General features: G+C 70.9%; 42 protein-coding genes (1 of these 42 running past the window's edge). 8 read left to right on the top strand and 34 right to left on the bottom strand.

Going from position 1 to position 43266, the window contains the following annotated elements; genetic code table 11:
• Positions 1–405: 405 nt before the first annotated feature.
• The 4 genes from ASD56_RS15855 to ASD56_RS15840 all read right to left on the bottom strand — a co-directional run bounded on the left by ASD56_RS15855 (position 406) and on the right by ASD56_RS15840 (position 4302).
• Positions 406–1041: a UdgX family uracil-DNA binding protein gene (locus ASD56_RS15855; RefSeq protein WP_055968119.1), complete on the bottom strand. Its 636-nt coding sequence runs from the start codon at positions 1039–1041 to the stop codon at positions 406–408.
• An 84-nt stretch (positions 1042–1125) separates the two neighbouring features.
• The gene (locus ASD56_RS15850) at positions 1126–1968 is read right to left on the bottom strand and encodes a DUF4184 family protein (protein WP_055968116.1); all 843 of its coding nucleotides are present in this window, start codon (positions 1966–1968) and stop codon (positions 1126–1128) included.
• A 9-nt stretch (positions 1969–1977) separates the two neighbouring features.
• Positions 1978–3282 (bottom strand): tyrosine--tRNA ligase, encoded by a 1305-nt coding sequence (gene tyrS / locus ASD56_RS15845; RefSeq protein ID WP_235565746.1) that lies wholly within the window; start codon positions 3280–3282, stop codon positions 1978–1980.
• Positions 3283–3354: 72 nt separating this feature from the next.
• A complete protein-coding gene (locus ASD56_RS15840; RefSeq protein ID WP_055968111.1) occupies positions 3355–4302 on the bottom strand; it encodes an aldo/keto reductase in 948 nt (315 codons plus the stop codon).
• Between the two features lie 53 nt (positions 4303–4355).
• Between ASD56_RS15840 and ASD56_RS15835 the strand changes: the two genes are divergently transcribed.
• Complete coding sequence (locus ASD56_RS15835) at positions 4356–4742, top strand: MerR family transcriptional regulator (RefSeq protein WP_055968108.1); 387 nt, start codon at positions 4356–4358, stop codon at positions 4740–4742.
• Here ASD56_RS15835 and ASD56_RS15830 read toward each other — a convergent pair.
• The gene (locus tag ASD56_RS15830; RefSeq protein WP_235565745.1) at positions 4718–5068 is read right to left on the bottom strand and encodes a VOC family protein; all 351 of its coding nucleotides are present in this window, start codon (positions 5066–5068) and stop codon (positions 4718–4720) included. The two genes, ASD56_RS15835 and ASD56_RS15830, sit on opposite strands and share 25 nt — an antisense overlap.
• A gap of 151 nt (positions 5069–5219) precedes the next feature.
• On the opposite strand from ASD56_RS15830, the gene ASD56_RS15825 reads away from it, so the two are divergent.
• A complete protein-coding gene (locus ASD56_RS15825; RefSeq protein ID WP_055968100.1) occupies positions 5220–5828 on the top strand; it encodes a hypothetical protein in 609 nt (202 codons plus the stop codon).
• Here the strand turns inward: ASD56_RS15825 and ASD56_RS15820 are convergent.
• Positions 5813–7672 (bottom strand): M23 family metallopeptidase, encoded by a 1860-nt coding sequence (locus ASD56_RS15820; protein ID WP_055968097.1) that lies wholly within the window; start codon positions 7670–7672, stop codon positions 5813–5815. The genes ASD56_RS15825 and ASD56_RS15820 overlap by 16 nt on opposite strands.
• 247 nt (positions 7673–7919) lie before the next feature.
• On the opposite strand from ASD56_RS15820, the gene ASD56_RS15815 reads away from it, so the two are divergent.
• Positions 7920–8516 carry a hypothetical protein gene (locus tag ASD56_RS15815; RefSeq protein WP_055968094.1) on the top strand — a complete coding sequence of 199 codons (597 nt, stop codon included), beginning with the start codon at positions 7920–7922 and terminating at the stop codon, positions 8514–8516.
• Between the two features lie 34 nt (positions 8517–8550).
• On the opposite strand, the gene argH is transcribed toward ASD56_RS15815, so the two are convergent.
• The 18 genes from argH to infC all read right to left on the bottom strand — a co-directional run bounded on the left by argH (position 8551) and on the right by infC (position 26947).
• Positions 8551–9981, bottom strand: a complete 1431-nt coding sequence (argH, locus tag ASD56_RS15810) for an argininosuccinate lyase (RefSeq protein WP_055968092.1) — start codon at positions 9979–9981, stop codon at positions 8551–8553.
• 9 nt (positions 9982–9990) lie between these two features.
• On the bottom strand, positions 9991–11151 hold the full coding sequence (locus ASD56_RS15805) for a heparan-alpha-glucosaminide N-acetyltransferase domain-containing protein (protein WP_082541531.1): 1161 nt from the start codon (positions 11149–11151) through the stop codon (positions 9991–9993).
• Positions 11130–12053 (bottom strand): ornithine carbamoyltransferase, encoded by a 924-nt coding sequence (gene argF, locus ASD56_RS15800; RefSeq protein ID WP_055968091.1) that lies wholly within the window; start codon positions 12051–12053, stop codon positions 11130–11132. The genes ASD56_RS15805 and argF overlap by 22 nt, the downstream gene beginning before the upstream one ends.
• On the bottom strand, positions 12050–13264 hold the full coding sequence (locus tag ASD56_RS15795; protein WP_055968089.1) for an acetylornithine transaminase: 1215 nt from the start codon (positions 13262–13264) through the stop codon (positions 12050–12052). The genes argF and ASD56_RS15795 overlap by 4 nt, the downstream gene beginning before the upstream one ends.
• Positions 13264–14160, bottom strand: coding sequence for an acetylglutamate kinase (gene argB / locus ASD56_RS15790; protein WP_055968085.1), 897 nt, complete (start codon positions 14158–14160; stop codon positions 13264–13266). Before argB ends, ASD56_RS15795 begins: the two co-directional genes overlap by 1 nt.
• Positions 14157–15314 carry a bifunctional glutamate N-acetyltransferase/amino-acid acetyltransferase ArgJ gene (gene argJ / locus ASD56_RS15785; protein ID WP_055968083.1) on the bottom strand — a complete coding sequence of 386 codons (1158 nt, stop codon included), beginning with the start codon at positions 15312–15314 and terminating at the stop codon, positions 14157–14159. Before argJ ends, argB begins: the two co-directional genes overlap by 4 nt.
• Positions 15311–16360, bottom strand: a complete 1050-nt coding sequence (gene argC / locus ASD56_RS15780) for an N-acetyl-gamma-glutamyl-phosphate reductase (protein ID WP_055968081.1) — start codon at positions 16358–16360, stop codon at positions 15311–15313. Before argC ends, argJ begins: the two co-directional genes overlap by 4 nt.
• A gap of 237 nt (positions 16361–16597) precedes the next feature.
• Positions 16598–17572 (bottom strand): NAD-dependent epimerase/dehydratase family protein, encoded by a 975-nt coding sequence (locus ASD56_RS15775; RefSeq protein WP_055968079.1) that lies wholly within the window; start codon positions 17570–17572, stop codon positions 16598–16600.
• 45 nt (positions 17573–17617) lie between these two features.
• Positions 17618–20155 (bottom strand): phenylalanine--tRNA ligase subunit beta, encoded by a 2538-nt coding sequence (gene pheT, locus ASD56_RS15770; RefSeq protein WP_055968075.1) that lies wholly within the window; start codon positions 20153–20155, stop codon positions 17618–17620.
• Complete coding sequence (gene pheS, locus ASD56_RS15765) at positions 20155–21195, bottom strand: phenylalanine--tRNA ligase subunit alpha (protein ID WP_055968072.1); 1041 nt, start codon at positions 21193–21195, stop codon at positions 20155–20157. Before pheS ends, pheT begins: the two co-directional genes overlap by 1 nt.
• Positions 21196–21237: 42 nt before the next feature.
• A complete protein-coding gene (locus tag ASD56_RS15760; RefSeq protein ID WP_055968069.1) occupies positions 21238–22197 on the bottom strand; it encodes an amino acid ABC transporter permease in 960 nt (319 codons plus the stop codon).
• The gene (locus ASD56_RS15755) at positions 22194–22841 is read right to left on the bottom strand and encodes an amino acid ABC transporter permease (protein WP_055968067.1); all 648 of its coding nucleotides are present in this window, start codon (positions 22839–22841) and stop codon (positions 22194–22196) included. Before ASD56_RS15755 ends, ASD56_RS15760 begins: the two co-directional genes overlap by 4 nt.
• A 71-nt stretch (positions 22842–22912) precedes the next feature.
• Positions 22913–23785, bottom strand: a complete 873-nt coding sequence (locus ASD56_RS15750) for a glutamate ABC transporter substrate-binding protein (RefSeq protein ID WP_055968064.1) — start codon at positions 23783–23785, stop codon at positions 22913–22915.
• A gap of 74 nt (positions 23786–23859) precedes the next feature.
• The gene (locus tag ASD56_RS15745) at positions 23860–24657 is read right to left on the bottom strand and encodes an amino acid ABC transporter ATP-binding protein (protein ID WP_055968060.1); all 798 of its coding nucleotides are present in this window, start codon (positions 24655–24657) and stop codon (positions 23860–23862) included.
• Positions 24658–24744: 87 nt separating this feature from the next.
• Complete coding sequence (locus ASD56_RS15740; RefSeq protein ID WP_055968057.1) at positions 24745–25545, bottom strand: TrmH family RNA methyltransferase; 801 nt, start codon at positions 25543–25545, stop codon at positions 24745–24747.
• A 103-nt stretch (positions 25546–25648) separates the two neighbouring features.
• On the bottom strand, positions 25649–26032 hold the full coding sequence (gene rplT / locus ASD56_RS15735; RefSeq protein ID WP_055968054.1) for a 50S ribosomal protein L20: 384 nt from the start codon (positions 26030–26032) through the stop codon (positions 25649–25651).
• A 29-nt stretch (positions 26033–26061) separates the two neighbouring features.
• Positions 26062–26256: a 50S ribosomal protein L35 gene (gene rpmI / locus ASD56_RS15730; protein ID WP_055968051.1), complete on the bottom strand. Its 195-nt coding sequence runs from the start codon at positions 26254–26256 to the stop codon at positions 26062–26064.
• Between the two features lie 49 nt (positions 26257–26305).
• On the bottom strand, positions 26306–26947 hold the full coding sequence (gene infC, locus ASD56_RS15725) for a translation initiation factor IF-3 (protein WP_082541530.1): 642 nt from the start codon (positions 26945–26947) through the stop codon (positions 26306–26308).
• 253 nt (positions 26948–27200) lie between these two features.
• On the opposite strand from infC, the gene ASD56_RS15720 reads away from it, so the two are divergent.
• Positions 27201–27587, top strand: a complete 387-nt coding sequence (locus tag ASD56_RS15720) for a DUF1844 domain-containing protein (protein WP_055968208.1) — start codon at positions 27201–27203, stop codon at positions 27585–27587.
• Here the strand turns inward: ASD56_RS15720 and ASD56_RS15715 are convergent.
• The 7 genes from ASD56_RS15715 to ASD56_RS15685 form a co-directional block, all read right to left on the bottom strand.
• The gene (locus ASD56_RS15715) at positions 27580–28980 is read right to left on the bottom strand and encodes a pyridoxal phosphate-dependent decarboxylase family protein (protein ID WP_055968205.1); all 1401 of its coding nucleotides are present in this window, start codon (positions 28978–28980) and stop codon (positions 27580–27582) included. The two genes, ASD56_RS15720 and ASD56_RS15715, sit on opposite strands and share 8 nt — an antisense overlap.
• A 77-nt stretch (positions 28981–29057) precedes the next feature.
• Entirely contained in the window at positions 29058–29837 is a 780-nt protein-coding gene (locus ASD56_RS15710; protein WP_055968048.1) for an SseB family protein, read from the bottom strand.
• On the bottom strand, positions 29821–30567 hold the full coding sequence (priA, locus tag ASD56_RS15705) for a bifunctional 1-(5-phosphoribosyl)-5-((5-phosphoribosylamino)methylideneamino)imidazole-4-carboxamide isomerase/phosphoribosylanthranilate isomerase PriA (protein WP_055968045.1): 747 nt from the start codon (positions 30565–30567) through the stop codon (positions 29821–29823). The genes ASD56_RS15710 and priA overlap by 17 nt, the downstream gene beginning before the upstream one ends.
• Positions 30568–30622: 55 nt before the next feature.
• The gene (gene hisH / locus ASD56_RS15700) at positions 30623–31273 is read right to left on the bottom strand and encodes an imidazole glycerol phosphate synthase subunit HisH (RefSeq protein ID WP_055968042.1); all 651 of its coding nucleotides are present in this window, start codon (positions 31271–31273) and stop codon (positions 30623–30625) included.
• Complete coding sequence (gene hisB / locus ASD56_RS15695) at positions 31270–31878, bottom strand: imidazoleglycerol-phosphate dehydratase HisB (RefSeq protein WP_055968039.1); 609 nt, start codon at positions 31876–31878, stop codon at positions 31270–31272. The genes hisH and hisB overlap by 4 nt, the downstream gene beginning before the upstream one ends.
• On the bottom strand, positions 31875–32969 hold the full coding sequence (locus ASD56_RS15690) for a histidinol-phosphate transaminase (RefSeq protein ID WP_082541529.1): 1095 nt from the start codon (positions 32967–32969) through the stop codon (positions 31875–31877). The genes hisB and ASD56_RS15690 overlap by 4 nt, the downstream gene beginning before the upstream one ends.
• A gap of 16 nt (positions 32970–32985) precedes the next feature.
• Positions 32986–33369 carry a LysM peptidoglycan-binding domain-containing protein gene (locus ASD56_RS15685; protein ID WP_055968036.1) on the bottom strand — a complete coding sequence of 128 codons (384 nt, stop codon included), beginning with the start codon at positions 33367–33369 and terminating at the stop codon, positions 32986–32988.
• 269 nt (positions 33370–33638) lie between these two features.
• On the opposite strand from ASD56_RS15685, the gene lexA reads away from it, so the two are divergent.
• Both lexA and ASD56_RS15675 read left to right on the top strand, forming a co-directional pair.
• Entirely contained in the window at positions 33639–34319 is a 681-nt protein-coding gene (lexA, locus tag ASD56_RS15680; protein ID WP_055968033.1) for a transcriptional repressor LexA, read from the top strand.
• A 57-nt stretch (positions 34320–34376) separates the two neighbouring features.
• Positions 34377–35852, top strand: a complete 1476-nt coding sequence (locus ASD56_RS15675; RefSeq protein ID WP_055968030.1) for a hypothetical protein — start codon at positions 34377–34379, stop codon at positions 35850–35852.
• Here ASD56_RS15675 and metE read toward each other — a convergent pair.
• Complete coding sequence (gene metE, locus ASD56_RS15670) at positions 35849–38185, bottom strand: 5-methyltetrahydropteroyltriglutamate--homocysteine S-methyltransferase (protein WP_055968027.1); 2337 nt, start codon at positions 38183–38185, stop codon at positions 35849–35851. The genes ASD56_RS15675 and metE overlap by 4 nt on opposite strands.
• On the bottom strand, positions 38182–39141 hold the full coding sequence (locus ASD56_RS15665; protein ID WP_055968024.1) for a methylenetetrahydrofolate reductase: 960 nt from the start codon (positions 39139–39141) through the stop codon (positions 38182–38184). The genes metE and ASD56_RS15665 overlap by 4 nt, the downstream gene beginning before the upstream one ends.
• Before the next feature lie 246 nt (positions 39142–39387).
• On the opposite strand from ASD56_RS15665, the gene ASD56_RS15660 reads away from it, so the two are divergent.
• Positions 39388–41310, top strand: coding sequence for a S9 family peptidase (locus ASD56_RS15660; RefSeq protein ID WP_055968021.1), 1923 nt, complete (start codon positions 39388–39390; stop codon positions 41308–41310).
• Between the two features lie 12 nt (positions 41311–41322).
• Here the strand turns inward: ASD56_RS15660 and hflX are convergent, their stop codons facing one another.
• Positions 41323–42840, bottom strand: a complete 1518-nt coding sequence (gene hflX / locus ASD56_RS15655) for a GTPase HflX (RefSeq protein ID WP_055968019.1) — start codon at positions 42838–42840, stop codon at positions 41323–41325.
• A 150-nt stretch (positions 42841–42990) separates the two neighbouring features.
• Between hflX and ASD56_RS15650 the strand changes: the two genes are divergently transcribed.
• Positions 42991–43266 carry the start of a class I SAM-dependent methyltransferase gene (locus ASD56_RS15650; protein ID WP_055968016.1) on the top strand. 366 nt of this gene lie beyond the right edge of the window, so the window shows 276 of its 642 coding nt (coding positions 1–276); its start codon is at positions 42991–42993; its stop codon lies beyond the right edge, outside the window.

The following is a 43266-nucleotide window of genomic DNA, read 5'->3' as shown; positions in this document are numbered from 1 at the left end:
GCATTTGACAAGTGCACGCTGTTGAGTTCTCAAGGATCGGATGCTCCCACCAACCAGTCTCACGACCAGCCCAGCAGGGCAACTTCACTATCTTATCCCCTGCGGAGTCGCGGGTCAAATCGACGCTGCTCGGATCCGAAGACCCTCTGCGGCGGCGGAAGACCGCTCTTCCGAGGAGGAAGTCCTACCCGAAGGACTGTGAGGTCGCACCACTCGAGGAGTGGATTTCGGGGAGGTGGTCCGCCGCTTGAGGGGGGTAAGGCTCTCGGCCTCTCCGCTTCCCTGTGGGGCGAACAAGAAGAACGTTACGTGAGATCCCGTCACCTGGCCAATCCGGGCCGCAGCCCGGGCGTGTCGCGCCCGGTGACCTCGTCGCGCCGCACTGAAGAACCCCAGGTCGGAAGGTCAGTCGCCGCGGGAGGCGTCCTTCGCGACGCGCAGATCGTGTACGAGGCCGTCCATCCCCGCCTGGCGCTCGGCGCTGTCGCGCAGCCGCACCACCGCCGACGGATGGACCGTCACCACGACGCGCAGGTCCCCGTGCTCGAGGACCACTCCCCTCTCCTCGCCGATCTTCACCGGTCGATCGAGCACGGCACGGGCGGCGGTCGTGCCCAGGCACACGACGACATCGGGATCGATCGCCGTCATCTCCGCCTCGAGCCACGGCCGGCAGGCGCGCACGTGTCCGGCCTCGGGCGTCTTGTGGATGCGCCGCTTCCCACGCTCCTCGAAGCGGAAGTGCTTGACCGCGTTGGTGACGTAGACCTCCGTCCGGTCGATTCCCGCGGCGCGCAGCGCGTCGTCGAGCACACGCCCGGCGGGTCCGACGAAGGGCTCGCCGGCAAGATCCTCGCGATCGCCCGGCTGCTCGCCGACGAGCATCAGTCGCGCTCGCGCGTCTCCTTCACCGAACACCGCCTGCGTCGCGCGCTCCCACAGCTCGCAGCCGCGGCATCCGTCGACCGCATCCCTGAGCTCCTGGACGTCCGCCCCGGCCGGCACCCATCGCCCGGCACCCGGTCGCTGCGTGTCGCTCATGGCACGAACGTAGGACCCGCGGTGCCGAGTGACGGAGGGCCTGGATCCCGACGCCGGCGAGGCGTAGGGTCCGCGCCGCCCGGATCAGGCGTCTACGCGGCGGCGCACACGGGCTGCGCGACGGCTCTGCACCACCACGCACAGCGCGAGGCTCGCGATGGCCCAGATCGCACACGCCGGAGGCAGCACCTGGTAGGCGAGATGCTGCGCCGTGAACTCGGCGTCGAGCGGACCGCGGACCGCGAGTCCGCCGACCCACGCGATGACGAACACGACCGGCAGGGAGACCCACCAGGCCCAGCGCACGCCGCGCGGCAACACGCGAAGCACGGGCGACGCGACCGGTCGTCGCAGCAGCCAGACGATGCCCCAGATCCCGAGAACGGCGAGCCCGAGCACGCTCGAGCCGTGTTGCAGCCACTTGTAGCCCAGCAGCGGCCCCCAGTGTTCGTCGAGCGCCGGCACGGCCGCCACTCCCCACCGGCCCTCGTGCGTGAACAGGTCCCACACGATGTGGCTGAGCACCCCGATGAACAGCGAGATGACGAGGAGCAGCAGTCCGCGGATCGAGACCCGCCAGCGCTGCGGCCGCCCGCTCTCGCGCACCGCGACGATCGAGAGCGTGTCGCGCGCCGAGCCGAGCGCACCGCGATCCCACTCCCCCGGCAGTCGCGCGGCGAGCCAGTCCGGCGACAGCTCGCGCGCCGCCGGCCGCAGCAGCGAACGCCACACCAGCAGGAGCACGAGCGCGAGCACCACCGTCGCCGGCACCCACGCGAAGTCGTGGGTCCGCCCGTAGTGCAGCGGAAGACCCCGCACGAACAGCGGGAGGTCCGGAGCCATGGCGCCGACAGCGATGGCCGCGGGCACCAGCGGCGTGCGCACGAACGGCAGCGCGACGACCGCGTGACTCGGCGTGAACGGCATGCGCCGGTGTCAGCTCGTGACGAACACGCCGGCGAGCGTCTTCTTGCCCCGCCTCAGAACCGACACTCCCCCGGCGAGCCCGCCGGAGACGACGGCGGACTCGTCATCGACCTTGATCCCGTCGACGGACACGCCGCCCTGCGCGACGGCCCGGCGCCCCTCGGAGAGACTGCCGACCAGGCCGGTCTCCACCAGGGCGTGCAGAACGCTTGTTCCGGCCGGAAGTGAAGCGTTCGGCAGCTCCTCGAGCGCGTGGCGCAGCGTGGCGGCGTCGATCGCGGTGAGATCGCCCTGGCCGAACAGCGCGTCGGACGCGGCGATCACGGCGGCCGCGGCATCCGCACCGTGCACGTAGGCCGTCACCTCGCGCGCGAGCCGTCGCTGCGCCTCGCGCCGGAAGGGCTCCGCCGCGACCAGCCGCTCGTACTCCTCGATCTCGTCGCGCGTGAGGAAGGTGAACACCTTCAGCCGCGTGATGACGTCGGCGTCGTCGGTGTTGAGCCAGAACTGGTACATCCGGTACGGGCTGCACATCGCCGGGTCGAGCCAGATCGCGTTGCCCTCGCTCTTGCCGAACTTCGTGCCGTCGGTGTTCGTGATCAGCGGAGTCCCGATCGCGTGGACGTGCACGCCCTCGACCTTGTGGATGAGGTCCGTCCCGCTGGTGAGGTTTCCCCACTGATCGCTGCCGCCGGTCTGCAGCACGCAGTCGTACTGGCGGTACAGCTCGAGGTAGTCCATGCCCTGCAGGATCTGGTAGCTGAACTCGGTGTAGCTGATGCCGGCGTCGGAGTTCAGGCGTGCGGCGACCGCGTCCTTCTTGATCATCGTGCCGACGCGGTAGTGCTTGCCGATCTCGCGCAGGAAGTCGATGGCGCTCATCGGCGCGGTCCAGTCGAGGTTGTTCACCATGCGGGCGGCGTTGTCGCCCTCGAAGCTGAGGAAGCGCTCGACCTGGGCGCGCAGGTAGCCGACCCACTCCTCGACGGTCTCGCGCTCGTTGAGGGTGCGCTCGGCCGTCGGCCGGGGGTCTCCGACCAGCCCTGTCGACCCGCCCACGAGCCCGAGAGGCTTGTGTCCCGCGAGCTGCAGGCGGCGCATGGTGAGCAGCTGCACGAGGTTGCCCAGGTGCAGGCTCGGCGCGGTCGGGTCGAAGCCGCAGTAGTACGTGATCGGGTCCCCGGCGAGCAGCGCACGGAGCGCCTCCTGATCGGTGGACACATGCACGAGCCCGCGCCACACCAGCTCGTCCCAGACGTTCTCGAACGTCGGATCGTTGGCGGGGGCGGTCGTGCTCACGGGGCTGTTCGACACGCGTGCCAGGCTATCAGCGGCGACCGGATGCCCCGGCCCGCCCGGCAGCCCGCAGGTCGGCTGTTCGCGACCTCACATCGGCGCGTCGAGACGCGCGAGCTGTTCGGCGGACAGCGGAAGACGCACGGCGTCCATCGCCGCCTCCAGCTGATCGAGCTTGCTGCCGCCGAGCATGGGCCGCACGCCGCGGGCGACGTGCCACGCCAGCACGGTCTGCCCGCGTGTGGCGCCGAGCTCTGCGGCGATCTCGTCGAGAGCGCGCAGCCGCGCCGTCGTCCCGGGGTGATCGTAGATCGCGGGGATGGGCTTCGCGGGATTGTCGTAGGCGCCGGACAGCAGCGGCGTGTAGGCCCACACCTCGATCCCGTGGGCCTGCGCATAGTCCCGCTGCTCGTCGCTCAGCACGCCGAAGGGGTGGTTGGTCGGGTTCGTGCCCGGCCTCGGGCGCAGGTAGGTGCTGTTGTGCTGCAGGACGTCGATCGGCGTCGCGCCGAGACGGCGGGCATGCGAGCGGGCGCGCTCCACGCGCCAGGCGGGGTGATTGGATGCCCCGACCCGGCGGACCGTGCCGGCCGAGGTGAGCTCGGCGAGCGCCTCGACGGTCTCCTCGATGGGCGTCGCACGGTCCTCCATGTGAAGCCAGAGCAGGTCCACCGACTCAAGCCCGAGCCGTTCGAGGCTGCCGGCGAAGGCCGCGTCGACCGCTCGCCGCGAGAGGCCGGCACGCCGGTCGGGGAACGATCCGGCCCAGAGCGGCTCGGCGCCGACCTTCGTCGCGATCTTCACGCGGTCACGGACTCCGGGACGCGCGGCGAACCATCGGCCGAGCAGGCGCTCGCTGTCGCCGCCCTGCCCGGTCTCGCTCGCCCAGAAGCTGTAGCAGTCGGCGGTGTCGATCCAGACGCCGCCGCGCTCGACGAACCTGTCGAGGATGGCGAACGAGGTGGTCTCGTCGACGGTGGTGCCGAACATCATCGCGCCGAGGACGAGCGGGGACGTGGTGGAGGTCGCAGTGGTCATGGATCCACTGTGCAACCTGGAGTTCGCTCCAGGTCAAGCTCTATTCTGATCCCATGATCACGTTCACGCCGGCCGAGGCAGCGGAGCGCTCGGGCTTCACGCTGGACACCCTTCGCTACTACGAGCGCGAGGGCATCCTCCCGCGGGTGGCCCGCACCGCGGGCGGGCATCGCCTGTACACCGAGGCGGACCTGGGCACGCTGGGCTTCTTGAAATGCCTGCGCGACACCGGCATGCCGATCGAGAAGCTCCGTCGCTACGGTGAGCTCTGCCGCGACGAGTCAACCCTGCCCGATCGTGTCGCGCTGCTGGAGGAGCACGCCGCCGCGGTGCAGCGCGAACTCGAGGCGTTGCGGGCTCAGCAGGCGCGGCTCGATGCCAAGCTCGCCTGGTATCGAGGCGAAGTCGCGGAGCGTCAGGCCGCGGAGATCTCGTCGTAGAGCCCGATGATGTTGCCCTCGGAGTCCTTGAGGTACACGTAACGGGCCGTCTCCCCCATCGGCTCGATCGCGCCGACCTGCTCGCCGCCGCTCGCGAGGGCCGCCGCGAGGGTGTCCTCGATCTTGTCGACCGTGAAGACGACGGTCGGGTGCGGCGTGGCGCCTCGCAGGTGAAGGTCTCCGTTGACCCCCTCGCCCTCGGGCTGCCGCAGCATGCCCATCTCATCCCCCCACGGTTCGTACTGATACCCGAGCACGGCGGTGTAGAACGCCTGGGCTCGGGTGATGTCGTCGACCGGGATCTCGAAGTGCTCCATCTTTGCCATGGTGCCTACGGTTCCACGTCCCTCGGACATCCGTAAGGGGGTCAGTACTTGAGCCCGAGGACTCACTCCGACTGAATATAGCCCTGAGGCTTATGCACATGCAGTTCCTAGGCTAAACTGCAGAAGATTTAGCCTGAGCCTTGGAGTCCGGATGTTCGTGATCACCGCCGACCAGCGGGGCAGCCGCACCAGCGACGACCTGATCCCCTCCGCGCTCGCGTCGGTCGCGACAGCGGCAGGCGACGGGCTCGCACTCGCGCCGGAGCGCACCGCCGGCGATGAGCTCCAGGTCGCCGTCGGCGACGCCGGTGCCGCGCTCCGCATCGTCCTGGCGTTGACGCGGATGCAGACGTGGAGCGTCGGCATCGGCGTCGGATCCGTCGAGCAGCCGCTTCCCGCCCAGGTGCGCGCGGCTCGGGGTGCGGCGTTCCTGCACGCACGCGACGCCGTGGACCGCGCGAAGCGCGCGCCGACCCGGGTCGCCCTGTCGGGCGGGGAGGGAGACGAGGGGCAGGATGCCGAGGCCTTCCTGCGCCTGCTGGTCGAGCTGCGCGATCGCCGCACTCCCGAGGGCTGGGAGGTGCACGATCTGCTGTCACAGGGCCGGACTCAGCGCGAAGCCGCGGCTCAGCTCGCCATCACCGAAGGGGCGGTCAGCCTGCGCGCACGCAACGCCGGACTGCGCGCCGAAGAAGGCGCGGTCCCGGCCCTGGAGCGGCTGCTCGCGCGGCTGGAAGCCGGACCTCACCCCACCGTCTGACGTACGAGCGCGAGGTCCTCCACCACCTCGCGCAGTTCGTCGTCGCCGGCGGAGTCCCTGGCGATGACCCGCTCGGCATCCGCCAGCACGTCGAGCAGTCCGACGCTCGCCCCGGAAGGCAGCGTGACCGTCGCATCCCAGGGAACGGCTCCGCTCGCGACGTCCAGCCAGGCCGCCAGCAGCTCACCACGCGCGCGGGCGGGCATGTCGCTGCGCGTCGCCGACAGCAGCGTGTGCGCGTGCTCCGGTCCGCCCAGCGATGCTGTCTCGGGGAACACGCCCGACACGGCGCGGACGACCTCCAGGTAGCCGCCGAGCTGGACGGCGGACACCTCCGAGCCGCGTTCGGCCGAATACTCGCGCAGCCACCGGCCTCTGCCGAGCGCCGACTCGGCCGTTCCGACGACGATGACGGCGGTCGCGGCATCCGCTCTCCCGCCGTCGTCATCGACGACGGAGACGCCCAGCGAGTCAGCGCCCGGATCGAGGAACTCCGCGGCGAGCGCGGTCGACCCCGTCGCAGGCTGCGTGCCCTGCGGGCTCAGCGGCGGGTCGGCGCCGACCGCGTCGTTGTACGACGTCTGCGACTGCCCGGAGGACCAGGTGAACGTGAGGTCGTCGCTGCCCTCGTCCGTCGCAGAGGCGCTCGCCTCGAGGGTGTCGCCCGCGGACACCACCGCGTACTCGCCGCCGGGGAAGGTCACTGCTGCGCCCGCATCCAGCGTGATCGCGGGGTCGCGGTTGTCGATCTGCAGAGCCACCGCGTGCGCACCCACTCCCCCGTCGTCATCGATCACGGTCACCATCACCGGATACGCGCCGTCGTCGCCGTAGGGATGCTCCACGCCGGCGGCGAGCTGCGCGATCGTGACCGGCTCCGGTGCGCTTCCGTCGCCCCAGTCCACCTCGGCGGCGAAGGTGTCGTCACCCGGGTCGGTCACCGTGGCGCGCAGACGCCCGACGCCGCCCTCGGTTCCCGGCGACACCACCACGTCGACGGCCGGCGGGACGTTGCGCACGACGATGTCCTGGGAGACCTCGTCCCACAGTGCTTCGACCGGGTCGAACACGGTCAGCAGGACCGACCCGGCGAAGTCGTCGGTCAGGGTGAGCCGCGGCTCGGCGACCGGCGCGAGATCCAGCGCGGCGGGCTCCCAGCGGTACGCCAGGTTCCTGCCGTCGGGATCGATGCTGCCCGAGGCATCGAAGCTCATCGTCTGGCCCTCGTCCACGATGAACGGGCCTCCCGCGAGCTGGGCCGTCGGAGCGTCGTTGTCGCATGCCTCGGCCGTGACCTCCTCGGCCGAGAGCTCCTGACCCGGCAGGTCGCAGAGCCGAGGGAGCACCCGGTCGGCGTCACCGGCGATCATTCCGCGCTGATCCCACTCGACCGGCTCGTCGCGGTCGTCGGGGACGGCGACCTCCCAGTGGATGTGGCCCGCGCCCTGGCGGCCGATCACCTCGCCGGCGTCGATCCAGTCGCCTTCCCGCCAGGTCGCGGCGACGGTTCCGGCGGCGAGCCGCGAGTAGCGCGTGTATTCGCCGTTCGGATGCTCGATCCACACGAAGTTCTCGTTCGGGCCGTCCGCCGCGCGCAGCGGGGCCGCCCGGTCGTCGACGAGCGCGCGGACCCATCCCGACGCCGCCGCCACGACCTCGGCGTCGTCGCCGCCGTCGAGGTCGTAGGCGACACGGTGCTCATGAGGCCCGGCCGTGACCGAGACAGCGGTGCCGTTTGCGAACGGCACGCGGTAGGTGCCGGCCGATCTCGGCGCTTCGTCGTGTTCGGCTGACGCGGGCCCCGCCCCCGCGATCATCGCAGCGAGCAGTGCGGTGACCGCCACCCCCACGCTTCCCAGACGTCCGGCTCGTACGCGCGACTCTCGCACCCTGCTCCCCCTTCCGGTCCCGCCTCGATGCGGCGGGCCGGAGTACGGCGTCTGGCCTTCAGCGCGACGTGCCTCCCCAGGCACCTGCCGCACGGCCGATCAACACCGTCCCCGCAGGACACGGTACGCCGCCGATCGCCGATCCGCCAGAGGCGGGGCCGGTTCCCCAGCCGCGTCGGATGCGCGTGCCAGACTGATCGGCATGGCCGACCTCGCTGTGCTCCTGCCCATCGCACTGTCGGTCCTGCTGCTGGTCGCTCTCAGCACGGCGCTCATCATCACGGTGGTGAGCACGCGCCGGTCCTCTGCGGTCCTGCTGGTCATCGCGGCCGGCCTCGTCGTGCTCAGCCTGCTCGTCGTCGTCATCATCCCGGCGAACGTTCCGCTCCTCGTGGGCCTCCCCCTCGCGCTCCTGGGGACCGCCCTGGCCGTCTTCGGCGGCAGTCCGCTGACACGGCGCGTGCTGGAAGCGGCCACCCACGGCCGTGTCCCCGAAGGCGACAACGGCGGGATCCTGCTGCGACCCGCGACACCTCCGGGCATGCGCGCCGAGGACACCCCGGCCCGCGAGGTGCTGCGCGGCGGCACCACGATCGGCTACCTCGAGCGCCTCGGGATCGCCGTCGCGATCGTCGCGGGCTTCCCTGAGGCGATCGCCGTGGTCGTCGCCGTCAAGGGCATCGGGCGGTTCTCTGAGCTCGCTGCCGCAGAGGCCCGCGAGCGGTTCATCATCGGCACCCTGGCGAGCCTGCTGTGGGCCTGCGTCGTCGGCGCGCTCGTCAGGCTCGCGATCTGGTGAGCCGTCCCGGGCACCGGCGAAGGGCGAAGGGCGGCTAGAGCCCGAGCGCGTGCGCGGCCTGCTGGACCCGCGCGACCAGTTCGGCACGCTGCTCCGCGACGCGGATGGGCGCGGTTCCGCCGGCACCGAGGCGGCTGGCGACCGACCCCTCGACGGTCAGCACCTCGCGCACCGCCGGGGTGAGCGCGGGCGAGATCTCGGCGAGCTGCTCGTCGGTGACCTCGTGGAGCTCGATGCCGTGCTCCTCGCACACCTGGACCAGGTGCCCCGAGACCTCGTGCGCGTCCCGGAACGGGAGCCCGCGCTTGACCAGCCATTCGGCGACGTCGGTGGCGAGCGAGAACCCCTGCGGCGCCAGCTCGGCCATGCGGTCGGTGTGGAACGTCATCGTCGCCACCATGCCGGCGAACGCGGGCAGCACCGTCTCGAGCGTGCGCACCGAGTCGAAGACCGGCTCCTTGTCCTCCTGCAGGTCGCGGTTGTAGGCGAGCGGGAGAGCCTTGAGCGTCGCGAGCAGCCCGGTCAGATTGCCGATGAGGCGGCCGGCCTTGCCGCGAGCGAGCTCGGCGATGTCGGGGTTCTTCTTCTGCGGCATGATGCTCGAGCCGGTCGAGTAGCCGTCGTCGAGCGTCACGAAGCCGAACTCGCGGGTGTTCCAGAGGATGATCTCCTCGGCCAGCCGTGAGACGTCGATGCCGATCATCGCGGCGATGAAGGCGAACTCCGCGACCACGTCGCGTGACGCGGTGCCGTCGATGGAGTTCTCGGCGGGGCGGTCGAGCCCGAGCTCGCGCGCCACGAGCTGCGGATCCAGTCCGAGCGTCGAGCCCGCGAGGGCGCCGCCGCCGTACGGCGACACGGCGGCACGCGCCGACCAGTCGCGCAGGCGCTCGAGGTCGCGCACCAGCGGCCAGGCGTGGGCCTGCAGGTGGTGTGCGAGCAGCACGGGCTGCGCGTGCTGCAGGTGGGTGCGGCCCGGCATCACCGCGGCAGCGTGGGCTTCGGCCTGTGCCGCGAGGGCGTCGACGAGGCGGAGGATCTCGCGGGCGATCGTGCGGGAGTGGTCGAGGAGGTACATGCGCACCAGGGTCGCGATCTGGTCGTTCCGGCTGCGGCCCGCCCGGAGCTTGCCGCCGAGGTCGGCGCCCACGACACGGATCAGGGCCTGCTCGAGCGCGCCGTGCACGTCTTCGTCCGAGTCGACCGGACGCAGGGTGCCGTCGGCGATGCTCTGGGCAAGGACATCGAGGCCGTCGTGCATGGCCCGCTCCTCGTCCGCGGTGAGATAGCCGGCGGCGGCGAGCGCCTTGGCGTGCGCGTGCGAGCCGGCGATGTCGTAGAGGGCGAGCGCCCAGTCGAAGTGCGTGGACCTGCTCAGCTCCACCAGCTCCGGCGACGGTCCCGTCGCGAAACGGGCGCCCCACAGCGCGCCCTCGTTGGTCCCGTCGCCCTTGGTGTCGCTCACCGCACCAGCCTACCGAGGCAGGGCGTGCGCGTCGGGCCGTGAGTCGCCGTCAGCCGCCGCCCGAGCGACGAGCCGCGAGCTCTGATCCACGAGCCACTCCAGCGGACCACGACCGACGAGCAGTGCCCAGGCGGTGCACGCCACGACGGTCGCCACCGTGAGCGGCCAGAAGGGCTCGAGGTCGCGGAACCCTGCGAGATCGCCGATCCGGCCCAGAACTGCCGCGGCGACGACGGCCCACACCAGGAGCTGCCCGACGTAGGCGGTCAGCGGCATGGCGCCGACCGCGCGCAGCGGAAGTGCGATCCACACCAGGACGGTCCGGCAGGCCAGCAGGCACGCCGCGATCACGGCGAGGGCGAACCCGCCGGAGCCGACCACTTCGAGCAGACCCGTCGAGTGCGGCGCGGCAGTCCACAGCTCCGCGGCGAACGAGCCCGGCGGACCTTCCTCGAGCGCTCCGATCGCGGCGGCGATCCCATATCCGGCGACGGCGAGGACGACGCCGGACGCGAGCATCCACAGCTGGACGCTGAGCCGGCGGATACCCGCTCGCGCGACGCCCATCCCCGCGAGGAGGAAGACGATCCACGTGGTGAACGGGTAGTGCCAGCCGATCGCCAGCGACAGTGCGTTCCCCTCCATGGTGCGCCACAGCGGCAGATCGTCGAGGGCGACCTGCAGCACCGGCATCACCACCGCGAGCGCACCCGCGGAGAGCAGCAGCGCCCGAGCGCCCAGTCGGAGAAGGGGGACGGCCAGCAGGAACAGCAGCGCGTAGGCCGGCAGGATGACGTACACCGGCACGCCGGTGAGGATCAGCAGCACCCCGATCGCCCAGAGCAGGCCCGCGCGGGTGAGCAGCCGCACGCGCGACGCGCGCAGCTCGAGCCCCCGCGGAGGGGTGCGTCCGCCGGTCGCGAGGGCGATGGACACCCCGGCGAGCGTCGCGAACAGGATCGACGAGCGCCCTTCGACGACGGCGACCCAGGTGCCGGCATCCTGCCAGCGGAACGGCTCGTCGATCCACAGCAGGTGCGCGGCGAACATCCCCAGCACGGCGAGGCCGCGCGCCACGTCGACCCCGGCGATGCGCTGGGGACCGTTGAGTCGCGTCCACCGGGAGGCGAGCCATCCCGGACGGACGGTCAGTCCTGGCGCAGCAGCCACACCAGCAACGCCTTCTGGGCGTGGAGGCGGTTCTCGGCCTCGTCCCAGACGACGCTCTGCGGACCGTCGATCACCCCGGCGTCGACCTCGTACCCTCGGTCGGCGGGCAGGCAGTGGATGAAGATCGCGTCGCCCTGGGCCAGCGCCATCAGGTCGTGCGTCACCTTGTAGGCACCGAGATCGCGCAAACGCGCGAGCTTCTCCTCTTCCTTGCCCATCGACACCCAGGTGTCGGTGACGACGACGTCGGCACCGGCGGCCGCCTCGTTCGGGTCGGTGTAGAGCGTGACCGAGCCACCGGTCTCGGCGGCGCGGCGGTCGGCGTCGGCGATCACGTCGTCGCGCGGGGCGTACGCCTCGGGCGACGCGACGCGCACGTGCATCCCGGCGGTCACCCCGGCGAGGACGTACGAATGCGCCATGTTCGACATGCCGTCGCCGAAGAACGCCAGGGTGAGGCCCTTCAGGTCCCCCTTGTGCTCCTTGATGGTGAGGAGATCGGCCAGCAGCTGGCACGGGTGGAAGTCGTCGCTGAGCGCGTTGATGACCGGCACCCGCGTGCCCTGGGCCATCTCCTCGAGGCCGGCCTGAGCGTAGGTGCGCCAGACGATGGCGGCGACCTGGCGCTCCAGCACGCGGGCGGTGTCGGCGGGCGTCTCCTTGCCGCCGAGCTGGCTGTTGGCCGTCGAGATGATCAGCGGAGAACCGCCGAGGTCGGCGATCCCGACAGCGAAGGACACCCGCGTGCGCGTGGACGACTTGTCGAAGATGACCGCGACCGTCTGCGGGCCTTCGAGGGTCTTCAGCTTCCAGCGGTCCTTCTTCAGAGCCATCGCGAGATCGAGGATCTCGTCCTGCTCGGCCTGGGTCAGATCATCGTCGCGCAGCAGGTGGCGGGTCATGCGTGGACCTCCGTCGTGTTCTCGAGCAGCAGGGCGTCCGCGACGGTGCTCAGCGCGTGCGCGAACAGCGACACGAACTCGTCGATCTCGACATCGCCGATCGTGAGGGCGGGGACGAGGCGGATCGTCTCGTCATTGGGCGCGTTGATGATCAGGCCGTGCTCCTGAGCCGCCGCGACCACCGCCTTCGCGATCGGGTGGGTCAGCGCGACGCCGAGCAGCAGGCCGCGGCCTCGCACGCCGCCGATGAGGTCGGAGTCGATGCCGAGGATCGCCGTACGGAGCTGCTCCCCGCGCTCAGCCGCGTTCTCGACCAGTCCGGCGCGCTCGATCTCGCCGAGCACGGCGCCCGCCACCGCGGTGCCGAGGGCGTTGCCGCCGAACGTCGAGCCGTGGGTCCCGGGATAGAACAGGTCGCTCGCCGCGCCGAAGGTGATCATGGCGCCGATCGGGAAGCCGCCGCCCATGCCCTTGGCCACGGTGATGGCGTCCGGCACGATGCCGGCGTGCTGGAACGCGAACCACTCCCCGGTGCGCCCGGCGCCGGTCTGGATCTCGTCCACGATGAGCAGCGCGCCGTGGCTGCGGGTGATCTCGCGCGCGGCCTGCAGGAATCCCTCGGGCAGGTCGATGACGCCGGCCTCGCCCTTGACCGGCTCGACGAACAGCGCCGCGACGCGGTCGTCCATCGCCGCCTCGAGTGCCTCGACCGAGGAGTCGATGAACTCGACCCCCGGCGTCATCGGCAGGAACGGCTCCTGCATCCAGGGCTTGCCGGTGAGGGCGAGCGTGCCCATGGTCCGGCCGTGGAAGGCGTCCTTCAGCGCGAGGATGCGCGGACGATCCGCTCCGCCGTGCAGGCGCGCCAGCTTGAAGGCCGCCTCGTTCGCCTCGGCGCCGGAGTTGCCGAAGTACACCCGGCCGCTCTCCCCCGTGCCCGCCAGACGCTTCAGGCGCGCCGCGAGCTCGAGCTGCGGCGGAGTCGCGAAGTAGTTGGACACGTGCGCGAGCGTCGCGGCCTGCGTCGCGATCGCCTCGACGAACACCGGATGCGCGTGGCCGAGCGAGTCGACCGCGATCCCCGCGAGGAAGTCGAGGTAGCGCTTGCCGTCGGCATCCCACAGGTACGAGCCCTCGCCGCGGACGAGCATCGCCATCCGCTCGCCGAAGCTGCGGACCAGGTCGCGCCCCGCGTCATCCTGCCACGCCATCACAGCACCACCTCTGTTCCGATTCCCTTGCTGGTGAAGATCTCCACGAGCACCGAGTGCGGCACCCGCCCGTCGATGATCGCGGCCGTCGGCACGCCGCCCTCGACGGCTTCCAGGCAGGCCTGCATCTTCGGGATCATGCCCGACTCGAGCGTCGGCAGCATCGCCGTGAGCTCGGCCGAGGTCAGGTGCGAGACGAGCGAGTCGCGATTGGGCCAGTCGGCGTACAGCCCCGCCACGTCGGTGAGGACGACCAGCTTCGCGGCGCCCAGGGCGACGGCGAGAGCGGATGCCGCGGCATCCGCATTCACGTTCAGCGAGTGTCCGGGGTGGTCGAGGTCCGGCGCGATGCTCGAGACGACCGGGATCCGGCCGGCGGCCAGCTGGTCGAGCACGGGCTGCGGATCGACCTGTACGACGTCGCCGACCCGGCCGAGGTCGTGCTCCACGCCCTCGATGACCACGCCGCGACGGCGGCCTCCGAACAGCCCGGCGTCCTCGCCGCTCAGGCCCGCCGCATGCGGGCCGTGCGCGTTGATCTTGGCGACGAGCTGCGGGTTGATCTGCCCGGTGAGCACCATGCGGACGACCGAGATCGCCTCGGTCGAGGTGACCCGGTAGCCGCCCTTGAACTCGCTCGGGATCGCGAGACGGTCGAGCATCGACGAGATCTGCGGGCCGCCGCCGTGCACGACGACGGGCTTCACCCCGACATAGCGGAGGTAGGCGATGTCGGCCGCGAAGGCATCCTGCAGCTCTTCCGAGACCATGGCGTTGCCGCCGTACTTGATCACGACGATCTGGTCGCTGAACTGCCGAAGCCAGGGCAGCGACTCGATGAGGGTGGCGGCCTTGACGCTGGCTTCGGCGGGATCGGTGTCCTGGATCTCGGTCATGAGGAGTACGCGCTGTTCTCGTGGACGTAGTCGTGCGTGAGGTCGTTCGTGAGGATCGTGGCGGTGGAGTCGCCGACCTTGAGGTCGATGACGAGATCCGTCGCCCGCGGCGTGAGGTCGACGTCCTCGCGCGGCGCGTCGGGACCGCCCGCCGTGCACACGCGGACGCCGTTCATCCAGACGTCCACGTCGTACGGGTCGAAGGCCGCCTGCGTCGTGCCGATCGCGGCGAGCACCCTCCCCCAGTTGGGGTCGTTGCCGAAGATCGCGGCCTTGAAGAGGTTGTTGCGCGCCACCGAGCGGCCCACTTCAACCGCGTCGGACTCGGATGCCGCGTTCCGCACCTCGATCGTGATGTCGTGGCTCGCGCCCTCGGCGTCGCCCTGCAGCTGCTTCGCGAGATCCCGGCTCACCTCGGCGAGCGCCGCGGCGAAATCGTCCGGGTCGGGGGCGATGCCCGAGGCGCCGCTCACCATGAGCGTCACCTGGTCGTTCGTCGACATGCACCCGTCCGAGTCGAGCCGGTCGAAGGTGCGGCCGGTCGCGCTCCGGAGCGCGGCGTCGGCCTGCGCGGCATCGATCACGGCGTCGGTCGTGATGACCACGAGCATCGTCGCGAGTCCGGGCGCCAGCATCCCGGCTCCCTTCGCCATGCCGCCGATGGACCAGCCGTCGCGCGAGACGACGGCGCGTTTCGGCCGCGAGTCGGTGGTCATGATGGCCAGGGATGCCGCCTCCCCGCCGTCCGCGGAGAGCTCGGCGATGCCCTGTTCGGTGCCCGCGAGCACCTTGGCCCGGAAGGCGTCGTCGCCGGTGCCGATGAGGCCCGTCGAGCAGATGAGGACGTCTCCGGCGCTTACGCCGAGCAGCTCGGCGGCCTTCTCGGCGGTCTGGTGGGTGGTCTGGAACCCGAACGATCCGGTGAAGCAGTTGGCGCCGCCGGAGTTCAGCACGATCGCCTCGACCACGCCGTCCGCGACGACCTGCTGCGACCAGATGATCGGGTTGGCCTTGGCACGATTCGAGGTGAAGACGGCCGCGCCGACCTTGAGCGGGCCGCGATTGACGACGACCGCCACGTCGGGCTTGCCGGTCGACTTCAGTCCGACGGCGACGCCGGCCGCCTCGAATCCCTGCGGTGCGGTGACGCTCACGGTGCTACCCCGTTGATGCTCAGCGCGGTGCCCTCGGGAAGGCCCAGCGCGATGTTCATGGACTGCACGGCGGCTCCGGCCGTGCCCTTGACGAGATTGTCGACGGCCGTCACGACGACGACGCGGTTCGCCGCGCGGTCGATCGCCAGGCCCATGAGGGCCGTGTTGGCACCGAGCACGTCGGCGGTGCGGGGGAACTCACCCGCGGGCAGCAGCTGCACGAAGGTCTCGTCGCCGTACGCGCTCTCCCAGGCCGCCCGGATCTCGGCATCCGTCGCATCGTTCGCGATCGGGGCCGTCGAGGTGGCGAGGATGCCCCGCGACATGGGCACGAGCACGGGCGTGAACGAGATGCGGATGCCGGCGGGACCTGTTCCCGCGGCCGCGAGCGCCTGACGGATCTCCGGGATGTGCCGGTGCGAACCGCCGACGGCGTACGGGTTAGCTGAGCCGAGGATCTCGCTGGCCAGCAGATTGGACTTGAGCGCCTTCCCCGCGCCCGAGGGTCCGACGGCGAGCACCGTGACGATGTCGCCGGGATCGATCACTCCGGCGGCGACGCCGGGCGCGAGACTCAGGCTCACGGTCGACGCGTTGCAGCCGGGGGCGGCGATCCGGGATGCCCCGACCAGCCGGTCACGCTGCTTCGAGTCCCCGACCGGAAGCTCGGGAACGCCGTAGACCCACGGATCGTGGAAGTCGCCGCCGTAGAAGCTGTCCCAGTCGGCGACGGACTCGAGCCGGTGGTCGGCGCCGGCGTCGATCACGAGCGGGGTGGCGCCGAGGGCGTCGGTGTACTGCCCCGACTGACCGTGCGGCAGCGCCAGGAAGACGATGTCGTGGCCGGCGAGCACGTCCGGCGTGGTCTCGGACAGCGTGAGGTGCGCGAGCGAGCGCAGATGCGGCTGGTGCTGGATGAGCGGCTGTCCCGCGTTCGAATGCGCGGTCACTGTGCGGATCTCGACCTCGGGATGCGCGGCGAGGATCCGCAGGATCTCGCCGCCCGCATAGCCGGATGCGCCGGAGACGGCGACCGAATATGTCATGGATTCCACCTTAGAGTCTGGGGACGGGGGCCTGAGACGGCGACGCCCGCAGCCCCTCCTCAGAAGGTGCGCAGGGGTCGCCTAGAGTCGGCGGTCGCCCAGACGGCGTCGGCGCGCGGGAACGACGCTCGGAACGAGCGTCGAGAGTCCCTGGGCGGCCGAAGGCATGCGCCGACGATAGCGGCCGGGCCGCGGCATCCGCAAATCGGCTCCGTCATCCCGCGACGCGGGCGGCGCTCAGAGCTCGGCGATCAGGGCGAGCTCGTCGTCGCGCGTCAGCCCGGCGCGGCGGTCACGATCCAGCCCGCGCTCCCGTTCGTCCTCGAGCGTGCGCCGCAGCGTCTCGCGCAGCGGCCGGAGCTGCCCGCCGAGCAGGCTGTACGCGGCGTTCGAGCGGGTCCAGAACCCCGGCACGTCCTTGGGGAGCCACAGCGGAAGCGACCGGGCGCCGGCCCAGTAGGCGACGTGTCGGGACTCGAGCCACTCGTCCGTCGCGGCGACCACGGGCCCGTCGTGACCGGCGACCTCGCGCGCGAGGTCCACGAAGCGGCCGAACTCGACCGTGTCGCCGACGGCGTTGGCGACGCCGGTCCATCGCTCGGCGCCGACGGCCTGCACGAATGCGGCGAGGTCGTCGACGTCGATGACCTGGACGCCGCGCCCCTCGGGTTCGGGCACCAGCACGGCCTGACGCCCGGCGAGCGCGAAGCGCCCGACCCAGTACCCGAACCGGTCGGTGGGATCGCCGGGTCCGACGATGAGCCCCGGACGGATCACGGCCGCGCGGAATCCGAGGGCGGAGCGGACGGATGCCTCGGCTCGCGCCTTCGCACGCCCGTAGTCCTCTTCCTCATCGGGTCCCGGGGGCGTGAGCACCTCGGCCGTCTCGTCGGCGCCCGGGGTGTCGTTCTCCGCGTACACCGAGATGGTGGAGATGTAGGTCCAGTGCTTGACCCGGTCCCCGAGCGTGTCCAGGGCGGCGGCGACGTGCACCGGATTGGAGGAGATGTCGACGACCTCATCCCACTCGCGCGCCGCGACGTCGTCATACGCCCCGGGCTCGTCGCGATCGCCGACGACGAGGGTCGTGCCGTACGGAGCCTCGCGACCGCCTCGTGCGAGACAGGTCACGCGGGCTCCGGCATCCGCCCATCGCGCCGCGATGCGCCCGCTCAGCCATCCGGTTCCGCCCAGCACCAGCACGTCGGTCATGGCTCCACCCAATCACGATGCTCCGCCGGGCGCACCGCCGGCCGCCTACTCGCGGAGCGTCGCGCCGAACCGCTCGGCCGCCGCGGCCACGCCGGCGAGCTTCGCCTCGGTGGCCTCGGCGGCGGTGAGGGTGCGATCCTCGGCCCGGAAGCGCAGCGCGAACGTCAGGCTCTTCGCGCCCTCCGGCACACCCTGACCGCGGTAGTCGTCGACGAGTCGCAGCGACTCGAGCAGCTCGCCCGCCCCGCTGCGCAGTGCCGCACGCACCTCGGCGGCCGGCACGTCCGCGCCCACGACGAGCGAGACGTCCTGCGTGGCGGCCGGGAACCCCGACAGCGACGCGGCGACGACCTTCTCACCAGCGAGCGAGAGCACCAGGTCGAGGTCGAGCTCGGCGACGATGACGCGGCCGGGAAGATCGGATGCCTCGGCCAGGGCGGGCAGCAGCTCCCCGACGTAGCCGACCTCGGTCTCGCCGACCGACAGCACGCCGGTGCGTCCCGGGTGCAGCGCTGCGCGCTGCCCCTGTGCCACGTCGATCGTGACGCCCGCTGCGGCCGCGATGGCGCGCACGGCGTCGAGCGCGTCCGCGAGATCCGCGGCGACCGGTGCGGTGCCGGGCTGCTTGGCGACCGTGTTTCCAGCGAGCAGGACCGCCACGAACCGCGGCTGCGCCGGAATCGACGCGTCGAGCTCGGCGAGCATCGCGGCGTCCGGACGGACGGCCAGCGGGGGCACGTGCGAGGTGCCGTAGCGCACCCCCGGCTCGGGAAGGAAGACGACACCGGTCTCGAACAGCGCCAGATCGGTCAAGCCTCGCGAGACGTTGCGGTGCGCGACCTGCAGCAGACCGGGGACGAGCGAGCGCCGCAGGAAGGGCGCCTGACCGTCGAGCGGGTTCGCCAGCTTGATGCTGGGCAGCTTCTCGCCCGACGCCGAGCCGTGCAGGTCGTTGAGGTCGTCGGTGGTGAACGCGAACGACGGCGTCTCGACGTAGCCCGCCGACGCCAGCGCGTTCGCCACGCGTCGGCGGCCCTGCTGAGCCGAGGTCAGGCCACGGCCGGACGGCGGCGTGGGCAGCACCGACGGGATGCGGTCGTACCCTTCGATGCGGGCGACCTCCTCGGCGAGCGTCCACTTGTCTGTGAGGTCGGGACGCCACGACGGCGGGATGACGTACCAGCCGGCGGCGTCGTCCTCGGCCTCGACGACCTCGCAGCCGATGAGCCGCAGCGCGTTCTCGACCTGCTCGGGCGTGTAGTCGACCCCAATCAGGTGCTGCACGAACAGCGGCGGCAGCTCGATGCCCGCCATGAGGACCTCGGCGAACAGGGCGCCGCCGAACTTGTCGTCGCTGGTTCCGCCGGCGTACTCGACCATCAGGTCGGCGACGCGACGGGCCGCCGCGAACGGCACGAGCGGGTCGACGCCGCGCTCGAAGCGACGGGACGCCTCGCTGGGCAGCTTGTGGCGACGCGCCGTGCGCGCGATCGACACCGTGTCGAAGGTGGCCGCCTCGATGAGCACGTTGCGGGTGGATCCGCTCATCTCGGTCGTTCCGCCGCCCATGACGCCCGCGAGACCGATGGGGCCGGACTCGTCCGTGATGAGCAGGTCTTCGGGATCGAGCGTGCGCACCTTGCCGTCGAGCGTCTCGAGGGTCTCGCCCGGCGTCGCTCGACGGACCGTGATGCCGCCCTGCAGCTTGTCGAGGTCGTAGCCGTGGATGGGCTGGCCGAGCTCGATCATCACGTAGTTGGTGATGTCGATGAGGATGCCGAGCGACCGGATGCCGGCGAGCGTGAGCCGCGCGACCATCCAGGCCGGAGTGGGCTTGGTCGGATCGACGTCGCGCACGACGCGCGCGACGAACTCGCTCGCGCCGACCCGCCCGCGGATCGGGGCCCGGTCGTCGACGGCGAGCGGGAACCCCGCGCCCGGTGCCACGTCGTCCCACTCGCGCGCGGCGGGATCGCGGAACGCCGCCCCCGTCGCGTGCGAGTACTCGCGGGCCACGCCGCGGATCGACAGCGCGTACCCGCGGTCGGGCGTGACGTTGATGTCGACGGCGACGTCGTCGAGGCCGAGCAGTGCGATCGCATCGGTGCCGACAGGAGCGTCGATGCCGAGCTCCACCAGGCGCAGGATGCCGTTGTGCTCCTCGCCCAGCCCCAGCTCCTTGGCCGACGCGATCATGCCGTCCGACACATGCCCGTAGGTCTTGCGGGCGGCGATCGGGAACGGTCCGGGCAGCACGGCGCCGGGAAGCGTCACCACGACCTTGTCGCCGGCGAAGAAGTTGCGGGCGCCGCACACTACGCCGTGGACGGCGTCGCCGCCGTCGGCGGCGCGCTGTCCGTCGGGCGCGACCCGCACCTGGCACCAGCGGATCGTCTTGCCGTTGGACTGCGGCTCTTCGACGAACTCGAGCACCTCGCCGACGACGATCGGGCCCTGGAGGTCGAAGCGGTGCACGTCCTCCTCTTCGAACCCGACGCGCACGAGCGCCTCGAGGACGTCCTCGGGCGCGGCATCCACCGCGACATCGACGTACTCACGCAACCACGAAAGCGGGACGCGCATCAGACCACCATTCCGAACTGCTCGCTGAAGCGGACATCGCCCTCGGCCATGTCGCGCATGTCCTGCACGTCGCTGCGGAACATGAGCGTCCGCTCGATGCCCATGCCGAAGGCGAAGCCCGAGTACTCCTCGGGGTCGATTCCGGCCGCGCGCAGGACATTGGGGTTCACCATGCCGCAGCCGCCCCACTCGATCCAGCGCGCGCCGCCCTTGAAGGTGGGGTGCCAGAGGTCGAGCTCGGCGGACGGCTCGGTGAAGGGGAAGTAGTTGGCGCGGAAGCGCGTCTTCGCCTCGGGCCCGAAGAGCACCTTGGCGGCGTGGTCGAGGGTCCCCTTGAGGTGGGCCATCGTGATGCCCTTGTCGATGACGAGACCCTCGAACTGGGTGAACACGGGCAGGTGCGTCGCATCGAACTCGTCGGTGCGGTACACGCGGCCCGGGCACAGGACGTAGATCGGCAGGTCGCGCTCGAGCATGGAGCGCACCTGCACGGGGCTCGTGTGGGTGCGCATCACGAGGTGACGGTCGACCGGATCCACGAAGAACGTGTCCTGCATCTGGCGGGCCGGGTGGTCGACGTCGAAGTTCAGGGCGTCGAAGTTGTACCACTCGTGCTCGAGCTCGGGGCCCTCGGCGATCTCCCACCCCATGCCGACGAAGATGTCGGCGACCTGCTCCTGCAGGAGCGAGATCGGATGCCGCGCCCCAACCCGCGCGCGCTGCGCCAGGGCGGTGATGTCGACGCGCTCTGCTTCAAGACGGGCGGCGGTCTCGGCCTCGGCGAGCTCGGCCTCGCGCGCCGCGAAAGCCTGGTTCACGCGACCGCGAGCCTGACCGACGAGCTTTCCGAACTCGGCCTTGCGCTCGGGCGCGACATCGCGCAGGCGCGCGTTCAGCTGCGCGAGCGGCGATCCCTCGGCGGTGTGGGCGGAACGGGCGGCCTTGAGGCCGGCGGTGTCGCCGGCCGCGGCCACGGCATCGAGCGCGGCCTGGACCGCGGCTTCCACCGCCTCGGGCGTGATCTCGTGAGCTTCAGACACGAGAACCGAGTCTACCGAGAGCGGATGCCCCGGCCCGCCGCGTCAGTGAGCAGTGCCGTCGTGCGCGCCCAGACCGCGGTTCGCGGCCAGCCGGTCCGCCTCGTCGGCGCGCGCCTTGGCCTCGAGGATCGCAGCCGGGTTGGTCGGGTCGACCGCCTTGCCCCCGCGCTTGACGGTCTTGCCGCCGCTGGCGGTGCGCCGCGCGAGCCAGCGAGCGAACCACGACAGGGTGAGGTTGATCGCGAGGTAGATGACGAGCGTGACGACGAACAGCGAGAACAGGTACCGGTTGCCGTAGAACGAACCGAGGTTGTTGATGTTCGTGCGGATGATCTCGTTGTAGCCGACGATGAAGCCGAGCGAGGTGTCCTTCAGCAGGACGACGAGTTGAGCGACGATGATCGGCAGCATCTGCCGGAAGGCCTGCGGGAACTCCACCAGGATCTTGGACTGCGACTCGCGCATGCCCACGCTCAGCGCTGCCTCTCGCTGACCGCGCGGAAGCGCCGCGAGGCCGGCGCGGAGGATCTCTCCGATGAGCGCGCCGTTGTACAGCACCAGCGCGATGACCACGGCCCAGAACGCCCCGGTCGAGGCGACGAGGAGGATGAACAGCATCATCAGCAGCACCGGCATGCCGCGGAGGAACTCGAGCAGCCAGGCGGTGGGCACCCGGACCCAGGCGATGAGGGAGCTGCGCAGCAGCGAGAAGACGATGCCGAGGATGATCGCGCCGACCGCGGCGACCGCGGCCGCCTGCAGGGTCGCCACGACGCCGCGCCCGATCGCGCCCCACACCTCGGGATCGGTGAAGATGTTCCACCGGCTCCCGTCGAACATGCCGGGCAGGGTGATGCCGCCGGAGTCACGCGGTGCGGCGAGGGTGGTGATGACCCAGGCGGCGCCGGCGATGATGAGGACCGCCGCCACGATGGATGCGATCAGCGACACCCTGCGCGCGCGGGGGCCGGGAACGTCGAAGAGGACACTGGGGGCGCTCATCGTGACACCACGTACTTCTTCTCGAGGGCTCCGGCGACCATCCCGAGCGGGATGGTGACCACGAGGTAGAGGCCCGCCGCAGTGAGCAGGATCGGTATCACCATGTTGCCGTTGTCGTTGGCCAGCTGGCGGGTCACTCCGAACAGCTCCAGGACGAAGAAGCCGCCGGCGACCGACGTGTTCTTCGTCAGGGCGATGAAGACGTTGATCAGCGGCGGAATGGTCATGCGGAACGCCTGCGGCAGCACGACCAGCGAGACGGTCTGGCCGAAGCCGAGGCCGATGGACCGCGCGGCCTCGGCCTGCCCGACGGGAACTCCGTTGATTCCCGACCGCAGCGCCTCGGCGACGAAGGGGGATGTGTAGTACGTCAGGGCGATGAACGCCAGAACGATGAAGGGCATCCGGACACCGAGCATCGGCAACACGAACGTGGTGAAGATGAAGACGAGTGTGAGGGGGGTGTTACGCGCGATCTCGGTCCAGAACGCGGCGAACGTACGGAGCGCGCCGACCGGAGAGATCCGCATGGCGGCGATGAGCGTGCCGAGCACGAGCGCCAGTACGCCGGAGACCGCAAGCAGCAGCAGCGTCACCCGGAAGCCTTCCAGGAACGTCGGCCACAGCGACAGGTACTGCTCCAAAGCTCTTCCCCTCTTCGGTCCGGGCGCTGCCCCCGGATCCGGCTCTCACCGGATCCGGGGGCAGCACTGCATCAGTAGCGGTCGGGCGCCGGCGGATCGATGAACGGCAGCACGGTGCCGGCCGTCGAGTTCCAGGCCTCCTCGTAGCGGCCGTCCTCGTAGGCCTTCTCCAGCACGTCGTTGATCCACATGCGGAATTCGGTGTCCTCGAGAGTGACGCCGATGCCGTACGGCTCCTCGGTGAACGGCTCGCCGACGACCTTGAACTCGCCCTCGTTCTGGGCAGCGAGGCCCGCGAGGATGACGTTGTCGGTGGAGACCGCGACCACGGCGCCGCTGCGCAGCGGCTCGAGGCAGTTGGAGTAGGTGTCGGTCAGCACCGGCTCGGCGCCGATCTCGGCCAGCTTTGCGGCGGGCGTCGAGCCCGTCACCGAGCAGACCGGCTGGCCGACGAGGTCGTCTTCGCTCTCGATGTCGTCGTTGTCGGCGAGCACGAGGATCGACTGGCCTGCCATGTAGTACGGCCCGGCGAAGGAGACGACCTCCTTGCGCTTGTCGTTGATCGTGTAGGTCGCGATGACCAGGTCGACCTCACCGTTCTGGATGAACGGCTCGCGGTTCGCCGAGACCGATTCCTTCCATTCGATGTTGTCCTCGGAGATGCCCAGCTCGGCGGCGATGATCTTGCCGATCTCGACGTCGAAGCCCTCGGGCACGCCGGACGGGCCCATCAGGCCGAACAGCGGCTGGTCGAACTTCGTGCCGATGGTGATGGATCCGGCCTCCGAGAGCTCGGCCATCGTGGTCCCGGCCTCGAAGGTAGGAGCAGCCTCAGGGGTGGTGCCACCGTCGTCGCCGGGCGTCTCGCCGCCCGAGGCGCATGCCGACAGTGCCAGGGCGCCGGCGGCTGCCAGCGCGATCAAGGGGAGTCTCATTCGCTTCATGTCTCGTCCTTTGCTGTGTGCGAGCCGCTCGTGACGGCTCTCCGTGCTTCCCGGCCGTGAGGCTCGGGACGTTTTCAGTGGTCGAGGATCTTCGAGAGGAAGTCCTTCGCCCGGTCGCTCTGCGGGTTCGTGAAGAAGTTCTCCGGGGTGGCGGATTCGACGATCGCGCCGTCCGCCATGAAGAGCACTCGATCGGCGGCCTTGCGTGCGAAGCCCATCTCGTGGGTGACGACGATCATCGTCATGCCGTCACCGGCGAGGCCGACCATGACATCCAGGACCTCGTTGATCATCTCGGGGTCGAGCGCGCTGGTCGGCTCGTCCATGAGGATCAGCTTGGGGTCCATCGCCAGCGACCGGGCGATCGCGACGCGCTGCTGCTGACCGCCTGAGAGCTGGTTCGGCATCTTCTGGGCCTGATTGGCGACGCCGACGCGATCGAGAAGCTGCATCGCCTTCTCCTCCGCGGCCTTCTTCTTCATGCGGCGCACCTGGATCGGCCCGAGCGTGACGTTCTCGAGGACCGTCTTGTGGGCGAAGAGGTTGAACGACTGGAAGACCATGCCGACATCCGCGCGCAGATGCGCGAGGGCCTTGCCCTCCGCGGGAAGCGGGACGCCGTCGATCTTGATCGAACCGGAGTCGATCGTCTCCAGGCGGTTGATCGCGCGGCAGAGCGTCGATTTGCCGGAGCCCGACGGCCCGATCACGACGACCACCTCACCGCGGTTGACCACGGTGTTGATGTCTTTGAGGACGTGGAGTTCGCCGTAGTGCTTGTCGACGTGGTCGATGACCACGAGCGGCTCGCCGCGTCGCACCGAGATGTTGGAGGTCCGAGGCGCCGGCGCCGGGGCTTCTGATGTCGCCATGTGTCTCACCCTAGGAGTCCCACCGGATCGCCACCAACGTTTGGCGGCACCCTTTACCGTTCTGTAACAGCCGGGGTGCGTGCGAGGTCAGCCCGCGGCACGCTGGGCGAAGGCCGTCTCGTAGAGGCAGACGCTCGCGGCGGTCGCCAGGTTGAGCGACTCCGCGGCGCCGTAGATCGGCAGTCGCAGCGACAGATCGGCCAGTGCGAGCGAGTCGTCGTCGAGGCCACGGGCCTCGTTGCCGAACAGCCAGGCGGTGGGCTGGGCGAGCACGTCGCGCGATGCCAGGAAGTCTCCCCCGCCGACATCCGCGGCGATCACCCGCACTCCGGCGGCCCGCGCCTTCTCGATCACCATGGGCAGCTCGACCCCCACGACGACCGGGAGATGGAACAGCGAGCCGGTCGTGGCGCGCACGACCTTGGGGTTGTAAGGGTCGACGGTGCGCCCCGTCAGGACCACGGCATCAGCGCCTGCGGCATCCGCTGCCCTGATGATCGTGCCGAGGTTGCCGGGGTCGCGTACCTCCTCGCAGATCGCGATGAGGCGCGGAGATGCGGCGAAGACCTCTCGCAGCGACGTGGGCGACTGCCGCGCGACCGCGACGATGCCCTGCGGCGTCACGGTGTCGGCCATGGCGTCCAGAACGCCCTCCGTGGTGAACAGCACCTCGATGCCCGCCTCGCGCGCGGCGTCGCGCACGTCGGAGTGGCGCTCCATGGCCGTGGGCGTCGCGAACATCTCGACGAGGGTGTCGGGCCGGTACAGCAGAGCCTCGCGCGCCGCCTGCGGACCCTCCAGGAGGAACAGTCCGGTCTCCTGACGGGCGCTGCGCTTGGTCAGCTTCGCGACCGCGCGAACTCGGGGAGAGCGGGGGTTCTCGAGCACACGATCAGTCTAGGGTCGGCCGGCCGGGCGACACGCGAGCGGGCGCACGCGAAAGGGCGCCCTCCGTGAGGAGGACGCCCTTTCGTGAAACGGATGCCGGGTGTCAGGCGCTCTTGGGGGCGTTGACGTTCTCGGGCAGAGCCTTCTTGGCCGTCTCGACCAGCGAGGCGAACGTGGCGGGCTCGTTCACGGCGAGCTCGGCGAGCATGCGGCGGTCGACCTGCACACCGGCCAGGTTCAGGCCCTGGATGAAGCGGTTGTACGTGATGCCGTTCTGGCGGCCCGCAGCGTTGATGCGCTGGATCCACAGACGGCGGAAGTCGCCCTTGCGCTTGCGACGGTCACGGTACGCGTAGACGAGCGAGTGGGTGACCTGCTCCTTCGCCTTGCGGTACAGGCGCGAACGCTGTCCACGGTAACCGGAGGCGCGCTCAAGGATGACGCGACGCTTCTTGTGGGCGTTTACCGCCCGCTTGACTCTAGCCATTTCTTCTTTTTCCTAACGTGCGTCGGTGCTCAGAGACCGAGGAGCTTCTTGGCCTGCTTGGCGTCGCCCGGGGCCAGGACCTGCTCCTGGTTGAGGCGACGGGTGCGACGGCTCGACTTGCCCTCGAGGTTGTGGCGCATACCCGCCTGCTGCTTCATCAGCTTTCCGCTACCGGTGAGCTTGAAGCGCTTCTTGGCACCCGAGTGGGTCTTCTGCTTCGGCATCTCTTCTTCCTTCGTTTCACTTCCCGCTCAGGCGGGAGTCTTGGGGGTCCTACTCGGCGGTGGCCGGCTCGGACTCGGTCTGGTTATCCGGGGCGCCGGTGCGCGCGGTGCGCGCGGCTTCCTTGTTGGCAGCGCGCTGCGCGTTCTGCTCGGTCTTGACCTCGGACTTGTTCTTGTGGGGAGCAACGACCATGACCATGTTGCGACCGTCGATCGTGGGGTTGGACTCCACGGTGCCGAACTCGGCGACGTCCTCTGCGAACTTGCGCAGCAGGCGAACGCCCTGCTCGGGACGGGACTGCTCACGGCCGCGGAACAGGATCATGGCTTTGACCTTGTCGCCTGCCTGCAGGAAGCCCTCGGCGCGCTTCAGTTTGGTTATGTAGTCGTGTGCCTCGATCTTCAGGCGGAACCGGACCTCTTTGAGGACGGTGTTCGCCTGATTGCGACGCGCTTCCTTGGCCTTCTGCGCAGCCTCGTACTTGAACTTGCCGTAGTCCATGATCTTGACCACGGGGGGCTTCGAGTTCGGGGCCACCTCGACGAGATCGAGGTCGGCCTCTTGGGCCAGGCGCAGCGCCACCTCGATGCGGACGACGCCGACCTGCTCACCCGCGGGTCCGACGAGGCGGACCTCGGGGACGCGGATGCGGTCGTTGGTGCGGGGATCGCTGATGCGGAGCTCCTTCATGCTGGGTGTCGGCCCCGCAACAGGACGTGTGTCATGTCACGGGCTGAAGAGGAACTCATTCCACCCGCACGACGCTGGAGCGCCGGCTTTCCTGCACCCGGTTCGCTCGCAAGCGACTACCCCGACCATGGAGCGGTCGGGGCGGAGTGCGTGACCCGGTAGCCTGGAGCGGCAAGCGCGGGTGGGATGTGATCCACTTTCGGTCCGGTGCAGAACGCTCCGGAGCCCGCACAAGTCTAGCAGAGAGATGCGCGTGACCACGATTCCTGCCTCCGATGACGACCGCCATGCACGCTGGGAGGAGCAGGAGCGCGCCGCGTCGGCCGCGACCCGCGACATCGCGGACGTCCCCGCGGTCGAGGTGATCACCACCGCCGCCGTGCACCTGATGAGCGCCGCGGCCGTGAAGGTCGGGCTCGCCGATGACCCCGCCACCCAGACCGATCTCGACGAGGCGCGCAAGCTCATCAACGCGCTGGCGGGACTCATCACCGCGGCCGCGCCGGAGATCAGCGACATGCACGCCCGGTCTCTCCGCGACGGCCTGCGCTCGCTTCAGCTCGCCTTCCGCGAGGGCTCGGTCATCGAGGACCCGATCGGCAAGGGCCCCGGCGAGAAGTGGACCGGACCGGTCACCTGACCCCGATCCCCAGCGCCGCCGCGCCACGGGCGACCGCATCGACGGTGCGACGGACGTCGTCCGCATCGGTGGCGTGATTGCTCACCGCGAAGCGCACGACCGTGCGACCCTGCCACGTCGAGGACGAAGCCCACACCGTGCCCTCGTCGCGGAGCCACTCCCCCAGTGCCGCCGTGCCGGCATCGTCGTCCTTCGCCGCCAGGCACACCTGCGTGAAGACGACGTCGTTGAGCACCTCGAGGCCGGGCAGCGTCCGGAAGCCGTCGGCGAGGGCGGTCGCGGCATCCACCAGCCCGTCGACCAGATCGATCACGCCGCGACGTCCGAGGGAGCGCAGCGCCGCCCACACCGGCACGCCCCGGGCCCGGCGCGACAGCTCCGGCACGCGATCGTAGGGATCCGAGATGCTGGCGACGGCCGGCAGGTAGGCAGCGTGCGCACCGAGGGACGCCGTCATCGCCGCCTCGTCCCGCACGATCGCCACACCGCAGTCGTAGGGCACGTTGAGCGTCTTGTGCGCGTCGGTCGCCCACGAGTCGGCGTCGGCCAGGCCCCGCACCAGGTGACCGAGTCGAGGGCTGGCCGCCGCCCACAGGCCGAACGCGCCGTCCACGTGCACCCAGGCGTCGTGCTCGCGCGCGACGGCGACCGCGGCCGCGAAGTCGTCGAAGGCGCCGGAGTGCACGTCCCCGGCCTGGAGCGCGACGACCGCCGGCCCGTCATGCGCGGCGAGGGCCCGGGCGAGCCCGTCGACGTCGATGCGGCCCTGGTCGTCGGCGCCGACGGTGGTGGGCGCTCCGATTCCGGCGATGCGGCCGGCGAGAAGGACGGAGGTGTGCACGGCGTCGCCGGCGAACCAGGCGAGCGCGGGGGCCCGCTGCAGGCCGGCGGCGGGGTCGTACCCGGCCCGTCTCAGCACCGCATCCCGCGCGACCACGAGGCACGAGAGGTTCGCGCTCGTCGCGCCGGTGACGAAGCCGACACCGCTGCCGGCCGGAAGGCCCAGGATGTCGACCAGCCACGCCGCCGCCACCTCCTCGACCGCGGCCGTCGCCGGCGTCGGCTGGCGCGATCCGGTGTTCTGGTCCCACGTCGAGACGAGCCAGTCCGCCGCGAGCGAAGCCGGAAGCGTCCCGCCGATCACGAACCCGTAGAAGCGCGACGACCCCATCGCCATGAGCCCCGGGCCCGATGCCTCGGCCAGTTCGTCCACCACCCGCTCCGCGCTCTCCCCATTTTCGGGAAGCGTGCGCTCGAGGCGAGCCAGGATGCCGTCGACATCGAGGTCCGGCCGGATCGGGCGCTCGTCGACGCCGTCGAGCCAGCGCAGCGCGTGCTCGTGAGCCGCCTCGAGTGCCAGCCGGTACTGCTCTTTCATCGTCGCGTCGTGCATCGCCGCCTCATCCCTGGCCACCTCCGCCGTGCCGATCATCCGCCGACGCGGTGCCGCTCGCAAGAGGACCGCGGCGATCAGGCGGTGCGGACGAGCTTCACGGTCAGCGAGTCGACCAGCACCGCGATGCGGTCATCCGCGGCCCAGCGCGTCGCAAGGCGCGAGAGCACGGCGTCGAGCTCGTCCTTGCCGAGGCCGTGGATGAGCTCGAGGCGCACGACGAGCTCGGGTCCCCGCAGCCGCGCCTCGGGATCCCCGGCCTCCACAGCGAGGTCGATCACGGCGAGCTCGCCGCCGATACTCTGCTGCAGCCCCGCGAACACCTCGGGCGAGACGAAGCTCGGCTCCCACGGAAGGCCCTGGGCGATCGCCCACACCGCGGGGCGACGCAGCACGAACTCCGTCGGCGAGCCGGGGTCGATGACGATGAGATCGGTGTCGTCGGCGGATGCCGCGGCCGCCGTCCGCGTCCCGTCGGCGGGCACCGGCCGGGCGGCGGCATCCCATCGCCGCATGGTGTCCACCGACGTGAAGACGGGCAGGACGCGTCGCCCGTCCGGCCCCGCCACCGTGACGATGGACAGCTCCTGGGTCTTGTCGACCGCGAGCCCGTGCGCGCCGATCCCCTCGTCGCCCTTCTCGGCGATGAGCGGAATGAGCAGGCGCGCCGCGCCGTAGGCGGCCACGACCTCCGCCTGGGTCCCGGTGCCGGACCGGAACGCCGTCAGCGCGGCGAGGAGCGCGGGATCGGCCGTGCCGTCGTCGCCGGAGTGCGGATTGGCGTGGAAGCTCCGCCCCTCCCAGGGCACCCCCGCCGAGTCGGCGCGAGCGTCGCCCGGGTCAGTGTCCGGCGACATCCAGCGCCTCGGCGAGCGTGAAGGCGCCGGCGTACAGCGCCTTGCCGACGATCGCGCCTTCGACGCCGAGCGGGACCAGATCGCGGAGCGCCGCGATGTCGTCGAGGCTCGACACGCCGCCCGACGCGACGATGGGCTTGGGCGTGCGGGAGGTCATCTCGCGCAGCAGCTCGACGTTGGGGCCCTGCAGCGTGCCGTCCTTCGTGACGTCGGTCACGACGTAGCGGCTGCAGCCGGCCGACTCGAGGCGGTCCAGGACCGTCCACAGGTCGCCGCCCTCGCGCGTCCAGCCGCGAGCGGCGAGCGTCGTGCCCCGGACGTCGAGTCCGACCGCGATCACGTCGCCGTAGCGGCCGATGACGTCGGCGGCCCACTCGGGGTTCTCGAGCGCCGCGGTGCCGAGGTTGATGCGGGCGGCGCCGCTCTCGAGGGCGGCCTCGAGCGTGCGGTCGTCGCGGATGCCTCCGGACAGCTCGACCTGCACGCCCTTCACCTGACGGATGACCTTGCGGAGCACACCCGCGTTGCTGCCGCGGCCGAAGGCGGCGTCGAGGTCCACGAGGTGGATCCACTGCGCGCCCTGCCGGGCGAAGTCCAGCGCGGCGTCGACGGGGTCGCCGTAGTTCGTCTCGGTGCCCGCCTCCCCCTGGGTCAGGCGCACGGCCTTGCCGTCGGCGACGTCGACGGCAGGCAGCAGGATCAGCTCGGGCATAGAGGCGAAATCGTTCATGGCTCCTCGTGCAGGAAGGTCCCGGACAGCACGCGCTTCCGCGGACGGCACGAGTTCAGAGGTTAGCCGTGCCGAGCCCGTCGATCCAATTCGTGAGTAGCCGGATGCCGGCATCTCCCGACTTCTCGGGGTGGAACTGCGTCGCCGAGAGCGGACCGTTCTCGACGGCGGCGAGGAACGGCTGGCCGTGGGTGGACCACGTGAGGGTCGGCTGCGGGAACGGCGACTGCACGTCCAGGAGCCACTTCTGCGCCCCGTACGAGTGGACGAAGTAGAAGCGCTCGTCCTCGAGCCCGGCGAACAGCCGGGAGCCCTCGCCGGGCTGCACCGTGTTCCAGCCCATGTGCGGCAGCACGGCCGCATCGAGCTCGGTCACGACACCGGGCCACTCGCCGAGTCCTTCGGTGTCGACGCCGCGTTCGACGCCTCGCTCGAAGAGGACCTGCATACCGACGCAGATGCCGAGCACCGGTCGCCCGCCGGCGAGCCGGCGTTCGATCAGTTCGTCGCCGCGGCTTGCACGCAGCGCCTCCATGACGGCCCGGAACGCGCCGACGCCGGGGACGACCAGCCCGTCGGCGTCGAGCACGAGGGCACGGTCCGAGGTGAGCCGCGCATCGGCGCCCGCGGCGTCGAGCGCCTTGACCGCGGAGTGGACGTTGCCCGATCCGTAGTCCAGGACGGCGACGACGGGGCGGGAGCTCATAGAGCGCCCTTGGTGCTCGGGATTCCCTCCACCAGCGGGTCGAGCGCCTTGGCCTGGCGGAACGCGCGTGCGAACGCCTTGTACTCGGCTTCGGCGATGTGGTGCGGGTCGCGGCCGGAGATGACCCGGACGTGCACGGTCAGCGCGGCGTTGAACGAGATCGCCTCGAACGTGTGGCGCACCAGCGATCCGGTGAAGTGGCCGCCGATGAGGTGGTGCTCGAACCCGGCGGGCTCGCCGGTGTGCACGAGGTACGGCCGGCCGCTGATGTCGACGACGGCCTGGGCGAGCGCCTCGTCCAGCGGGACGAGCGCATCGCCGTACCGCGAGATGCCGGCCTTGTCGCCGAGCGCTTCGCGGATCGCCTGGCCGAGCACGATCGAGATGTCCTCCACGGTGTGGTGGGCGTCGATGTCGGTGTCGCCGGACGCGCGCACGGTGAGGTCGGTGAGCGAGTGCTTCGCGAAGGCCGTCAGCAGGTGGTCGAAGAACGGCACCGTGGTGTCGATGCGGCTGCGTCCCGAGCCGTCGAGGTCGAGCTCGAGCTCGACGGTGGACTCGCTGGTGGAGCGTCGGAGGGATGCGGTACGCGATGCGGCGCTCATGCGTCCGATCCTACCGAGGCCAGTGCGTCCAGGAACGCGGTGGTCTCCTCCTCCGTGCCCGCCGTGACACGCAGGTGGTGCGCGATGCCGACGTCGCGGATGAGCACCCCGCGGTCGTACAGCCGCTGCCAGGTGATGGCGGGGTCGTCGACGCCGCCGAACAGCACGAAGTTCGTCCACGAGTCGTGCGGCGTGTAGCCCAGCGCCGCCGTGGTCGCGATGATGCGGTCGCGCTGCGCGGCGATGTCGTCGACCATGCGCAGCATCGCCGGAGCGTGACGCAGGGCCGCGGATGCCGCGGCCTGCGTGAGCGCGCTCAGGTGGTACGGCAGCCGCACGAGACGCAGCGCGTCGACGACCGCGGGATCGGCGGCGAGGTAGCCGACGCGGGCGCCTGCGAAGGCGAAGGCCTTGCTCATCGTGCGGGACACGATCAGACGCTCGCGGCCGGGCAGGAGGGTCAGCGCCGAGCGCTCTTCGTGCGGCGCGAACTCGTGGTACGCCTCGTCGACGACGACGACGCCCGTGCTGGCCTCGTACGCGGCCTCGATCACGTCGAGCCCCAGCGGCGTGCCCGTGGGGTTGTTCGGCGAGCACAGGAAGATGACGTCCGGATCGACGGCGGCGATCTGGGATGCCGCGTCCTCGGCGTCGATCGTGTAGTCGGCGGCGCGGGTTCCGGCCACCCACGACGCACCGGTCGCACGGGTGAGGAGCGGATACATCGAATACGTGGGCCCGAACCCGAAGGCGGTGCGTCCGGGTCCTGCGAACGCCTGCAGGACGTGCTGGAGCACCTCGTTGGATCCGTTCGCCGCCCAGATCTGATCCCGCGTGAGGCCGTGACCGAGGTAGTCGGCGAACCCTTCACGCAGCGCGGTGAACTCGCGGTCGGGATAGCGATTGACCTCGCGCAGGGCAAGAGCGATCGAATCCATGATGTCGTCCGCGACATCCTCGGGTACCGGATGGGTGTTCTCGTTGACGTTCAGGGCGATGGGAAGCGGAGCCTGCGGAGCGCCGTACGGCGTCATTCCGCGGAGGTCGTCGCGCAGGGGAAGGTCTTCGAGGCGTGCACTCACCCCTCCCATGGTAGAGGTCGCGGCGTCACCGACCCGGCGAGTACTCCGCGGGGATGGAGAGGCTCTGCCCTGCCTGGACCATCACGCTGTCGAGCGCGTTCAGACGCACGATGGAATCCACGACGTCGCGGGGGTCCGCCTGCGGCGCGACCGACTCGGCGATCGACCACAGGGTCTCACCCGAGGAGACCGTCACGGTCGTGAAGGACTCGCCGGCTGCGCCGGTGTCTCGCGAGGCCAGGGCGCTGCCGCCGCTCACGATCGCGACACTGAGGGCGATCACCGCGGGCAGCGCCGCGAGAACGGCCAGTGCACGGCGGCCGCGCACCGTCAGCCGCAGCCGCGTGGTGCGGGCGGGGACCGCGAAGACGGGGCCCGAGAACGGTGCGGTGATGCCGATCGTGGTCATGATCTGCTCCTCTGAGTGGGGAGAGATTCGCAACCGCTGCTCGGCCGGGAGCGGCGGATGCGAACCTCTGTACCGAAGTTATCTTCGAAGTTGTAGGATGTCAACACCGGATCCGGGGAACATTCTTCGAACGCGACACGCGGTGAAACTGCCTCGCGAGCGTCCCGTATCCGGATACGGTTTCGATAGGAGAACCCCACCACGGACCTCCGACATTCGAAGACCGCTGCTCCTCCTCGCACCGAGGAGGAGGGAGACAGGAGCCGGACATGAGCGACGCGACCGGGCGCGACAGGCCGCAGACGCGGCGGCGCAAGAGCCTCAGCGACAAGCAGCTGGCGATCCTCGAGGTCATCCAGCGGTCGATCGCACGCCACGGCTATCCGCCGAGCATGCGCGAGATCGGCGACGCCGTCGGGCTCAAGTCGCTGTCGAGCGTCACCCACCAGCTCAACCAGCTCGAGCTCAGCGGCTACCTGCGCAGGGACGCGGGCAAGACGCGCGCGATGGAGGTCCTCATCGACCTGCCCGGCAGCGCGACGGAGAACCCCGCCGACTCGGCACCGTCGGTCGGCGACGCCGCCATGGTGCCGCTCCTCGGTCGCATCGCCGCCGGCGTCCCGATCACGGCGGAGCAGCAGGTCGAGGAGATCTTCCCGCTGCCCCGCCAGCTCGTGGGCAAGGGCGACCTGTTCATGCTGAAGGTCTCGGGCGAGTCGATGATCGACGCCGCGATCTGCGACGGCGACTGGGTGGTCGTGCGGTCGCAGGCGACCGCGGACAACGGCGAGATCGTCGCCGCGATGCTCGACGGCGAAGCCACGGTGAAGACTTTCCGCCAGCGCGACGGCCACACCTGGCTCCTCCCCCGCAACTCCGCGTTCGAGCCGATCCTCGGCGACGAGGCGGTCGTCCTGGGCAAGGTGGTCGCGGTTCTGCGCGCCGTCTGATCACCCCGCGCGGGTGATCCTCCCCCGCGGAGCGCGCACATTCGCAAGAATGGCGCCATGAGCGACATCGAGACCGCCGACGCCCAGGCGCTTGCAGACCGCATCCGCGAGCTCGAGAGCGAGAACGCCCGGCTCGCCGCGGCGGCTCCTCCGGAGCGGACGCGCCCCTCGGGCGGGCGCTGGCGGGCGCCGCTCTCTGCCATCTGCATCGTGATCGCCGCGATCCTCGTTCCGGTGTCGATCGTCACCGCCTGGGCACGCGTGCAGCTCGTCGAGGAGAACTCGTTCGTCGCCACGCTGGCGCCGCTCGTGGAGGACCCCGAAGTGCGTCAGCTCGTCGTGGACGAGACGATGGACGCCGTCAACGCGAACGTCGACTTCCACCAGCTGACGGGCGACCTCTTCGACGGCATCGCCGATCTCGGACTGCCGCCGCGCGCCGTCCAGGCGCTCGGGCTGCTGCAGGCTCCGGCGGCCGACGGCCTCGAGAACCTGGTGCACGAGGGCGTCACCCGTGTGGTGGAATCCGAGGCGTTCGCCGACGTGTGGGCGACCACGACCCGCGCGGCGCACCGGGCGCTCACCACCGCCGCGACCTCGGACGGCGGCGGCCTCGTCGTCCGCACGGACGACGGCGTCGGCATCCAGCTCGGCGTGATCGTCGAAACCGTCCAGCAGCGCCTGATCGACCGCGGCATCAGCGCCGCCCAGCTCATCCCCGAGATCGATCGCGTCGTGATCATCGGCAAGGGCGACAACCTCGCCACCATCCGCACGGTCTACGCCCTGTCCAACGCGCTCGGCTGGTGGCTTCCCGTGCTCAGCCTCGCGCTGTTCGGGCTCGGCATCGGCCTCGCCCGTCGTCGGAGCACCGCCGTGCTCGGGACGGGACTCGGACTCGCGATCGGCGCCGGATCGCTCGCAGCGGCCCTGTCGGTCGGCAGCACGGCGGTCCAGATCGTCGCCACCGATCTCGACCTCTCGCCCTCGGCGCTCCAGGTCATCTACGGCCAGCTCGTCGCGGCGATGACGCAGACTGCGCTGGTGCTCGCGGTGCTCGGCGTCTTCGTCGCCGTCCTCGGCTGGCTGATGGGCCGGTCGGCGGCGGCGCGAGGGGTCCGCGGCAGCGTGGACGGCCTCAACTCGTCGGCACGACGCCAGCTCGCCGCCCGCGGCCTCGACACCGGCGGCTTCGGCGGCTGGCTCGCCCGATCCCGGGTGCTGGTGCGCAGCCTGATCGCGGTGGCCGCCGTGCTGTGGCTCTTCGCCCTGCGGCCGCTGTCGATCGGCGACGTGGTGATGGTCATCGTCGTCGCCCTCGTCGTCGTCTGGATCCTGGAGCTCCTGCAGCGGCGCCCCGACGAGCACGCGAACGTCGATCGCAGCCTCGACGCGCCGGACAGCGGCGAGATCGTCGATCCCGCCGACCTCTCCGCGCCGACGCCGCTCCCGAGCGAGGCGGCGACGCTCGATCTGACAACGGATGCCGCGACCGGGTCGGCCGCGGCATCCGCGAAGCCCCGGAAGCGCTAGACGGCCGCGCCGACCTTCTCGCGCACCGCGCGGGTCGCCTCGATGATGTTGCGCAGCGACTCGACGGTCTCGTCGTACCCGCGGGTCTTGAGGCCGCAGTCCGGATTCACCCACACCTGTCGCAGCGGGAGCTCGGTCGCCGCACGATCGAGCAGCTCGGTCACCTCGGCGACCGACGGCACCCGCGGCGAGTGGATGTCGTAGACGCCGGGTCCGACGCCGTGCGAGAAGCCCGACTCGGCGATGTCGCCGATGACCTCGCCGCGGCTGCGGGCCGCCTCGATCGAGGTGACGTCCGCGTCGAGAGCGGCGATCGCGTCGATGACGACGTCGAACTCCGAGTAGCAGAGGTGCGTGTGCACCTGCGTGGCGTCCGCGGCCCCTGCGGTGGACAGCCGGAACGAGCCCACCGACCACTCGAGGTACGCGGGCTGGTCCGCCTTCTTCAGCGGCAGCAGCTCGCGCAGCGCGGGCTCATCGACCTGGATCACGCCGATGCCGGCGGCCTCGAGGTCGGTGATCTCGTCGCGCAGGGCGAGAGCCACCTGGTTCGCGGTGTCGGCGAGCGGCTGGTCATCGCGCACGAACGACCACGCCAGGATCGTCACCGGACCGGTCAGCATGCCCTTCATGGGCTTGTCGGTCAGGGACTGCGCGAACGCGGACCACGAGACGGTGATGGGCGCCGGCCGTGACACGTCGCCCCACAGGATCGACGGGCGCGTCGCCCGCGAGCCGTAGGATTGCACCCAGCCGTTCTCGGTGACATCGAACCCGTCGAGGTTCTCGGCGAAGTACTGCACCATGTCGTTGCGCTCGGCTTCGCCGTGCACGAGGACGTCCAGCCCAAGGTCCTCCTGCAGCGTCACGACGCGGGCGATCTCCTCGCGGAGGAACTCCTCGTATTCGTCGGTGGTGATCTCCGCCTTGCCGTGGCGCGCTCGCGCCCGGCGGATCTCGCCGGTCTGCGGGAAGGAGCCGATCGTCGTGGTGGGCAGCACCGGCAGCCCGAGCGCCGCGTCCTGGGCGGCCACGCGCGCCGCGTCGTCGCCGCGGTGGAAGTCCTCGGCTGTCAGTGCGGCGATACGGCCGCGCACAGCGCCGTCGCGCACGCCGGGCGCGCTCCGGCGGTCGGCGAGGGCAGCGGATGCCGCGGCCACCTCGGTCGCGATGGACTCTGCGCCTTCGGCCAGGCCCCGCGCCAGCGTGACGACCTGCTGCGTCTTCTGATCGGCGAAGGCCAGCCACGACACCAGGCGCGGGTCGAGCCGCGTCTCGTCGGCGACGTCGTGCGGCACGTGCTGCAGCGAGGTCGAAGTGCCCGCCGAGACCTGCGCCGCGCCGAGCGTCTCGAGCGCCTCGAGCTTGGCCCAGGCACCCGCGAGGTCGCCTCGCCAGATGTTGCGGCCGTCGATCACACCGCCCACGAGGACCTTGCCGTCGAGGCCGTCGACCGCGGCCGGAAGTGCGCCGCGGGTCAGATCGACGGCGATGGCCTCGATCGGAGCCTTCGCCAGCGCGGTCCACGCCTCGGGCGCGAGCTGGGCGTACCCGGCGGTCACCAGGATCGCGGGGCGGTCGGTCGCGGCGCCGAGCACCGCGTAGGCGCGCGCTGCGGCGTCGGCGAGTGCCGCCGGGGTCGCGGGCAGGGCCTCGCTCACGAGCGCCGGCTCGTCGAGCTGGACCCACTCGGCACCGGCGGCGCGCAGGCCGGCGAGCAGCTCGGCGTACACGGGCAGCAGGTCGTCGAGGCGGCTGAGCGGGTCGAAGCCCTCCGGCGCTTCGTTCGTGGCCTTCGCCAGCGCGAGCAGCGTGACGGGCCCGACGAGGACGGGCCGCACGGTGAACCCGTCCGCCTTCGCCTCGGCGACCTGGCGCGCCAGACGATCGCTCGACAGCGAGAACGCCGTCTCGGGCCCGATCTCGGGCACCAGGTAGTGATAGTTGGTGTCGAACCACTTGGTCATCTCGAGCGGGAGGTTCTCCCCCGCGCCGCGCGCCGCGGTGAAGTAGGCGCCGAGACCGATCGACCCGTCGGCCGCGCGGTGCTCGGCGAAACGCTCGGGCAGCACGCCGACGGCCACGGCGGCGTCGTGGACCTGGTCGTAGTACGAGAACGACTCCGGGATCGACGAGTCGGTGCGACCGAGCCCCAGGGCGGCGAGACGCTCGCGCGTCGCGCGGCGCAGTCCTGCCGCCGTCGCCTCGAGCGTCGCTTCGTCCGTCGCTCCGGACCAGTGCGCTTCGACGGCGCGCTTGAGCTCGCGGCGGCGTCCGATGCGCGGGTAGCCCAGGATCGTGCCGCTGGGGAAGGCGGGGGTGGGTTCGGTCATGATGCGGACTCCTTCTCGAGCGGGGTGGTCAGGATGCCGGCGTCGCGGAGGACCGCGAGCACCGTGTCGTGGCTGTTGAACGCGTACAGGTGCACGCCCGGCGCGCCGCCGTCGACGACCTCGCGGGCGAGCTGAGCCGCATGTGCGACGCCGACGGCGCGCTGCCCTTCGGCGGTCGGCTCGATCTCGAGGGAGATCGCGAGCTCGGCGGGCAGCTCCTCGCCGCTGAGCTCGAGGGTGCGCCGCAGGCGGGCGGGCGAGGTGATCGGCATGATGCCGGGGAGGATCGGAATCGTGACGCCCGCCTCGCGGGAGCGCTGCACGAAGGCGAGGTAGTCGTCGGCGTGGAAGAACAGCTGCGAGATCGCGAGGGTCGCTCCGGCGGCCTGCTTCGCGAGCAGCGCGTCGATGTGCTCACGCGGATGCCGCGACCGCGGATGCCCGTTGGGGAAGGCGGCGACGGCGATGTCGACCTTGGTGCGGGGGGCTACCCGCGCCGCGCCCGGCACGCCGGGAATGGCGTACTCCGAGTACGGCGCGCGCTCGGCCTGCACGCGATCGATGAGCTGCACGAGCTGCGCCGCGCTCTCGAGATCGCCGAGGAACATGTCGTCCTCGGAGACCCCGGCGGGCGGATCGCCACGCAGGGCCAGGAAGCTCGTGATGCCGGCGTCGAGGAACTCGCGGACGAGGGCGTTGGCGGCGGCGAACGTGCTCCCGACGCACGTGAGGTGAGCGAGCGGCTCGACGTCGGTCGTGCGGAGGATGTGGCTGAGCAGCTCGAGCGACCGGCCGCCGGTGGAGCCGCCGGCGCCGTAGGTGACCGAGATGAATCGCGGGCCGGACGCCGCCAGCCGGCGGATCGTCTCGTGGAGGGCGGGCACCCGCGCATCCGAACGAGGCGGGTAGACCTCGAACGAGAACGGCAGCGGCGGAGCACTGAGATCGATCGACATGGCGTTCTTCTCGGATCGGGGCGGACTGAACTGGCCGGGCGGCCGCGGACACTCGTGCACGCACGGGTCTCCGTGGGCGCTGCGTCATCGCGGGCGGGTGCCGGGCTCGGCTGTCGCTCCTGCCCGGTTCCGCGAACTCAGTTCGCGGTGTCCTCACGGACGACCGGGCGACGATGGGTCCAAGGTAGCGGAGCCCGTTCCGCAAGGCCCTCCCTGTGACCTAGTGTTTCGCCGTAGCGTGGGGTCGTGACGAGCGCGAAACCCTATGGAACCTGGCCCTCCCCGCTGACAGCGGAGGCGGTGTCCGCCGCATCGCCGCGGTGGGACGGCGCCCGCTTCGTCGGCGACGAGATCTGGTGGGGCGACTCCGTGCCGGAGGAGGGCGGGCGCACCGCGGTGCGCCGGCGCGCGGCATCCGGTGAGGTCTCCGACGTGATCGCCGCTCCCTGGAGCGCCCGCTCCCGCGTGCACGAGTACGGCGGCGGGTCGTGGACCACCCTCGACGACGACTCGCTGGTCTTCGTCGAGAAGGCCGACCAGCGCGTCTGGCGCGTCGCTCCGGGCGAGAAGCCGCGGCCGCTGACGGCGCAGTCGGGCGACGTGCGCTACGGCGGCCTGACGTGGGAGCGCGGAAGCCTGCTCGCCGTCCGGGAGCGTCACAGCGGCTCCGGCTCGCTGCATCGCGACATCGTGCAGATCCCGGTGGACGGCAGCGCCGTGCGGGAGCCGTCGGCGGTCGTGTCGCTCGCCGAGGACAGCCGCTTCCTCGCCCACCCCACGCTGTCGCCCGACGGCACGCATCTAGCCTGGATCGCCTGGGACCACCCCGACATGGCCTGGGACCGTGCGGAGCTCCGCGTCGGCCGCCTCGAGGACGGCGTGGTGGCCGAGTGGGCCACGGTGGCAGGCGGGTCCTCGGCTCCGCTGCAGCCGATCTGGATGGACGACGACGACCTGCTCTACGCCGATGACCCGACCGGGCGCTGGAACCTCTGGCGTCTGCGGCTGACGGCGGACCTGCATTGCGAGCACACCGCCCCCGCCGACGCCGACACCGGCGGACCGCTGTGGACCCTGGGCCAGCGGTGGTTCGCTCTGCTCGACGACGGCCGCATCGTGGCCGTGCGCACCCACGGTGCGGACGAGCTCGTTGTCATCGGGACCGACGGTGCGGTCAGCGGTCTGCCGTGCGATGCGATCACCGGGATCTCCATCGAAGACGTCCGCGGCTCGCGCGTCCTGATCAGCGGCGCCGGACCCGACGGTCCCGCACTGTGGGTGCTGGACGTCGACGATCCCGCCGCTGCGGAGCTGGTCGCCGGCGGCGACTCATCGTGGGGGCGGGAGTGGATGCCGCAGGCCCGTGCCGTCACGGTCGACGGCCCCCACGGATCCGTCCACGCCTTCGACTATCCGCCGACCAACCCCGATGTGACCGCGCCGGACGGCGAGCTGCCGCCCTACGTCGTCTTCGTCCACGGTGGCCCGACCGACCATGTCGGCGGCGCGGCATCGGCGAAGATCGCGTACCTCACCAGCCGCGGCATCGGCGTACTGGACGTGAACTACGGCGGATCCAGCGGGTACGGCCGCGCCTATCGCGAGCGCCTCCGCGGGCAATGGGGGGTGGTCGACGTCGACGACGTCATCGCCGCCGCGACGGGTCACGCGGACGCGGGGCACGCCGACCCTCAGCGGCTGGCGATCGCCGGCGGCTCCGCCGGCGGCTGGACGGTGCTGTGCGCGCTGACCGGTTCGGATGCCTTCGCCGCGGGCATCAGCCGGTATGGCGTGGCCGACCTCCGGGCCCTGGCCGAGGATACGCACGACTTCGAAGCCCACTACCTGGACGGCCTGGTCGGTCCGCTGCCGGCCGCGAGCGCCCTGTACGTGGCACGATCGCCGCTCGCGCGCCTGGACCGCTTGAGCACCCCGCTGCTCATCGAGCAGGGGCTCGACGACGCGGTGGTGCCGCCGGCGCAGTCCGAGGCAGTGCGCGATGCACTGAAGGCGCGAGGGATCCCCCACGCCTACCTGGCCTTCGAGGGCGAGGGGCACGGCTTCCGCCGCCGCGAGACCGTGATCCGCCAGCTCGAGGCGGAGGTGGCGTTCCTCGGTCAGGTCTTCGGCTTCGACCTTCCGGGCATCCCGGCGCTCGAACTCGACTGATCGCGCGGCGGGTCAGCGAACGAAAGGCGCCAGGCGCGAGGCCAGGTGCTCGCCGACGCGTGCGCTGACCGCCGTGCCGCCCTCCTCGTGGCCCTGAGCGAGGATCATGCCCTGCTCGTGGATGGCCGAGACCAGGTCGCCCCGGTCGTAGGGGATCAGGACATCGATCTCGACCGCCGGCAGCGGCAGCGCGGCCTCGATGGCGGCGCGCAGCTCGTCGATGCCCTCGCCCGTGCGCGAGGACGCGAACAGCGCCTTCGGCTCGAGTCCGCGGAGCAGCAGCCGGGTGTCCTCGTCGACCAGGTCGGACTTGTTGAACACGACGATCTCGGGGATGTCGCGCCCGCCGACATCGCCGATGACATCCCGCACGGTCGCGAGCTGAGCGGCCGGGTCGGGGTGCGAGCCGTCGACGATGTGGACGATGACGTCGGCGTCGCCGACCTCTTCGAGGGTCGAGCGGAAGGCTTCGACGAGCTGGTGCGGCAGATTGCGCACGAAGCCGACGGTGTCGGTGAGCGTGTACACGCGGCCGTCGGTGGTCTCGGACCGGCGAACCGTGGCATCCAGGGTCGCGAACAGCGCGTTCTCGACCAGAACCCCGGCGCTGGTGAGGCGGTTCAGCAGGCTCGACTTGCCGGCGTTGGTGTACCCGGCGATCGCGACCGACGGGATCGTGTTGCGCTTGCGCTCGGCACGCTTGGCCTCGCGCGCGGGCGCGAAGTCACGCAGCTGGCGGCGCAGCTGCGCCATCTTCGTGCGGATGCGGCGGCGATCGAGCTCGATCTTCGTCTCACCGGGACCACGCGATCCCATGCCCGCGCCGCCGGCGCCGACCTGGCCACCGGCCTGACGGCTCATCGAGTCACCCCAGCCGCGCAGTCGCGGAAGGAGGTACTCAAGCTGTGCGAGCTCGACCTGCGCCTTGCCCTCACGGCTCTTGGCGTGCTGGCTGAAGATGTCGAGGATCACGGTCGTGCGGTCGATGACCTTTACCTTCACGACGTCCTCGAGCGCGCGCCGCTGGCTGGGAGCGAGCTCGGTGTCCGCGATCACGGTGTCGGCGCCGACGGCGGCCACGATGTCCTTCAGCTCCTGCGCCTTGCCCCGGCCCACGTACGTCGCGGGGTCGGGGTGCGGTCGCCGCTGCAGCACGCCGTCGAGCACGACGGCACCCGCGGTCTCGGCCAGGGCCGCCAGCTCGCGGAGCGAGTTCTCGGCATCCTCCTGATCGCCCTGCGCGTGCACGCCGACGAGGACGACGTTCTCCAGGCGCAGCTGCCGGTACTCGACCTCGGTGACGTCCTCGAGCTCGGTCGACAGTCCGGGCACACGCCGCAGCGCGGCGCGCTCCTCACGGTCCCACTGCTCGCCGTCGCTGTCGGGGCGCGCGACCGTCGCCTCGTCCTGGAGCGCCTGGGCGGCACCGAACACGCGCACTCCGGAACGCGCCTCAGCACGTGCCAGCACGCGATCCACCGGGTCCACCGGAGTCTCGTCGGTGCTGGGGGGTGTCGTCGTATCCGTCATGAGTTCCTTCCGAGGATGCCGTTTTCCGCCGTTCATCGGCGGGTTCGCGGCATCCGTGAATTCTACGCTTGCCTCCGGGGCTCCGCCTCGTTCCTCAGGATTGCCTGAGCACTCCCGAGAGGGCGAGGACCTCCGCTACGCTCGAAACCCATGGGAGGCGATCACTACTTCAGCGCTTCCCCCGCCAGCGCAGAGAACCTGCGTCGTGTCCGCGTCACGCTCGCCGGACGCGACGTCGAGGTGACCACGGCCGGCGGGGTGTTCAGTCCCGATCACGTCGACTCGGGCACCGCCGTGCTGCTGTCGAACACTCCCCCGCCACCTCCCGGCGGGAACCTGCTCGATCTCGGGTGCGGCTGGGGCCCGATCGCACTGACACTCGCGATGGAAGCGCCGCGCGCCACGGTGTGGGCGGTGGACGTCAAC

The organism is Microbacterium sp. Root166 (genome assembly GCF_001427145.1).
GTDB lineage: Bacteria > Actinomycetota > Actinomycetes > Actinomycetales > Microbacteriaceae > Microbacterium.
This window is presented reverse-complemented; position numbering and strand designations above follow the sequence as displayed.

Excerpts from the sequence above, each read along its gene's own strand:
- ASD56_RS15835 (WP_055968108.1), top strand. The coding sequence starts at position 4,356 with ATGATCACGTTCACGCCGGCCGAGGCAGCGGAGCGCTCGGGCTTCACG.
- ASD56_RS15855 (WP_055968119.1), bottom strand. The coding sequence starts at position 1,041 with ATGAGCGACACGCAGCGACCGGGTGCCGGGCGATGGGTGCCGGCCGGG.
- ASD56_RS15665 (WP_055968024.1), bottom strand. The coding sequence starts at position 39,141 with ATGTCGATCGATCTCAGTGCTCCGCCGCTGCCGTTCTCGTTCGAGGTC.
- ASD56_RS15685 (WP_055968036.1), bottom strand. The coding sequence starts at position 33,369 with ATGACCACGATCGGCATCACCGCACCGTTCTCGGGCCCCGTCTTCGCG.
- ASD56_RS15760 (WP_055968069.1), bottom strand. The coding sequence starts at position 22,197 with ATGAGCGCCCCCAGTGTCCTCTTCGACGTTCCCGGCCCCCGCGCGCGC.
- ASD56_RS15850 (WP_055968116.1), bottom strand. The coding sequence starts at position 1,968 with ATGCCGTTCACGCCGAGTCACGCGGTCGTCGCGCTGCCGTTCGTGCGC.
- ASD56_RS15710 (WP_055968048.1), bottom strand. The coding sequence starts at position 29,837 with ATGTCGCCGGACACTGACCCGGGCGACGCTCGCGCCGACTCGGCGGGG.
- ASD56_RS15715 (WP_055968205.1), bottom strand. The coding sequence starts at position 28,980 with ATGCACGACGCGACGATGAAAGAGCAGTACCGGCTGGCACTCGAGGCG.
- hisB (WP_055968039.1), bottom strand. The coding sequence starts at position 31,878 with ATGAGCGCCGCATCGCGTACCGCATCCCTCCGACGCTCCACCAGCGAG.
- hisH (WP_055968042.1), bottom strand. The coding sequence starts at position 31,273 with ATGAGCTCCCGCCCCGTCGTCGCCGTCCTGGACTACGGATCGGGCAAC.
- rplT (WP_055968054.1), bottom strand. The coding sequence starts at position 26,032 with ATGGCTAGAGTCAAGCGGGCGGTAAACGCCCACAAGAAGCGTCGCGTC.
- metE (WP_055968027.1), bottom strand. The coding sequence starts at position 38,185 with ATGACCGAACCCACCCCCGCCTTCCCCAGCGGCACGATCCTGGGCTAC.
- ASD56_RS15825 (WP_055968100.1), top strand. The coding sequence starts at position 5,220 with ATGTTCGTGATCACCGCCGACCAGCGGGGCAGCCGCACCAGCGACGAC.
- ASD56_RS15745 (WP_055968060.1), bottom strand. The coding sequence starts at position 24,657 with ATGGCGACATCAGAAGCCCCGGCGCCGGCGCCTCGGACCTCCAACATC.
- hflX (WP_055968019.1), bottom strand. The coding sequence starts at position 42,840 with ATGACGGATACGACGACACCCCCCAGCACCGACGAGACTCCGGTGGAC.
- ASD56_RS15675 (WP_055968030.1), top strand. The coding sequence starts at position 34,377 with ATGAGCGACATCGAGACCGCCGACGCCCAGGCGCTTGCAGACCGCATC.
- rpmI (WP_055968051.1), bottom strand. The coding sequence starts at position 26,256 with ATGCCGAAGCAGAAGACCCACTCGGGTGCCAAGAAGCGCTTCAAGCTC.
- ASD56_RS15815 (WP_055968094.1), top strand. The coding sequence starts at position 7,920 with ATGGCCGACCTCGCTGTGCTCCTGCCCATCGCACTGTCGGTCCTGCTG.
- ASD56_RS15690 (WP_082541529.1), bottom strand. The coding sequence starts at position 32,969 with ATGGGAGGGGTGAGTGCACGCCTCGAAGACCTTCCCCTGCGCGACGAC.
- ASD56_RS15840 (WP_055968111.1), bottom strand. The coding sequence starts at position 4,302 with ATGACCACTGCGACCTCCACCACGTCCCCGCTCGTCCTCGGCGCGATG.
- argC (WP_055968081.1), bottom strand. The coding sequence starts at position 16,360 with ATGACATATTCGGTCGCCGTCTCCGGCGCATCCGGCTATGCGGGCGGC.
- priA (WP_055968045.1), bottom strand. The coding sequence starts at position 30,567 with ATGAACGATTTCGCCTCTATGCCCGAGCTGATCCTGCTGCCTGCCGTC.
- infC (WP_082541530.1), bottom strand. The coding sequence starts at position 26,947 with ATGAAGGAGCTCCGCATCAGCGATCCCCGCACCAACGACCGCATCCGC.
- argF (WP_055968091.1), bottom strand. The coding sequence starts at position 12,053 with ATGACCCGCCACCTGCTGCGCGACGATGATCTGACCCAGGCCGAGCAG.
- ASD56_RS15795 (WP_055968089.1), bottom strand. The coding sequence starts at position 13,264 with ATGGCGTGGCAGGATGACGCGGGGCGCGACCTGGTCCGCAGCTTCGGC.
- pheT (WP_055968075.1), bottom strand. The coding sequence starts at position 20,155 with ATGCGCGTCCCGCTTTCGTGGTTGCGTGAGTACGTCGATGTCGCGGTG.
- ASD56_RS15830 (WP_235565745.1), bottom strand. The coding sequence starts at position 5,068 with ATGGCAAAGATGGAGCACTTCGAGATCCCGGTCGACGACATCACCCGA.
- ASD56_RS15775 (WP_055968079.1), bottom strand. The coding sequence starts at position 17,572 with ATGACCGACGTGCTGGTGCTGGGCGGAACCGGATGGCTGAGCGGGCGC.
- ASD56_RS15750 (WP_055968064.1), bottom strand. The coding sequence starts at position 23,785 with ATGAAGCGAATGAGACTCCCCTTGATCGCGCTGGCAGCCGCCGGCGCC.
- lexA (WP_055968033.1), top strand. The coding sequence starts at position 33,639 with ATGAGCGACGCGACCGGGCGCGACAGGCCGCAGACGCGGCGGCGCAAG.
- argB (WP_055968085.1), bottom strand. The coding sequence starts at position 14,160 with ATGACCGAGATCCAGGACACCGATCCCGCCGAAGCCAGCGTCAAGGCC.